47 protein-coding genes (1 of these 47 running past the window's edge) are annotated in these 57671 nt (G+C 60.7%); 14 read left to right on the top strand and 33 right to left on the bottom strand.

Translation table 11 applies throughout. The features are described 5' to 3' along the window. Both AC3WRD_RS25330 and AC3WRD_RS25325 read left to right on the top strand, forming a co-directional pair. Positions 1-188, top strand: partial view of a CsiV family protein gene (locus AC3WRD_RS25330; RefSeq protein ID WP_096822086.1) — the end only. The gene continues 379 nt to the left of window position 1, outside the view; 188 of the gene's 567 nt are visible here — the last part of the coding sequence; the start codon falls outside the window, past its left edge; it ends in the stop codon at positions 186-188. Between the two features lie 11 nt (positions 189-199). Further along, positions 200-2890 carry a DEAD/DEAH box helicase gene (locus tag AC3WRD_RS25325; RefSeq protein WP_102621843.1) on the top strand — a complete coding sequence of 897 codons (2691 nt, stop codon included), beginning with the start codon at positions 200-202 and terminating at the stop codon, positions 2888-2890. Positions 2891-2932: 42 nt separating this feature from the next. On the opposite strand, the gene AC3WRD_RS25320 is transcribed toward AC3WRD_RS25325, so the two are convergent. The 3 genes from AC3WRD_RS25320 to AC3WRD_RS25310 all read right to left on the bottom strand — a co-directional run bounded on the left by AC3WRD_RS25320 (position 2933) and on the right by AC3WRD_RS25310 (position 5559). Then, complete coding sequence (locus tag AC3WRD_RS25320; protein ID WP_085733486.1) at positions 2933-3670, bottom strand: S-methyl-5'-thioinosine phosphorylase; 738 nt, start codon at positions 3668-3670, stop codon at positions 2933-2935. Positions 3671-3682: 12 nt separating this feature from the next. Further along, positions 3683-4693: a beta-N-acetylhexosaminidase gene (nagZ, locus tag AC3WRD_RS25315; protein WP_102621844.1), complete on the bottom strand. Its 1011-nt coding sequence runs from the start codon at positions 4691-4693 to the stop codon at positions 3683-3685. A 158-nt stretch (positions 4694-4851) separates the two neighbouring features. Then, a complete protein-coding gene (locus AC3WRD_RS25310; RefSeq protein ID WP_085686822.1) occupies positions 4852-5559 on the bottom strand; it encodes a TetR/AcrR family transcriptional regulator in 708 nt (235 codons plus the stop codon). 230 nt (positions 5560-5789) lie between these two features. On the opposite strand from AC3WRD_RS25310, the gene lexA reads away from it, so the two are divergent. Together lexA and sulA are read left to right on the top strand one after the other, a co-directional pair. Continuing rightward, positions 5790-6398, top strand: a complete 609-nt coding sequence (lexA, locus tag AC3WRD_RS25305; RefSeq protein WP_096822089.1) for a transcriptional repressor LexA — start codon at positions 5790-5792, stop codon at positions 6396-6398. Positions 6399-6408: 10 nt separating this feature from the next. Further along, on the top strand, positions 6409-6882 hold the full coding sequence (gene sulA, locus AC3WRD_RS25300; protein ID WP_096822090.1) for an SOS-induced cell division inhibitor SulA: 474 nt from the start codon (positions 6409-6411) through the stop codon (positions 6880-6882). Positions 6883-6961: 79 nt separating this feature from the next. On the opposite strand, the gene AC3WRD_RS25295 is transcribed toward sulA, so the two are convergent. The 7 genes from AC3WRD_RS25295 to AC3WRD_RS25265 form a co-directional block, all read right to left on the bottom strand. Further along, on the bottom strand, positions 6962-7195 hold the full coding sequence (locus tag AC3WRD_RS25295; RefSeq protein ID WP_003226592.1) for a hypothetical protein: 234 nt from the start codon (positions 7193-7195) through the stop codon (positions 6962-6964). Positions 7196-7301: 106 nt separating this feature from the next. Next, on the bottom strand, positions 7302-7826 hold the full coding sequence (locus tag AC3WRD_RS25290) for a DUF6586 family protein (RefSeq protein ID WP_085733483.1): 525 nt from the start codon (positions 7824-7826) through the stop codon (positions 7302-7304). 171 nt (positions 7827-7997) lie between these two features. Beyond that, positions 7998-10628 (bottom strand): type I DNA topoisomerase, encoded by a 2631-nt coding sequence (gene topA, locus AC3WRD_RS25285; protein ID WP_096822091.1) that lies wholly within the window; start codon positions 10626-10628, stop codon positions 7998-8000. 114 nt (positions 10629-10742) lie between these two features. Then, positions 10743-10979, bottom strand: coding sequence for a DUF1653 domain-containing protein (locus AC3WRD_RS25280; RefSeq protein WP_007953059.1), 237 nt, complete (start codon positions 10977-10979; stop codon positions 10743-10745). Positions 10980-11078: 99 nt separating this feature from the next. Continuing rightward, a complete protein-coding gene (fadA, locus tag AC3WRD_RS25275) occupies positions 11079-12254 on the bottom strand; it encodes an acetyl-CoA C-acyltransferase FadA (protein WP_085608206.1) in 1176 nt (391 codons plus the stop codon). A gap of 32 nt (positions 12255-12286) precedes the next feature. Further along, positions 12287-14434: a fatty acid oxidation complex subunit alpha FadB gene (gene fadB / locus AC3WRD_RS25270; RefSeq protein ID WP_102621845.1), complete on the bottom strand. Its 2148-nt coding sequence runs from the start codon at positions 14432-14434 to the stop codon at positions 12287-12289. Between the two features lie 540 nt (positions 14435-14974). Then, positions 14975-15412 carry a hypothetical protein gene (locus tag AC3WRD_RS25265; RefSeq protein WP_102621846.1) on the bottom strand — a complete coding sequence of 146 codons (438 nt, stop codon included), beginning with the start codon at positions 15410-15412 and terminating at the stop codon, positions 14975-14977. A 103-nt stretch (positions 15413-15515) separates the two neighbouring features. On the opposite strand from AC3WRD_RS25265, the gene AC3WRD_RS25260 reads away from it, so the two are divergent. Beyond that, positions 15516-15953 (top strand): universal stress protein, encoded by a 438-nt coding sequence (locus AC3WRD_RS25260; RefSeq protein WP_047295289.1) that lies wholly within the window; start codon positions 15516-15518, stop codon positions 15951-15953. 63 nt (positions 15954-16016) lie between these two features. Here the strand turns inward: AC3WRD_RS25260 and AC3WRD_RS25255 are convergent, their stop codons facing one another. Further along, positions 16017-17939: an ATP-binding cassette domain-containing protein gene (locus tag AC3WRD_RS25255; RefSeq protein WP_102621847.1), complete on the bottom strand. Its 1923-nt coding sequence runs from the start codon at positions 17937-17939 to the stop codon at positions 16017-16019. Between the two features lie 213 nt (positions 17940-18152). Here AC3WRD_RS25255 and AC3WRD_RS25250 point away from each other — a divergent pair, with 213 nt between their 5' ends. Further along, on the top strand, positions 18153-20081 hold the full coding sequence (locus AC3WRD_RS25250; protein ID WP_102621849.1) for a transglycosylase SLT domain-containing protein: 1929 nt from the start codon (positions 18153-18155) through the stop codon (positions 20079-20081). Positions 20082-20174: 93 nt separating this feature from the next. Here the strand turns inward: AC3WRD_RS25250 and AC3WRD_RS25245 are convergent, their stop codons facing one another. Then, positions 20175-21968 (bottom strand): ABC transporter transmembrane domain-containing protein, encoded by a 1794-nt coding sequence (locus tag AC3WRD_RS25245; RefSeq protein ID WP_173861384.1) that lies wholly within the window; start codon positions 21966-21968, stop codon positions 20175-20177. Between the two features lie 258 nt (positions 21969-22226). On the opposite strand from AC3WRD_RS25245, the gene AC3WRD_RS25240 reads away from it, so the two are divergent. Beyond that, positions 22227-22406: a PA1571 family protein gene (locus AC3WRD_RS25240; protein WP_065260694.1), complete on the top strand. Its 180-nt coding sequence runs from the start codon at positions 22227-22229 to the stop codon at positions 22404-22406. A gap of 57 nt (positions 22407-22463) precedes the next feature. Here the strand turns inward: AC3WRD_RS25240 and pdxB are convergent, their stop codons facing one another. Next, entirely contained in the window at positions 22464-23606 is a 1143-nt protein-coding gene (gene pdxB / locus AC3WRD_RS25235) for a 4-phosphoerythronate dehydrogenase PdxB (RefSeq protein ID WP_102621850.1), read from the bottom strand. Positions 23607-23784: 178 nt separating this feature from the next. Between pdxB and AC3WRD_RS25230 the strand changes: the two genes are divergently transcribed. Then, positions 23785-25194 (top strand): MATE family efflux transporter, encoded by a 1410-nt coding sequence (locus tag AC3WRD_RS25230; protein ID WP_096822097.1) that lies wholly within the window; start codon positions 23785-23787, stop codon positions 25192-25194. Positions 25195-25244: 50 nt separating this feature from the next. Here AC3WRD_RS25230 and tusA read toward each other — a convergent pair whose 3' ends face one another. Both tusA and rlmM read right to left on the bottom strand, forming a co-directional pair. Continuing rightward, complete coding sequence (gene tusA / locus AC3WRD_RS25225; RefSeq protein ID WP_011335204.1) at positions 25245-25496, bottom strand: sulfurtransferase TusA; 252 nt, start codon at positions 25494-25496, stop codon at positions 25245-25247. A 65-nt stretch (positions 25497-25561) separates the two neighbouring features. After that, the gene (gene rlmM / locus AC3WRD_RS25220; protein ID WP_096822098.1) at positions 25562-26635 is read right to left on the bottom strand and encodes a 23S rRNA (cytidine(2498)-2'-O)-methyltransferase RlmM; all 1074 of its coding nucleotides are present in this window, start codon (positions 26633-26635) and stop codon (positions 25562-25564) included. A 364-nt stretch (positions 26636-26999) separates the two neighbouring features. On the opposite strand from rlmM, the gene acnA reads away from it, so the two are divergent. Next, positions 27000-29741: an aconitate hydratase AcnA gene (acnA, locus tag AC3WRD_RS25215; protein ID WP_102621852.1), complete on the top strand. Its 2742-nt coding sequence runs from the start codon at positions 27000-27002 to the stop codon at positions 29739-29741. A 289-nt stretch (positions 29742-30030) separates the two neighbouring features. Here acnA and AC3WRD_RS25210 read toward each other — a convergent pair whose 3' ends face one another. Together AC3WRD_RS25210 and AC3WRD_RS25205 are read right to left on the bottom strand one after the other, a co-directional pair. Next, positions 30031-30846: an aminoglycoside phosphotransferase family protein gene (locus tag AC3WRD_RS25210; RefSeq protein ID WP_102621870.1), complete on the bottom strand. Its 816-nt coding sequence runs from the start codon at positions 30844-30846 to the stop codon at positions 30031-30033. Then, entirely contained in the window at positions 30839-31327 is a 489-nt protein-coding gene (locus tag AC3WRD_RS25205; RefSeq protein ID WP_085713126.1) for an SRPBCC family protein, read from the bottom strand. Before AC3WRD_RS25205 ends, AC3WRD_RS25210 begins: the two co-directional genes overlap by 8 nt. A 134-nt stretch (positions 31328-31461) precedes the next feature. Here AC3WRD_RS25205 and AC3WRD_RS25200 point away from each other — a divergent pair, with 134 nt between their 5' ends. Beyond that, positions 31462-31866 carry a lysozyme inhibitor LprI family protein gene (locus AC3WRD_RS25200; protein ID WP_096822101.1) on the top strand — a complete coding sequence of 135 codons (405 nt, stop codon included), beginning with the start codon at positions 31462-31464 and terminating at the stop codon, positions 31864-31866. 49 nt (positions 31867-31915) lie between these two features. On the opposite strand, the gene peaD is transcribed toward AC3WRD_RS25200, so the two are convergent. The 4 genes from peaD to peaA form a co-directional block, all read right to left on the bottom strand. Further along, positions 31916-33037 (bottom strand): quinohemoprotein amine dehydrogenase subunit beta, encoded by a 1122-nt coding sequence (peaD, locus tag AC3WRD_RS25195; protein WP_102621853.1) that lies wholly within the window; start codon positions 33035-33037, stop codon positions 31916-31918. A gap of 23 nt (positions 33038-33060) precedes the next feature. Then, entirely contained in the window at positions 33061-33384 is a 324-nt protein-coding gene (gene qhpC, locus AC3WRD_RS25190; protein WP_008016081.1) for a quinohemoprotein amine dehydrogenase subunit gamma, read from the bottom strand. Between the two features lies 1 nt (position 33385). Beyond that, positions 33386-34816 carry a quinohemoprotein amine dehydrogenase maturation protein gene (peaB, locus tag AC3WRD_RS25185; protein WP_102621854.1) on the bottom strand — a complete coding sequence of 477 codons (1431 nt, stop codon included), beginning with the start codon at positions 34814-34816 and terminating at the stop codon, positions 33386-33388. Between the two features lie 80 nt (positions 34817-34896). Then, the gene (gene peaA / locus AC3WRD_RS25180) at positions 34897-36477 is read right to left on the bottom strand and encodes a quinohemoprotein amine dehydrogenase subunit alpha (protein WP_102621855.1); all 1581 of its coding nucleotides are present in this window, start codon (positions 36475-36477) and stop codon (positions 34897-34899) included. A gap of 371 nt (positions 36478-36848) precedes the next feature. Between peaA and AC3WRD_RS25175 the strand changes: the two genes are divergently transcribed. Then, complete coding sequence (locus AC3WRD_RS25175) at positions 36849-38789, top strand: amidohydrolase (RefSeq protein ID WP_102621856.1); 1941 nt, start codon at positions 36849-36851, stop codon at positions 38787-38789. Between the two features lie 49 nt (positions 38790-38838). Here the strand turns inward: AC3WRD_RS25175 and AC3WRD_RS25170 are convergent, their stop codons facing one another. Continuing rightward, positions 38839-39267 (bottom strand): hypothetical protein, encoded by a 429-nt coding sequence (locus tag AC3WRD_RS25170; protein ID WP_085713120.1) that lies wholly within the window; start codon positions 39265-39267, stop codon positions 38839-38841. 285 nt (positions 39268-39552) lie between these two features. Between AC3WRD_RS25170 and AC3WRD_RS25165 the strand changes: the two genes are divergently transcribed. Continuing rightward, complete coding sequence (locus AC3WRD_RS25165) at positions 39553-41043, top strand: aldehyde dehydrogenase family protein (protein WP_096822106.1); 1491 nt, start codon at positions 39553-39555, stop codon at positions 41041-41043. A 16-nt stretch (positions 41044-41059) separates the two neighbouring features. Here AC3WRD_RS25165 and qhpG read toward each other — a convergent pair whose 3' ends face one another. From qhpG to AC3WRD_RS25130, 7 genes are all read right to left on the bottom strand, one after another. After that, positions 41060-42355: a flavin-dependent monooxygenase QhpG gene (qhpG, locus tag AC3WRD_RS25160; protein WP_102621857.1), complete on the bottom strand. Its 1296-nt coding sequence runs from the start codon at positions 42353-42355 to the stop codon at positions 41060-41062. Continuing rightward, positions 42352-43029 (bottom strand): subtilisin-like serine protease QhpE, encoded by a 678-nt coding sequence (gene qhpE / locus AC3WRD_RS25155; protein WP_102621858.1) that lies wholly within the window; start codon positions 43027-43029, stop codon positions 42352-42354. Before qhpE ends, qhpG begins: the two co-directional genes overlap by 4 nt. Then, a complete protein-coding gene (locus tag AC3WRD_RS25150; RefSeq protein ID WP_102621859.1) occupies positions 43019-44737 on the bottom strand; it encodes an ABC transporter ATP-binding protein in 1719 nt (572 codons plus the stop codon). The genes qhpE and AC3WRD_RS25150 overlap by 11 nt, the downstream gene beginning before the upstream one ends. Then, entirely contained in the window at positions 44737-46641 is a 1905-nt protein-coding gene (locus tag AC3WRD_RS25145) for a sigma-54-dependent Fis family transcriptional regulator (protein ID WP_102621860.1), read from the bottom strand. Before AC3WRD_RS25145 ends, AC3WRD_RS25150 begins: the two co-directional genes overlap by 1 nt. Positions 46642-46758: 117 nt before the next feature. Then, positions 46759-47784: a histone deacetylase family protein gene (locus AC3WRD_RS25140; protein ID WP_102621861.1), complete on the bottom strand. Its 1026-nt coding sequence runs from the start codon at positions 47782-47784 to the stop codon at positions 46759-46761. Between the two features lie 3 nt (positions 47785-47787). Further along, positions 47788-49026 carry a Zn-dependent hydrolase gene (locus tag AC3WRD_RS25135; protein WP_102621862.1) on the bottom strand — a complete coding sequence of 413 codons (1239 nt, stop codon included), beginning with the start codon at positions 49024-49026 and terminating at the stop codon, positions 47788-47790. 22 nt (positions 49027-49048) lie between these two features. After that, positions 49049-50359 (bottom strand): MFS transporter, encoded by a 1311-nt coding sequence (locus tag AC3WRD_RS25130; protein WP_102621863.1) that lies wholly within the window; start codon positions 50357-50359, stop codon positions 49049-49051. A gap of 162 nt (positions 50360-50521) precedes the next feature. Here AC3WRD_RS25130 and AC3WRD_RS25125 point away from each other — a divergent pair, with 162 nt between their 5' ends. Continuing rightward, on the top strand, positions 50522-51457 hold the full coding sequence (locus tag AC3WRD_RS25125) for a LysR family transcriptional regulator (RefSeq protein ID WP_102621864.1): 936 nt from the start codon (positions 50522-50524) through the stop codon (positions 51455-51457). Here AC3WRD_RS25125 and AC3WRD_RS25120 read toward each other — a convergent pair. The 3 genes from AC3WRD_RS25120 to AC3WRD_RS25110 are packed head-to-tail and all read right to left on the bottom strand — an operon-like array spanning position 51451 to position 54430. Beyond that, entirely contained in the window at positions 51451-52380 is a 930-nt protein-coding gene (locus tag AC3WRD_RS25120; protein WP_102621865.1) for a 2-hydroxyacid dehydrogenase, read from the bottom strand. The two genes, AC3WRD_RS25125 and AC3WRD_RS25120, sit on opposite strands and share 7 nt — an antisense overlap. After that, positions 52377-53132, bottom strand: a complete 756-nt coding sequence (locus AC3WRD_RS25115; RefSeq protein WP_096822115.1) for a class II aldolase/adducin family protein — start codon at positions 53130-53132, stop codon at positions 52377-52379. The genes AC3WRD_RS25120 and AC3WRD_RS25115 overlap by 4 nt, the downstream gene beginning before the upstream one ends. Beyond that, complete coding sequence (locus AC3WRD_RS25110) at positions 53129-54430, bottom strand: MFS transporter (RefSeq protein ID WP_102621866.1); 1302 nt, start codon at positions 54428-54430, stop codon at positions 53129-53131. The genes AC3WRD_RS25115 and AC3WRD_RS25110 overlap by 4 nt, the downstream gene beginning before the upstream one ends. A 144-nt stretch (positions 54431-54574) precedes the next feature. On the opposite strand from AC3WRD_RS25110, the gene AC3WRD_RS25105 reads away from it, so the two are divergent. After that, the gene (locus tag AC3WRD_RS25105; protein ID WP_102621867.1) at positions 54575-55534 is read left to right on the top strand and encodes a LysR family transcriptional regulator; all 960 of its coding nucleotides are present in this window, start codon (positions 54575-54577) and stop codon (positions 55532-55534) included. Between the two features lie 12 nt (positions 55535-55546). Here the strand turns inward: AC3WRD_RS25105 and mrdA are convergent, their stop codons facing one another. Then, a complete protein-coding gene (gene mrdA, locus AC3WRD_RS25100) occupies positions 55547-57439 on the bottom strand; it encodes a penicillin-binding protein 2 (protein ID WP_102621868.1) in 1893 nt (630 codons plus the stop codon). Positions 57440-57671 lie beyond the last annotated feature (232 nt).

Below are 57671 nucleotides of genomic sequence, written 5' to 3'. Positions count from 1 at the left end.
CCGACTTCTGGGTCAACCAGATCGACGCCAATGGCATGGTCACCGCCAGCGAACGCCTGAAACAGGAAAGCCACACCAAAAACGGCCAGCTCAACTACCTGGACAACGGCCACCTGGCCCTGCTGATCAAGATCACTTCACTGACGGCGCCTGCGCCTCGGGAAGCGCCTGAAGTCGTACCGGACTGATTGAAGTCCTTATGTCCCCGCCTCTGAGTAAACCGCTGGCCTCCTCCTGGGTCAGCCGATTCAAGGAACAAAGCCTGGAGCGTGGCCGCCGCTACGCGCTGGAAAACCGGGTGCGGATCGTGCAGGTCGGCGATGCGACCATTACCGCCAGTTGCGAAGGCTCTGGCGGCAACATTTATCGTCAGACGATTCATCTGCGTGAGTCGGCCAAAGGCACACTGCTGATGGTCGACGCCACGTGCACCTGCCCGGTTCACAGCAACTGCAAGCACTGTGCGGCGGTCTTGCTGCAAGTGCAGGAAACCCTCGAATACCCCGCCGCCGCCAAAGACGCCGAACTGCTGGAAAAACTCCAGGCCGTCCTCGAAAACCGCAGCCCCAAGGCGCCGCCGCAAGTACTGGTGGACAACGTGCAACCGGTGCCGCGCCTGTGGCTGGCCAGCGTCGAGTTCAGTGCGTTCGAACCGCGCAACGGCAAGATGCAGCGCTATATCCAGCACCGTGCGGCGCTGTCTTTCAGCTATCTCGACGAATACGTCAGCGGCCAGAAAAACAGCGACATCCTGATTCGCCAGGAAGCACAGACCCTAAGGGTCAAACGCCATCCGGATGTCGAGCAAAGCTACCGCGAACAGCTGCGAATCCTTGGCTTCCGCATCGCCACAAGACAGAGCAAAGCCCTGCCGGAAAGCGCCGGCGAACTCTATGAGATGGTCAATGACAGCGCCTGGCTGACATTCACCCTTAACGATCTGCCAAAGCTGCGCACCCAAGGCTGGGAATTGCTGGTCGATGATGAATTCGGCTTCGACCTGACAGCCGTCGATGACTGGTATGCCACGGTCGAGCAGACCCCGGAACGGGACTGGTTCGATCTTGAGCTGGGCATCATCGTCAATGGCGAACGCCTGAGCCTGCTACCTATCCTGCTCAACCTGATGCGCTCGCACACGGAAATCCTCAACCCCGAACGCCTTGCCCGGCGACGGGACGACGAGTTGATTTTGGTGAACATCCCGCAACGCAACAGCGAGCACGGCCCCTTGCAAGTCGCCCTGCCCCTCGGCCGGTTGAAACCGGTGCTGGCAACGCTGGGCGAGTTCTATCTGCAAGAGCCGGGCGAAACCACCCTGCGCCTGAGCAAGGCTGACGCGATCCGCCTCAACTCGCTGGAAGGCATCCCCCTGCTGTGGGAGGGCGGCGAGCAGATTCGCAGCTTCGCCCAACGCCTGCGCGATATCCGCGACTACAGCGCCGAGGCGCCGGAAGGGCTGAACGCGACACTACGCCCTTATCAGCTCGAGGGCTTGAGCTGGATGCAGTCGCTGCGGCAACTTGAGGTTGGCGGAATTCTCGCGGACGACATGGGCCTGGGCAAAACCCTACAGACCCTGGCGCACATTCTCAGCGAGAAAAATGCCGGACGCCTGGATCGCCCCTGCATGGTGGTGATGCCCACCAGCCTGATCCCGAATTGGCTGGACGAAGCGGCGCACTTCACGCCGCAGCTCAAAGTGGTGGCCCTGTACGGTGCCAGCCGCAAAAAACATTTCGAGAATCTGGCCGATTACGACCTGATCCTCACGACCTATGCGCTGCTGCCCAAGGATGTCGAGCGCCTCGCAAAGCAGCCACTGCATGTGTTGGTGCTGGATGAGGCGCAATACATCAAGAACCCGAACAGCAAAGCCGCCCAGGCGGCCCGTGAACTGAACGCCCGCCAACGCCTGTGCCTCAGCGGTACGCCGCTGGAAAACCACCTGGGCGAGTTGTGGTCGCTGTTTCACTTCCTGCTGCCCGGCTGGCTCGGCGACGTCAAAAGCTTCAACGCCGATTACCGTGTGCCGATCGAAAAACGCGCCAGCGAAGTCAGACTTCAGCACCTCAACGGTCGGATCAAACCGTTTCTGCTGCGCCGCACCAAGGAACAGGTCGCGACCGAGCTGCCGCCGAAAACCGAGATCATCCACTGGGTCGATCTCAACGAGGCCCAGCGCGACGTGTACGAAACCATGCGCCTGGCCATGGACAAGAAGGTTCGCGACGAGATCACCCGCAAAGGCGTGGCGCGCAGTCAGATCATCATTCTCGAAGCGCTGCTCAAGCTGCGTCAGGTCTGCTGTGACTTACGCTTGGTCAACGACGCCACCCTGCCCGCTCGCGGCAGCACCTCAGGCAAGCTCGACAGCCTGATGGAAATGCTTGAGGAGTTGTTTGAGGAAGGACGGCGAATTCTGCTGTTTTCGCAGTTCACTTCGATGCTGTCACTGATCGAGGATGAGCTGAAAAAGCGCAACGTCGCCTATGCGTTGCTGACGGGACAGACTCGGGATCGGCGCACGCCTGTGAAGGAATTCCAGAGCGGCAAGCGTCAGATCTTTCTCATCAGCCTGAAGGCTGGCGGCGTTGGTCTGAACCTGACGGAAGCGGACACCGTGATTCACTACGATCCGTGGTGGAACCCGGCGACCGAAAACCAGGCAACCGACCGTGCGTATCGCATAGGTCAGGAGAAGCCGGTATTCGTCTACAAGATGATTGCCCGGGGGACGGTCGAGGAGAAGATTCAGCACCTGCAGAAGGAAAAGTCTGACCTGGCGGCCGGCGTGCTGGATGGGCGCAAGGCCGGGGACTGGAAGTTGCAGAGTGATGATATCGAGGCGCTGTTTGCGCCGTTGCCGGACAAGTTTGAAAAGCGCTGAGATCCTCAGCGCCTGTTCGTTCGAGTCACTCCGGAGCCAGACTCAGCCCTTGAGTACCCGCGCCAACGTCGACTTCACCTTGCCCATGCCGTCATGCAGCGCCTGCTCGATCTCGGCCATGGTGATCACCGCCGTGGTCTTGCCCGCCGCCGGGTTCACCACCAGCGACAGACAGGCGTAATCCAGATCCAGCTCGCGAGCCAGTGCCGCTTCCGGCATGCCGGTCATGCCAACGATGTCGCAACCATCGCGCTCCAGACGCACGATCTCGGCCACGGTTTCCAGACGCGGGCCCTGGGTGCAGGCGTAAACGCCTTGATCGCTGTATTCGCAACCTTCGGCGGCCAACGCAGCAATCAGTTGCTGACGCAGTGGCTCGCTGTAGGGAAAGCTGAAGTCGATGTGCGTGACATGTTCCAGATCATCGGCGAAATAGGTGTGCTCGCGACCGCTGGTGTAGTCCACGATCTGATGCGGCACGCAGAAATGTCCGGTACCCATTGCAGGATGGATCCCGCCCACGGCGTTGACCGCAATGATTGCTTCGGCCCCGGCCTGCTTCAACGCCCACAGATTGGCGCGGTAGTTGACCTTGTGCGGCGGGAAGCGATGCGGATGACCGTGGCGAGCCAGGAACAGCACTTCCTTGCCGGCGTATTCACCGATCTGGACTTCGGCCGATGGCGCACCATAAGGCGTATCCACCGCCAGCGACTGACGAATGCTCAGACCTTCCAGCTGGGTCAGGCCGGTGCCACCGATGATTGCGTAAACCGTCATAGCGAAAAATCCTTAATCGATCAGTTGAGCGTCTTTGAGCGCGCCGACAGCGGTCAGCCAGCGCGGATCCTGACGGTATTCGGTGTTGGCGAACGCCTGACCGCGCATCCGCGCGATGCGTGGCGACGGCTTGACCTTCATGCGTTGCGCGGCGCTCAGGGCCAGCTCGGCGGCAGCGCGATCGTTGCACACCAGGCCCATGTCGCAACCGGCGCTGAGCGCGGCTTCGATACGGCTGGCCGCATCGCCCACCACGTGCGCACCGGCCATCGACAGGTCGTCACTGAAAATCACGCCGTCGAACTGCAACTCGCCACGCAGGATGTCCTGCAACCAGCGCCGGGAGAAACCGGCTGGCTGCGCATCGACTTGCGGATAAATCACGTGGGCCGGCATGACGGCGGCCAATTGCTTGCTCAGCTTGGCGAACGGTACCAGGTCGTTGGCGCGGATCTCTTCAAGACTGCGCTCGTCGTTGGGGATTGCGACGTGAGAGTCGGCTTCCGCCCAGCCGTGACCGGGAAAATGCTTGCCGGTAGCCGCCATGCCGGCACTGTTCATGCCTTTGATGAAAGCACCGGCGAGCAGTGCTGCACGCTCCGGATCGCCTTCGAACGAACGAGTGCCAACCACGGCGCTGCGCTGGTAATCCAGGTCAAGCACAGGAGCAAAGCTCAGATCGAGGCCGACAGCCAGCACTTCAGTAGCCATGATCCAGCCGCATTGCTCGGCCAGGTACTCGGCGTTAGGGTTGTCGGCAATGGCTCGCATGGCCGGCAGACGCACAAAGCCCTGACGCAGGCGCTGGACGCGACCGCCTTCCTGATCCACCGCCAGCAGCAGATCCGGGCGAATGGCACGGATCGCCGCGCTCAACTCACGCACCTGGCGCGGATGCTCGATATTGCGGGCAAAAATGATCAGGCCACCCACTTCGGGCTGACGCAACAATTGGCGATCTTCGGCCGTCAGCCAGGTACCGGCGACGTCCACCATCAACGAGCCTTGCAGGCCAGCAGTCATAGAGATTCCTTGAAAACGAAAAACCCGTTGCCCACGAAACCACCACCAGGGGCATTGCCCGGCAGGTCGGTGATTTCAATGAGAAACGGGTTCAGAACGAGAGTCGGCATGGGCGGCTAGCTTAGCGGATGTCAGCTGCCGCGCCCACCCATGGACAGTTAAACCTTGGCAGGCGTCGGCGCCGATTTGCTGCGCGGTCGCAGCTGCGCGGTGGCCATCGCGGTGTCGGTGACGCCGGTTTCGGCACGCATGCCGGCCGCCAGGAACGGCACCATCAGGCGCATCACCTGCTCGATGGAGGTGTTGACGCCGAAATCGGTCTCGGCAATCGCGCGCAACGCCTTGATACCCGACATGCTGAACGCCGCAGCACCAAGCATGAAGTGCACACGCCAGAACAGTTCGATAGGAGGAATGCGCGGGGCGGCTTCGTTCACCAACAACATGTAGCGGCGGAATACCTTGCCGTACATATCTTCCAGATAACGGCGCAAGTGGCCCTGGCTCTGGCTGAATGCAAGACCGAGCAAGCGCATGAAGATCGACAGATCGTTACCGCTGCGTGGCTGTACCACCAGTGCCTGCTCGACGAGGATCTCCAGCAGCTCCTCAAGCGAAGGCTTGTTCTCCGGCTTGGCCTGACGCCGCTCCAGCTCTTTGTCGAGACTGATGCAGAACGGACCGAGGAAACGCGAGAAGACTGCCTGGATCAGCGCCTTCTTCGAGCCGAAGTGATAGTTCACCGCAGCGAGGTTGACCCCTGCCTTGCTGGTGATCAGACGCAATGAGGTTTCAGCGAAACCTTTTTCCGCGAACAGCTGTTCTGCAGCATCAAGAATGCGTTCAACGGTTTCCGACTGGGCCATGGCTACTCCGCCTGACAAACACTTGTTTGAAACATACGTTTCAGCCTATGCCTTGTCAAGCCTGCCAGTTCGTTTTGGGAATGGTCGGTCAGGTATTTAACCACAACAAGGACGCCACATTAATCGACGCCGTCACTGACCGTCCGGCGGCCTGGCAAAAAACGATCATTGCCAAGACCGACTCACTGTATATAATCCCAGTCACTGTATAAAAAGACAGAGCGATCAATATGATTAAGCTGACGCCACGCCAAGCCGAGATTCTGGCCTTTATCAAACGCTGCCTCGAAGACAACGGCTACCCGCCGACCCGCGCGGAAATCGCTCAGGAACTGGGGTTCAAATCCCCCAACGCCGCCGAAGAGCACCTCAAGGCGCTCGCCCGCAAAGGCGCGATCGAGATGACCCCGGGGGCCTCTCGCGGCATTCGAATCCCAGGCTTCGAAGCCAAGGTTGACGAATCCACCCTGCCGATCATTGGCCGCGTGGCCGCCGGTGCACCGATTCTCGCCCAGCAACACATCGAAGAGTCCTGCAACATCAACCCGGCCTTCTTCCACCCTCGCGCCGACTACCTTTTGCGCGTCCACGGGATGAGCATGAAGGACATCGGTATTTTCGACGGTGACCTGCTGGCCGTTCACACGACCCGAGAAGCACGCAACGGTCAGATCGTGGTTGCCCGGATCGGAGACGAAGTGACGGTCAAACGCTTCAAGCGCGATGGCAGCAAGGTCTGGCTGATCGCCGAAAACCCTGAGTTCGCCCCTATCGAAGTCAACCTGAAAGATCAGGAACTGGTGATCGAAGGCTTGAGTGTCGGCGTCATCCGCCGCTAAAGGAGGCTTTATGCAGTTCCCACACGCACCTCAGCAAACACAGCTGCCGTTGTTCGAGGCATTTCTGGCGCAACCACTGGCCCCCATCCTCAAGGATGTAGCCGAGCGCCCATGGAATGTCGAACCCGAAGCGTTCAGTGAACTGTCGCTGCGCGGCGCGGCCGGGAACTGCCTGAACCTGCTGGCACCGATTCTTCGCGAATTGAGTGATGACCAGGACGCACGCTGGCTGACCCTGATCGCGCCACCGGCGAGCCTGACCCAAACCTGGTTGCGGGATGCCGGATTAAATCGCGAACGCATCCTGCTGTTGCACCCGCGCGGCACACAGAGCGCTCAGCAACTGGCTTGCGAAGCCCTGCGCCTGGGTCGTAGCCATACGGTGGTGACATGGTTGAACCCGCTCAACTCAGGCTCACGCCAACAACTGATCAGCGCCGCCCGCACCGGGGACGCTCAAAGCCTGAATATTCGACTGGGCTGACTGCATGCGCGCTACTTCGAGCGCGGGGCTTCTCAAGGGATAGAGAAGCCGAACCGAAGGGATAATCGACGGGCGGTGCTCAATGAAGAACCCGCGGCCCCTCTTCCTTATCAAACTCGCCTTCAACCATTCGACCGGCCATTTGTACGCCGACGCTCAGCATCGCCTTGGCAATTTCAACGTGTTGGCCCTGCAGAAATGCCTTGGCATCCTCGGAGAAATCCAGAGTTACCAGAGAACCCTCGTCCTCGGCCCTGCGCAGTTCGATTCGGCCGTCTGGTAGCTCGACAATTTCTAGAAAGGACGTTGGCATATAGGTCTGTTCTCCACGAAAGGCAGGGATTATATAGAGATCGTTCAGGATTCGCTCAGGATCTTGACCAGCAGCACGCATCTCGTCGCCGCCAGCCAGGAAGCCATCAGCACTCGTTCAAGCCTTCACGGAAACGGATAGCCAGACCCTTCAGGTTCTGCCGCCAGCTCTCCAGCTCTTCACGACTCAACTCTTCGGGCGCCTGCTCTTCATCCAGATTAACCGCCTGAATCAGCGGCTGGGTCACATCACCCTTTGGCTTGTGTGGCACACGTGGTGGCTGAAACAGCGCCGAATGCGCGGCCAGCAATTTAGCCAGCCAGGTTTCCGGATTACCCGCCAACTCCACCATCTCGGCCAACTCCGGAATGGCAATCGACTCCAGCACTTCACGCGTCAGCAGCGTTTCAGCCCGCGGCGCATTGGCCTGCGGCAGCCTGTAGAACCCGGCAATTTCGTGACATAACCCCAGCAGCGCACCATAGAGATGGAACAACGCCGATTCGCGCCCGGCCTGAATCAGCGCCAGCGAATTCATCGCCCGCCCCTCTTCGGCCCTGGCCAGCGCTTCCAGCGACAGACCCGCGAAATAGATCTTCTGATTGGTACGGGTATAGAGTTCGTGGGCCATAGCGGCACTCTCCACAACGAAATAATTGCTTCACACAGGCCGGACAGTGTCATGGATCAGCCGATCCGACCGCAAGCTTTAAACAAAAAGGCCGCATGAAAACCCGAAGGTTGTCATGCGGCCTTTTGTATTGAAAGCGCCTGATCAGCGCACCTTCAGATCAGCGTTTGCTCAAGCCTTGGCTTTTGCCGGACGCTTGTCTTCAACTGTCCACTTGCCACCGTCGAAGAACGCTTTCCAGCCAGTCGGCTTGCCATCGACTTCGGTCTGGACGTATTGCTCCTTGGTCTTGCGGCTGTAGCGAATCACTGCTGGCAGACCATCCGGATCCTTCTGCGGCGCTTCGCACAGGAAGTGGTACTTCGGATCAATCTCATCCTTGTGCGGCAGAATCTCGATCACCAGCGGAGCACGGGTCTCGCGGTTTTTCGGGAACTGACTGGCCGCCAGGAACAGACCGGACGCACCGTCACGCAGGATATAGGTGTCGTTGACCTTCTCGCATTTCAGCTCAGGCATTTTCACCGGATCCATCTTCGGCGGCGCCGCGTCACCGCTCTTCAGCAGTTTGCGGGTGTTCTTGCAGGTCGCGTTGGTGCAACCGAAGAACTTGCCGAAACGGCCGGTCTTGAGCTGCATCTCGCTGCCGCACTTGTCGCATTCCAGGCTCGGACCTTCGTAGCCCTTGATGCGATAGCTGCCTTCTTCGATTTCATAGCCGGCGCAATCCGGGTTGTTACCGCAGATGTGCAGCTTGCGCTTTTCGTCGAGCAGGTAAGCGTCCATCGCCGTGCTGCAGATCGGGCAGCGATGCTTGCCGCGCAGCACCAGGGATTCCGATTCGCCCTCGTCGTCCGCAGCGATTTCATCGCCCGGCACCAGGTTGACGGTGGCCTTGCAGCGTTCTTTCGGCGGCAGGCTATAGCCCGAGCAACCGAGGAACACGCCGGTAGAGGCAGTACGAATCTGCATCGGACGGCCGCAGGTGGTGCACGGAATGTCGGTCATTACCGGCTGATTGGCGCGCATGCCGGCTTCCGGGTTTTCAGCCACTTCGAGTTTTTTCTTGAAGTCGCCGTAGAACTCGTCCAGCACATTCTTCCAGTCGCGCTCGCCCTGGGCCACGTCATCGAGGTTCTCTTCCATGCCGGCAGTGAAGCCGTAGTCCATGAGGTTCGAGAAACTCTCCGACAGACGCTCGGTGACGATGTCGCCCATCTTTTCCGAGTAGAAACGACGGTTGTGCAGGGTCACGTAGCCGCGATCCTGAATGGTCGAAATGATCGCCGCATAGGTCGAAGGACGGCCAATGCCGCGCTTTTCCATTTCCTTCACCAGGCTGGCTTCCGAGTAACGGGCCGGTGGCTTGGTGAAATGCTGGGTCGGATCAAGCTTGATCAGTTTCATCACGTCGCCCTGCGCCATGTCCGGCAGGACATCGTCGTCGCCAGGCTTGGCGATTTGCGGCAGAACGCGGGTGTAACCGTCGAACTTAAGGATGCGACCCTTGGCACGCAGCTCGAAGTCGCCAGCAGCCACGCTGACGGTGGTCGACAGGTATTGCGCCGGCAGCATCTGGCAAGCCAGGAACTGGCGCCAGATCAGCTCGTAGAGGCGCTCAGCATCACGCTCCATACCCGCGAGCTTGCTCGGTGTGGTGTTGGCGTCGGAAGGACGGATCGCTTCGTGAGCCTCTTGTGCGCCTTCTTTGCTGCTATAGACGTTCGGCGACTCCGGCAGGTACTTCTTGCCGAATTCGGTTTCGATGTAATCGCGCGCCATCGTCACGGCATCAGCCGAGAGGTTGGTCGAGTCGGTACGCATATAAGTGATGTAGCCAGCTTCGTACAGACGCTGAGCCATCATCATGGTTTTCTTCACGCCAAAGCCCAGGCGGTTGCTCGCGGCCTGTTGCAGGGTGGAAGTGATGAACGGTGCCGACGGTTTGCTGCTGGTCGGTTTGTCTTCACGCTTGACGATGCTGTAGCTGGAGGATTTCAGCTTCTCCAGCGCAGCCATGGCCTGAGCTTCGTTGAGCGGCTTGAAAGCTTCGCCCTTCTCACGCGCCACTTCGAAACGCACGGTCGAACCTTTGGTGGTGCCGAGATCGGCATGCACTTCCCAGTATTCTTCCGGATTGAACGCGCGAATCTCGCGCTCACGCTCGACCACCAGTTTCACGGCAACCGATTGCACACGACCGGCGGACAGGCCACGAGCGATCTTGGCCCATAGCAGCGGCGAAACCATGTAACCCACGACGCGGTCGAGGAAGCGACGGGCCTGCTGGGCGTTCACTCGATCGATATCGAGCTCGCCCGGCTCCGAGAAGGCTTCCTGAATCGCTTTCTTGGTGATTTCGTTGAACACCACGCGCTTGTAGCGGCTGTCGTCACCACCGATGGCTTCGCGCAGGTGCCAGGCAATGGCTTCCCCCTCGCGATCCAAGTCGGTTGCGAGATAGATGGTGTCAGCATCCTTGGCGAGCCGGCGCAGCTCCTCGATGACCTTTTCCTTGCCCGGGAGGATCTCGTACTTGGCTTTCCAGCCATGATCGGGATCGACACCCATGCGCGAAACGAGCTGTTTACGTGCCTTTTCCTTCGGCGAGAGCACCGGTCCTTCGCCCGCGGCGGCCTTGCCGCGCTTGGCGGCAGGCTCCTTGCTGGCGCTAGCCGAACCGCTGGTGGGCAGGTCTCGGATATGGCCGATACTCGACTTCACCACGTATTGGTTGCCCAGATACTTGTTGATGGTCTTGGCCTTAGCCGGGGATTCCACAATGACCAGCGATTTGCCCATGGATCAGAAAATTCCTGAATTCTAGAAGTGAAAGGCGGTTGGCGCCTGACGCGGCACCGCTATATATAGTGGCTACAAGGTGAGGTCAAGCGCAGGGTTTTGCGCGCACTCGCCTTATGGCTTCGAAAAAAGGCTTGGTTCGGCTTGCACCAAAGCAAAGCGCGGGACCTGCTCGCCGTCAACTTCGACGGACTCCAGGAACATGCTCAAGGGACGTACCCAAAAGCCGTAATCGCCATACAGGGCTTGGTAAAAGACCACTTCTTCTTCGGTCTCGGAATGCCGCGCAACACTGAATACGCGGTACTGCGGACCTTTGTAATGTTGGTAGAGCCCAGGTTGTATCGGCACGCTTCGGCCCTCACTCAAATTTTTTCAAAATAAATACAAAAATAAATCCGCAAAAACAAAAACCGGGGCACTTGGCCCCGGCTTCCATCGACGAGACGCTTAAACGCGTTCGAAGACGGTGGAGATGCCTTGGCCGAGGCCAATGCACATGGTGGCCACCCCGAAGGTGCCGCCATTCTGCTTCATCACGTTCAGCAAGGTGCCGGAAATACGGGCACCGGAGCAACCGAACGGGTGACCCAGGGCGATCGCGCCGCCGTGCAGGTTAACCTTCTCGTTCATCTTGTCGAGCACTTTCAGGTCTTTCAGCACTGGCAGAGCCTGTGCGGCGAACGCTTCGTTGAGCTCGAAGAAGTCGATATCGTTGATACCCAGGCCGGCACGTTTCAGTGCTTTCTGAGTAGCCGGTACCGGACCATAGCCCATGATCGCCGGATCCACACCTGCCACTGCCATCGAACGAATCACGGCCAGCGGCTGAATGCCCAGGTCCTGCGCACGCTGCGCCGACATCACGATCATGCACGAAGCACCATCGGTGATCTGCGACGAAGTACCGGCAGTCACGGTGCCGCCCTTTGGATTGAACGCCGGCTTCAGAGCCGCCAGACTTTCCAGGGTGGTTTCCGGACGAATGGTTTCGTCGTAGTCGAAGGTTTTCAGGAAACCGTTCTCGTCATAGCCCTGCATCGGGATGATTTCGTCCTTGAACTTGCCTTCCACGGTTGCCTTGTGGGCCAACTGGTGGGAACGCACGCCAAAGGCGTCCTGCTGTTCGCGAGTGATGCCGTGCATCTTGCCGAGCATTTCAGCAGTCAGGCCCATCATGCCCGAGGCTTTCGCCGCGTACAGGGACATGTGCGGGTTCGGATCGACACCGTGCATCATGCTTACGTGACCCATATGCTCGACGCCGCCAACCACGAACACGTCACCGTTACCGGTCATGATCGCTTGCGCAGCGGTGTGCAGCGCGCTCATCGACGAGCCACACAGACGGCTGACGGTCTGGCCGGCCGAGGTGTGCGGGATCTGGGTCATCAGCGACGCCATGCGCGCGATGTTCCAGCCCTGCTCCAGGGTCTGGTTCACACAGCCCCAGATCACGTCCTCGACTTCGGCAGGATCGACCTTGGCGTTGCGTTCCAGCAGTTTGCTGATCAGGTGCGCCGACATGTCTTCAGCGCGGGTGTTGCGGTGCATGCCGCCCTTGGAGCGGCCCATCGGAGTACGACCGAAGTCGACAATCACGACGTCTCTTGGATTCAAGCTCATAAAATTTCACTCTCGCTCAAAAGTTGGGACGCTTAACCGAAGAACCGTTGGCCGGCTTTGGCCATTTCACGCAGCTTCGCGGTCGGGTGGTAGAGCGCGCCCAAATCAGCGTACTGGTCGGCCAGGGCAACGAACTCGGCAACACCGATCGAATCGATGTAACGCAGCGCACCGCCACGGAATGGAGGGAAACCAATACCGTAGACCAGACCCATGTCGGCTTCGGCAGCGGTTTCGACGATGCCGTCTTCCAGGCAACGCACGGTTTCCAGGCACAGCGGGATCATCATCCAGTTGATGATGTCTTCGTCAGTGACTTCACGCTGCTCGTAGACGATCGGCTTGAGCACTTCCAGTACCGACGGGTCGGCGACTTTCTTCTGCTTGCCTTTCTTGTCGGCCTCGTAGGCATAGAAGCCCTTGCCGTTCTTCTGACCCAGACGCTTGGCTTCGTAAAGCACGTCAATGGCCGAACGACGGTCGTCCTTCATGCGATCCGGGAAACCTTCAGCCATCACGTCACGACCGTGGTGGCCGGTGTCGATGCCGACCACGTCCATCAGGTATGCCGGGCCCATCGGCCAGCCGAATTTTTCCATGATCTTGTCGATACGGACGAAGTCCACACCGGCGCTGACCAGCTTGGCGAAACCGCCGAAGTACGGGAACAGGACGCGGTTGACCAGGAAGCCCGGGCAGTCGTTGACGACGATCGGGTTCTTGCCCATTTTCTTGGCGTAGGCAACGGTGGTGGCAACAGCCAGCTCGCTGGACTTCTCGCCACGGATCACTTCCACCAGCGGCATCATGTGCACCGGGTTGAAGAAGTGCATGCCGACGAAGTTTTCCGGACGCTTGAGGGCCTTGGCCAGCAGGCTGATGGAAATGGTCGAGGTGTTGGACGCGAGGATGGTGTCCTCTTTGACCTTGTCTTCGACTTCCGCCAGAACGGCTTGCTTGACTTTCGGGTTCTCGACTACAGCTTCAACGACCAGGTCAACGTGACCGAAATCGCCGTAGGACAGCGTAGGACGAATACCGTTGAGCACTTCAGCCATTTTCGCGGCGGTCATGCGGCCTTTATCAACGCGGCCGACCAGCAGCTTGGCGGCTTCCGCCAGACCTTGCTCGATACCGTGCTCGTTGATGTCCTTCATCAGGATCGGCGTACCTTTGGAGGCCGACTGATAGGCGATACCGCCACCCATGATGCCGGCGCCCAGTACGGCAGCCTGCTTCACGTCCTTGGCAATTTCGTCGTAGGCCTTGGCCTTTTTCTTCAGTTCCTGATCGTTCAGGAACAGACCGATCAAGCTCTGCGCGGCAGAGGTCTTGGCCAGTTTCACGAAACCTGCGGCTTCGACTTCCAGCGCCTTGTCGCGACCGAAGTTCGCGGCTTTCTGGATGGTCTTGATCGCTTCGACCGGGGCCGGGTAGTTAGGACCCGCCTGGCCAGCCACGAAACCTTTGGCGGTTTCGAAAGCCATCATTTGTTCAATGGCGTTCAGCTTGAGCTTTTCCAGCTTCGGCTGGCGCTTGGCCTTGTAGTCGAACTCGCCGGAGATGGCGCGTTTGATCAGTTCAAGGGCCGCGTCCTGCAGTTTTTCAGGAGCAACCACGGCATCGACAGCGCCGACTTTCAGCGCGTCTTCAGGACGGTTTTCCTTGCCGGCGGCAATCCACTCGATAGCGTTGTCGGCACCGATCAGGCGCGGCAGACGCACGGTACCGCCGAAGCCCGGGTAGATGCCCAGTTTGACTTCCGGCAGACCGATCTTGGCCTTGGTGGACATGACGCGGTAGTCCGCGGCCAGGCACATTTCCAGACCGCCACCCAGGGCGATGCCGTTGATCGCGGCGACGGTCGGAACGTTGAGGTCTTCGAAATCGCTGAAGATCTTGTTGGCTTCGAGATTGCCAGCAACCAGCTCGGCATCCGGCAGCTTGAAGTTGTCGACAAATTCGGTGATGTCGGCGCCGACGATGAACACGTCCTTGCCACTGCTGACGATCACGCCCTTGATCGAAGCATCTGCCTTGATGGTGTCTACGGCCTGACGCAGTTCGTTCAGGGTAAGACGGTTGAACTTGTTGACGGACTCACCCTTGAGGTCGAATTTCAATTCGACGATGCCACTTTCAAGAGCTTTAACCGTGATGGCTTTACCTTCGTAAATCATCAACTGATCTCCACGATATGGAAGCTGAACAGTACACGTCGGACGCAGGCGAATGGCTCGGCAGGACGCTTTTTCGTCAATGCTGACACCAATCCACCCGGCACACCCGCCAACGCGATAGTCGGGATTCTGTAGGAGCAGTCTGCAATACAAACGCTCAATTCATACGCCCGTTTGATTTGGGTACGCCACCTTCACGGAATTTCCGACAATTGTCAATCGCCCTAAATACGGGTTGAAATGCGACTTTGCGGTCATTTCTGTAAGACGCAGCCCGCCAACACATGCTTGCATGTGAGGGCATTCATAAGATTAATAGTTAGAAAAGTCGCCCTAATTCGCTGCAGGCCTTGTTTAACAGGCTACGCTGGCTGGACTACGAAGGAAAACAGGCGCACTTTTGCTGACCGGACCTGACCGGATCAACGCCAAAAAGAATTTCCGGCCTGCCTGGCCAACCCCGCCCGATGAATCATGTCGGGCTTTTTATTGCTCGTCTGCCGGACGTTTCGCACCGTTGCAGCGCGAAAAGTCCGCGAGTCATGCCAGCGCTTTCAGCGTGGCATCAATCTCCAGCAAAACCGCCGCTTCGCCTTTCTCGCCCCAATAGAGCGCGATCATCTGCTTGTCGGCTTCAACCTTGAAAACGTTGCCCGGCAATTTCTCGAAATGATTCAGCAGAAGCGGGTCTTCACAGGCTTCCTGCCACTGATTGACCCACATGCCCGGGGATTTCTGCCAGTACGTCCAGCACACCGGCTGCTTGCTGCGCCGCGGCCGATGGTATTGCGCACACGGATTGGGCGGCTCCTGAGACAGCCAGTGCGGCCATTCCTGAGGCGCCAACTGCATGGCCAGCCCGATGCGCCGGGCCTCCGTGCGCAAGGCTATCCGGCCACTCTGTGCACGCGACGGGCGCAACCACGCCAGGGGGCTCAACACCACCAGCAGGATTGACACCACCAGCCAGACCGTCATATCTCTACTCCCGAATCTTGATGAGCCCATTGCGTCACTTTGGAACCAATGCGCTTGAAACCAGCCATACTTAACAATATTGATCCCTCACGAGGAGCACCTCATGCCCTACCACCATATCCTGGTCGCCGTAGATCTGACCGAAGAGTGCGACCCTGTGATCCACCGCGCCCGAGAGCTGTCGGTGAGCAATGGCGCCAAGCTGTCGCTGGTGCATATCGTCGAACCGATGGCCATGGCCTTCGGGGGTGACGTGCCAATGGATCTGTCACAACTGCAACAACAGCAGTTCGATCAGGCCAAGGAGCGCCTCGAGCGCCTGAAGCACAAATACACCGAACTGGAAGGCTCCAACTGCCACCTGACCTATGGTCAGCCACGCCAGGAAATCCACCATTTCGCCAAGGATCAGGAATGCGACCTGATCGTGGTCGGCAGCCATGGCCGGCACGGCCTGGCGCTGCTATTGGGCTCGACCGCCAACGATGTCCTGCACGGCGCGCCTTGCGATGTGCTGGCGGTGCACCTGGTCAAACGCTGATCCGATCTACAAAAAGCCCGGCGTCCATCACTGGACGCCGGGCTTTTTCATGACCGGAAGCTATCAGGCGTCCAGCTCGGCCCAACGCTCCACCAACGCATCCAGCTCAGCCTGCAACTGCTCCAGCGAAGCAATGACTTTGGCCGTTTCGGCCGGCGGACGCTGGTAGAAACCGGCTTCAGCCATTTCAGCCTCAACAGCAGCGATCTGCTGCTCCTTGGCGTCGATGTCGCCCGGCAACGCTTCCAGCTCGCGCTGAAGCTTGTAGCTCAGCTTCTTCTTCGCAGCCGGGGCCGCAGCAGCAGGCGCGACGACCGGAGCCGGCTCGGCAGTGACCACCGCCGAATTCAGGTCAGCCTTGCCGGACTTGCTTTCGGTCACGCCCAACAGACGCGGCGAACCGCCCTGACGGATCCAGTCCTGATAGCCACCGACGTATTCGCGAACCTTGCCTTCACCTTCGAAGACCAGGGTGCTGGTCACCACGTTGTCGAGGAATGCCCGGTCGTGACTGACCATCAGCACAGTGCCGTTGAAGGTCAACAGCACTTCTTCGAGCAGTTCGAGGGTTTCCACGTCCAGATCGTTGGTCGGTTCGTCGAGTACCAGCAGGTTCGCTGGCTTGCTGAACAGTTTGGCCAGCAACAGACGCGCACGCTCGCCACCGGACAACGCCTTCACCGGCGTACGGGCGCGCTGCGGGCTGAACAGGAAGTCGCCGAGGTAGCTGAGCACGTGGCGGCTCTGGCCGTCGATATCGATGAAGTCGCGACCTTCGGCGACGTTATCGATCACGGTCTTTTCCAGATCCAGCTGATGGCGCAACTGGTCGAAGTAGGCCACGTCGATCCGGGTGCCCTCTTCCACCTTGCCGCTGGTCGGTTGCAGACCGCTGAGCATCAGTTTCAGCAGGGTGGTCTTGCCGGTACCGTTGGCGCCGAGCAGACCGATCCGGTCGCCGCGCTGCAGCACCATGGAGAAATCGCGAATCAGGAACGGACCGCCCGGATGCGCGAAGCTCACGTTATCCAGCACCATCACCTGCTTGCCGGACTTCTCTGCGGTATCCAACTGGATGTTGGCCTTGCCGGTGCGCTCGCGACGCTCACTGCGCTCCACGCGCAGGGCTTTCAGCGCACGTACGCGGCCTTCGTTACGGGTACGACGAGCCTTGATGCCCTGACGAATCCACACTTCTTCCTGGGCCAGACGCTTGTCGAACAGCGCGTTGGCGGTTTCTTCGGCAGCCAGCGCAGCTTCTTTGTGAACCAGGAAACTGGCGTAGTCGCCGTTCCAGTCGATCAGGCCGCCGCGATCCAGTTCGAGGATGCGGGTAGCGAGGTTTTGCAGGAAGGAACGGTCGTGCGTGATGAACAGCACGGCGCCCTGGAAATCCTTCAGTGCTTCTTCAAGCCAGGCAATCGCACCGATGTCCAGGTGGTTGGTCGGTTCGTCGAGCAGCAGCAGATCCGGCTCTGACACCAGCGCCTGTGCCAGCAGCACACGACGACGCCAGCCGCCGGACAACTCGGCGAGGGTCTTGTCGGCTGGCAGTTGCAGGCGGCTGAGGGTGCTGTCGACCAGGGTCTGCAAGCGCCAGCCATCGCGGGCTTCGAGGTCGTGCTGGACGTGCATCAGCTTGTCCAGATCGGCGTCGGTGACGATGTTCTGGCTCAGGTGATGGTATTCGGCGAGCAAGGCGCCAACGCCGTCGAGGCCTTCGGCGACCACGTCGAACACGGTCCGCTCGTCGGCCACCGGCAATTCCTGCGGCAATTCACCGATTTTCAGACCGGGGGCACGCCACACCGAGCCGTCATCAGGCTTCTGGTCGCCCTTGACCAGTTTCATCATGCTGGACTTGCCAGTGCCGTTGCGGCCGATGATGCACACCCGCTCACCACGGGCGATCTGCCAGGACACCTTGTCCAACAACGGCATCGCGCCGAATGCAAGGGACACATCGCTGAATTTGAGCAGGGTCATGAGCTTCTCCAAAAACCGGGCGCGCATTCTACCTGAATCGGGACCCGAGCAGGCCGGCAATTTCGCCGCTGACGCACTCTGCACAACAATTGTTGCGAACTTGTGCCGCAAGGCCCGCAAAGCTTTCGCCGGCTGCTGGCAAAAGGCTAAGCTACAGACAATTCAGTGCCGCCACTGTCGGCACTTGTCATGATTTCTCTGCCCGGATGTCTCATGCGCAGTCGCCTTTTCAGTGTTTTGTCCTGTTTGCTACTCACCGCCGCTGCTGCCCAATCCGCTCAGGCGGTGGACCTGTCCACCCAGCGCCAGTATTACGATGAGGCCAAACGCGCCTTGGCCAAGGGCGACACCGGCCCGTATTTTCGCTACAGCCAGGCCCTCGCCGATTATCCGCTGGAGCCATACCTGGCCTACGACGAGCTGACCGCCCGGCTGAAGACCGCCAGCAATGCGGAAATCGAAAAATTCCTCGCCGAACACGGTGACCTGCCCCAGGCCAACTGGATGAAGCTGCGCTGGTTGCGCTGGCTGGCCGACCGTGGCGAATGGGCGACCTTCGTCAAGTATTACGACCCGAAACTCAACTTCACCGAACTGGACTGCCTGAATGCGCAGTATCAGATCAGCAGCGGCCGCAAGGCCGAGGGTTATGCCAACGCCGACAAGCTTTGGCTGACCGGCAAATCCCAACCGGCGGCGTGTGATGCGCTGTTCGGGATCTGGGCTGCCGACGGCCAGTTGACCGAGCAAAAACGCTGGGAACGCACCAAGCTCGCCGCTCAGACACGCAACTATCCGCTGGCCAACACTCTGGTTAACGGCCTGACCACCCTTGCCCCACGCGGGCGTCTACTGGTGGATGTCGCGCAGAAACCGGAACTGCTCAACCAGCCGTCGCGCTTCACGCCGGCCGACGAGCCGATGTCGGACATCGTCAGCCTCGGCCTGCGCCGCCTGGCGCGTCAGGATCCGGACAAGGCCATGGACCTGCTCGACGGCTACGCCAGCAGCATGCATTTCTCCCGCGATGAAAAAGTCGCGATCGCCCGGGAAATCGGCCTGACCCTCGCCCGTCGTTTCGACAGCCGTGCGCTGGACGTGATGACCAAATATGACCCGGAACTGCGCGACAACACGGTATCCGAATGGCGCCTGCGCCTGTTGCTGCGCCTGGCGCGCTGGGACGACGCCTATCAGTTGACCCGCCGCCTGCCGCAGGATCTGGCCACCACCAACCGCTGGCGTTACTGGCAGGCCCGCAGCCTGGAACTGGCGCAACCGCAGAACCCGGAAGCGCAGACGCTGTACAAGAGCCTCGCACGGGAACGGGACTTCTACGGTTTCCTTGCCGCCGATCGCTCGCAGCTGCCTTATTCGCTGGTCAACAAACCGCTGGTGCTCAGCCAGGCCACCATCAACAAGGTGCGCAACACGCCCGGCGTACGTCGCGCCCTGGAGTTTCATGCCCGCGGGCAGATCGTCGACGGGCGTCGCGAGTGGTACCACGTCAGCCGTCACTTCAACCGCGATGAAATGGTCGCCCAGGCCAAACTGGCTTACGACCTGAAGTGGTACTTCCCGGCCATCCGTACCATCAGCCAGGCGCAATACTGGGACGACCTGGACATCCGCTTCCCGATGGCCCACCGCGACACCTTGGTGCGTGAAGCCAAGGTGCGCGGCCTGCATTCGAGCTGGGTGTTCGCCATCACCCGTCAGGAAAGCGCCTTCATGGACGACGCCCGCTCCGGCGTCGGCGCCAGCGGTCTGATGCAACTGATGCCCGGCACCGCCAAGGAAACCGCGCGCAAGTTCAGTATCCCTCTGGCCTCGCCGCAGCAAGTGCTCGATCCGGACAAGAACATCCAGCTCGGCGCCGCCTACCTGAGCCAGGTGCACAGCCAGTTCAACGGCAACCGCGTGCTCGCCTCCGCCGCCTACAACGCCGGCCCCGGCCGCGTACGCCAGTGGCTGCGTGGCGCCGATCACCTGAGCTTCGACGTGTGGGTAGAAAGCATCCCGTTCGACGAAACCCGTCAGTACGTGCAGAACGTGCTGTCCTATTCGGTGATCTACGGCCAGAAACTCAACTCGCCGCAACCGCTGGTGGACTGGCATGAGCGGTACTTTGACGATCAGTGATCGTGCAAAGATCGACGTAAACAAAAATGCCCGCATCGAGAGATGCGGGCATTTTTTATGGCGCTCGACTGGGTCGGCTACATGGTCGGCTACTTAGTCGGTTACTGGGTCGGTCGAAGCCTGATGCCCATCACTGAACTGCAACGCCGCCAACCGCGCATACAGCGGATTGCTCGCGATCAGCTCCTGATGCGTACCAATCGCCACCAGCTTGCCCTGGTCCATCACCGCAATCCGATCAGCGTTTTTCACTGTGGCCAGGCGGTGGGCGATCACCAGGGTGGTGCGGTTTTGCATCAGGTTGGGCAGGGCTTGCTGGATCAGGTGTTCGCTCTGGGCATCGAGGGCGCTGGTGGCTTCGTCCAGCAGCAGGATCGGCGCGTCGACCAGCAGCGCCCGGGCGATGGCCAGGCGCTGGCGTTGGCCGCCTGACAGACCGAGACCACCGTCGCCCAGATGGGTCTGGTAGCCGTCGGGCATTTGTTCAATGAAATCGTGGGCGTGGGCGATTTTTGCCGCCTCCTGCACTTGTTCCAGGGTGGCGGTCGGGCAACCGTAGCGAATGTTTTCTTCGACGCTGCCGAAGAACAGCGCCGGGGTCTGCGAAACCAGTGCGAAACAGCGGCGCAAATCCAAAGGATCAAGGCTCGTCAGTGGCACGCCATCAATCAGAATCCGGCCTTCGCGCGGATCGTAGAAGCGCAGCAGCAAGTCATACACCGTGGACTTGCCCGCGCCGGACGGCCCGACCAGCGCGAGGGTTTCGCCCGCGTGGACCGTCAGACTCAAGCCGTCAACGGCGAAGCTTTCGGGACGCGAAGGGTAGGAAAAGCGCACGTCCTGCAACGCCAGCTCGCCTTTGATCCGCTCCGGCAAGGTCACCAGTCCGGCTTTCGGCGGCTGGATAATGTTCTCCGAACGCAACAATTCAGCGATGCGCTCGGCAGCGCCCGCTGCCCGCTGCAATTCACCGATCACTTCACTCAACGTACCAAACGCACTGCCGACGATCAGGCTGTAGAACACGAACGCCGCCAGCTCACCGGCTGAAATTCGCCCGGCAATCACGTCCATGCCGCCGACCCACAACATCACCGCGACGGCACCGAGCACCAGCACGATCACCAGCGTGATCAGCCAGGCCCGCTGGAAAATCCGTTTGCGCGCCGTTTCGAACGCTTGCTCGACGGTGCTGGCGAAACGTTGTTCGTCCTGCACCTGATGGTTGTAGGCCTGCACCGTTTTGATCTGGCCGAGGGTTTCCGAGACATAGCTGCCAATGTCGGCGATCCGGTCCTGACTCAGTCGAGAGAGGTTACGCACGCGGCGCCCGAAAATCAGGATCGGCGCAATCACCAATGGCAGCGCGATCACCACAATGCTGGTGAGTTTGGGATTGGTGATGAACAGCAGTACCACACCGCCAATGACCATCAGCAAATTACGCAGGAACAGCGACAGCGACGAGCCGATCACCGATTGCAGCAATGTCGTGTCAGCGGTCAGGCGTGACTGGATTTCCGAACTGCGGTTGTCCTCGTAAAACCCGGGCTGCAGGTAAACCAGATGGTTGAACACCTGCCGACGAATGTCAGCCACCACCCGCTCGCCGATCCATGACACCAGATAGAACCGGGCAAAGGTGCCGACTGCGAGCCCCAACACCAACAGCATGAACAGACCAATGGACTGGTTGAGCAGGTGCGGCGACTGAGTCATGAAGCCTTGGTCGACCAGCAGTTTGATGCCCTGCCCCATCGACAACGTAATGCCGGCCGTGACGATCAGCGCGAGCAGTGCGCCGAAGGCCTGCCAGCGATAAGGCTGAAGAAAATGACTGGTCAGGCGCAGGGCCCGGCGGTGGCGCGAGGAAAGCATCGGGATCATTCAGGTTCACGTCGTGTGCTGATTAATGGGGCCAGCCTGGACACTCAATGGGGTGGAACTCTGCAAATCACAATGAGTCAGGTTAATTATGACCGGCCAGACTACCCCCTAGATGCTATCGGTCTAATGCCCGGGTTGAGACGAACGGTCATTTCTGCTTGAGTGGAGATACCGTTCCGGAAAGATCGAAGGGAGTTGTCACAGCCTGGTCACCTGACGGTTTTATTGTGCATACACAACCTGATGAGGAGACAGGCCATGTCCTTGCAACACAGCAGCGATGACAAGATTCAAGTGATCCGCACCAAGCCCGGCCAACCTCTGGGTTGCTCGATTATCGATAAGGATGGGCGCGAAGTGCCAATCACTGAAGACATGATCCAGAACGCCTGCCGCGAACTGGAGAAGCGATTGGTCAAGCCTGCCGAACAAAAGTGATATCGCCACCGTCTTCCTGACCCGGCCCCTGGAGGCCGGGTTTTTTCTGCCTGCGTTTTATACGGCCACAGCGCCCAGCGCCGTCACGATCTGCTGCAACGCCGGGGAATGCCCTTCGATCCGCACTTTCAGCCCTTCGATCTCGCGGCGCACCGGATACTGTTTGCGCAACACATCAAACGCGGCACGTTGCTCACCGACGCTACCCAACAGGGTGCGGCGGAAATCCGCATCGTCCCGGCGCGGGTCGTACACACCACGGCACAACATCGCCAGCGCCCAGGCCGGATCGCTGTCGGCATGCAGGGAAACTTCCGACAACCACGGTGCCGGCAACAGATCGCTGAGCTGAATGCTGGCCGGCTGACCGATGAATTCGCAGTAAGCCTGATAGATCTGCGCCGTGCCGCGTTGCTTGCCATCGAGGCTGTAACCGGCGATATGCGGCGTCGCCAGTACGCAGAGTTCAGCCAACGCCACATCGACTTGCGGTTCGGCTTCCCACACGTCAAGCACCGCCTGCAGGTCTTCACGTTCCAGCAGCACTTCGCGCAACGCGGCGTTATCCACCACCGGGCCACGGGCGGCGTTGATCAGCCAGGCGCCGGGCTTGAGTTGCTGTAAACGCTGTTCGTCGAACAAGTGCCAGGTCGCGCCGTCGCCGTTGCGGGTCAGTGGCGTGTGCAGACTGATTACGTCGCACTGCTGGATGATCTGCTCCAGGCTGACATAGTCACCGCCCTCGGCTGCCTGACGCGGCGGATCGCAGACTTTCACGTTCCAACCCAGCCCTTTGAGCACCTTGATCAAGCGACCGCCCACTTCACCGGCGCCGATCACGCCATAAGTGCGCTCACTCAAATCGACGCCTTCGATTTCGGCCAGGGTCATCAGGCTGCCGAGCACGTAATCCACCACGCCCCGGGCATTGCAGCCGGGCGCACTGGACCAGGTGATGCCGGCCTCATTGAAGTATTCGAGATCCAGATGATCGGTGCCGATGGTGCAGGTGCCGACAAACCGCACCTTGCTGCCTTCGAGCAACGCACGATTGACGTTAGTTACCGAGCGCACCAGCAGCACGTCGGCCTGTTCGACCGTGGCCCGGTCAATGGAACGGCCCGGCACCCGGCGGATCTCGCCGAAACCGGCAAAAAAAGCATCGAGCAGCGGGATATTTTCGTCGGCAACAATCAGCATGGCAGGGCTCCTTGGGCGGATCGGCAGTGTAGGCGCTGACACTGCGATGAGCCAGCAGGCTGTGATTCTTGATAAGGCGGGACGATTACAAATCCGCAACAGAGGATTTTTCCTGACCATTACGTCAGCGGCGTAGAATGCCCGGCCTTGCGCATCAACCCCTGTGGACGCTTTGCCTGTGAATTCCGTAACTGAACGCCCTGACGCCGTTTCCCTCAACCGCCCTGCCCGGGTTCGCCTGGAGCTGAAGAATCTGCTCGGCCTGGCCCTGCCGATCATGATCGCGCAACTGGCGACCACCGCCATGGGCTTCGTCGATGCGGTGATGGCCGGGCGCGTCGGGCCAAAGGATCTGGCGGCCGTGGCGCTGGGCAACTCGATCTGGGTGCCGGTGTTTCTGCTGATGACCGGCACCCTGCTGGCCACCACGCCGAAAGTCGCCCAGCGCTTCGGCGCCGGCACCCACAGCGAGATCGGCCCGATCGTGCGTCAGGCCTTGTGGCTGGCACTGGTGGTCGGACTGATGGCGACCGGCATGCTGTTCAGCGCCGAACCGATCCTGCACCTGATGAAAGTCGATCCGGAGCTGATCGGCCCGTGCATGCAGTACCTGCACGGCATCGCCAGCGGTCTGCCAGCCGTTGCCTTCTACCATGTGCTGCGCTGCACCAGTGATGGCCTCGGCCGCACGCGGCCGGCGATGGTGTTGGGCCTGTGTGGGCTGGCGCTGAACATTCCGTTGAACTACGTGTTCATTTACGGTCACTTCGGCGTTCCGGCCATGGGCGGCGTCGGTTGCGGCTGGGCCACAGCGATCGTGATGTGGGTGATGGCGCTGGGCCTGGCCGGTTATGAGCGCTGGGCACCGGCCTACAAATCGAGCGAACTGTTCAGCCGTTTCGACTGGCCGCAATGGGCGGTGATCAAGCGCTTGCTGGCCATCGGTCTGCCGATCGGCGTCGCGGTTTTTGCCGAGTCGAGCATCTTCGCGGTGATCGCGCTGCTGATCGGCAGCCTCGGCGCCACCGTGGTGGCCGGGCACCAGATCGCGCTGAACGTCAGCTCGCTGGTGTTCATGATTCCGTATTCGCTGGGCATGGCGGTGACCGTGCGGGTCGGCCAGGCCCTGGGCCGTGAAGAACCCCGTGAAGCGCGTTTCGCGGCGGGTGTCGGCATGGGCACTGCCCTGGCCTACGCCTGCCTGTCGGCGAGCATGATGCTGCTGATGCGCGAACACATTGCGGCGATCTACACGTCGGATCCGATGGTAATTCACATCGCCGCGATGCTGATCGTGTACTCCGCGCTGTTCCAGTTCTCCGACGCGATTCAGGTCACCGCCGCCGGCGCCCTGCGCGGTTATCAGGACACGCGGGTAACGATGATCCTCACCCTGTTCGCCTACTGGGGCATCGGCCTGCCGGTGGGTTACGCCCTCGGCCTGACCGACTGGCTCGGCGAGCCTCGCGGCCCGAGCGGCTTGTGGGAAGGCCTGATCGTCGGCCTGAGCTGTGCGGCGCTGATGCTGTCGATCCGCCTGACGCGCAGCGCACGCAAACGCATTCGCATCAGCCGCTCGATGGGCTGATCGGCGATAAAAAAAGACCTGCACATGCAGGTCTTTTTTTTGCCTTCCGATCAACCGGACTTTTTGCGAATCCAGTACAGATAGGTCCCGGCTTCTTCGTGCTGGCCCACCAGTTCATGGTCGAGAAACACGCAGAACTTGGGGATGTCGCGACGGGTCGACGGGTCGGTGGCGATCACCTTGAGCAGGCCGCCGGGCACCAGGTCACGGATGTGCTGGTGCAGCATCATCACCGGCTCCGGGCAGTTGAGGCCGGTGGCGTCAAGGGTGCCGTCGACCGGCGTATTGATCATTTCACTCATGATTCACTCCTGAAACTGGCCGGCATTGTCGCCCAATGCCGGGTGTTCGGTCACCTGTCGCGCGCTCAGCGGGCTTTGGCTTTCTTCACGTCATGGCGGCGCAAATGGCAGGTCACTTCCTCGCGGTCGTGGTACAGCTGCTTGCAGCCGATATCGACCTTGATCCCGCGGGCCTTGAAACCATCGGCGATGCGTTCGAGCAGACGCTTCACTTCGGCGTAACGCTGCTTCATCGGCAACTTGAGGTTGACCACCGCTTCCCGGCAATGACCCTCGCCGATCCACTCTTCGAGCATCGCGGCGTTGCGCGCCGGCTTCTCGACGATGTCGCAGACCATCCAGTCCACCGGTTGCTTGGGTTTGAAGGTGAAACCGTCGGCCATCAAGTGCTGCACCAGGCCGGTGTCCATCAGGCTTTCGGCCATCGGGCCGTTGTCGATGGCCGTCACCAGCATGCCGCGATTGACCAGTTGCCAAGTCCAGCCGCCCGGCGCAGCGCCGAGGTCGACACCGGTCATGTCGCTGTGCAGGCGATCTTCCCACTGATCGCGGGGAATGAAGTGATGCCAGGCCTCTTCCAGCTTCAGGGTCGAACGGCTCGGCGCCTCGCGCGGAAACTTCAGACGCGGAATGCCCATCGGCCACATCGCCGAGTTACCGGCATCCGCCAGACCGAGAAACACCTCACGACCGCTCTTGAAGGTCAGCAGCAGGCGTGGCTTGCTGGCGTCGTCCACCAGTTTTCCGGCGCCGGTCAGCGCCTTGCGCAGCGGGCCTTCGAACTTCTTGCAGAAGTTCGACAGTTCCTTGCCGTCGTTGGTGTCGACGACTTCCAGCCACAAGCTGCCGCACACCGGGAATTCGGCCATGTGCGCGAGGATCACGCTGATGCGGTCGGTTTCCGGCAGATCGATGAAAAGTCCACGCGCCCACTGGCGCGGGAAGATCAGCTCGGCGAAACGCTGGCCACGCATCAGGCGCTCGGCGCCGTCTTCTTCGGTGCAGACGAACTCGGCGCAAGCGGTCGCCGGTTTGGCCTTGGCGTAGCCGGCCACGTTCAGTTGGGCGGCGAGGTCGGAAATCTCCGAGCAGACTTCGCCTTCGAAGCCTGGCCGGCAATGCATGAATAGGGTGTTCATTCTTACTCCTGGGCAGAGGGCGATCATTCATCCCCTGCGCGATGCCCAGACCTGCGTTGAAGCAAAGCCTGTCACGAAAACCGGCGCATGATAGCCCATGTCGGAACCTTGGACTTGCCCATAGAGTCCAGTTATTAGCCAGCTACTGAAAACAGGGCTACGTTGATAGCTCTGCCCGTCCCCTCAGTCCGTAGCCGTGCGGACTCAAACAGGCTGTTTGAAAACGTAGCGAGCGAAGGCAAGACAAGGCAAAAACAGGCTTGGAAGCGGAGTCTACGAGTTGTAAATGAGCATTCCGAGCCTGTTTTTAACGCAGGATTGCCGAGCGCAGTAGTTTTCAAACAGCCTGAAAGGAGTGATCGTAATGCCGTCCCTTGATAGCCTGAACACCCTTAAAACCTTGAAAGTCGATGACAAGACTTACCACTACTTCAGCCTGCCGGATGCTGCCAAAAGCCTGGGCAATATCGACAAGCTGCCCATGTCGCTGAAGGTGCTGCTGGAAAACCTGCTGCGCTGGGAAGATGAAAAAACCGTCACCGGCGCCGACCTCAAGGCGATTGCCGCGTGGCTCAAGGAGCGCCGCTCCGACCGGGAAATCCAGTACCGCCCTGCCCGGGTGCTGATGCAGGACTTCACCGGCGTACCGGCCGTGGTCGATCTGGCCGCGATGCGCGCCGCCATGGCCAAGGCCGGCGGCGATCCGCAGCGGATCAATCCGCTGTCGCCGGTGGATCTGGTGATCGACCACTCGGTGATGGTCGATAAATTCGGCAGCGCCAGCGCTTTCGAACAGAACGTCGACATCGAAATGCAGCGCAACGGCGAACGCTACGCCTTCCTGCGCTGGGGCCAGAGCGCCTTCGACAACTTCAGCGTGGTGCCGCCGGGCACCGGGATCTGCCACCAGGTCAACCTCGAATACCTCGGACGCACGGTGTGGACCAAGGACGAAGACGGCCGCACCTATGCCTTCCCCGACACATTGGTCGGCACCGACTCCCACACCACCATGATCAACGGTCTCGGCGTACTCGGCTGGGGCGTCGGCGGAATCGAGGCGGAAGCCGCGATGCTCGGGCAACCGGTGTCGATGCTGATTCCGGAAGTGATCGGCTTCAAACTCACCGGCAAGCTCAAGGAAGGCATCACCGCCACTGACCTGGTGCTGACCGTGACCCAGATGTTGCGCAAGAAAGGCGTGGTCGGCAAATTCGTCGAGTTCTATGGCGACGGCCTCGCCGACTTGCCGCTGGCCGACCGCGCGACCATCGCCAACATGGCCCCGGAATATGGCGCGACCTGCGGTTTCTTCCCGGTCGATGACGTAACCCTCGAATACCTGCGCCTCTCCGGCCGCCCGACTGAAGTGGTGAAACTGGTCGAGGCCTACACCAAGGCTCAGGGCCTGTGGCGTCTGCCCGGTCAGGAACCGGTGTTCACCGACAGCCTGGCGCTGGACATGGGCAGCGTCGAAGCCAGCCTCGCCGGGCCGAAACGCCCACAGGACCGGGTTTCTCTGCCGAATGTCGGCCAGGCCTTCAGTGACTTCCTCGACCTGCAATTCAAACCCACCAGCAAGGAAGAAGGACGTCTGGAAAGCGAGGGCGGCGGCGGTGTCGCGGTGGGCAATGCCGATCTGGTCGGTGAAACGGATTACGAGTACGACGGCCACACCTACCGCCTGAAAAACGGTGCCGTAGTGATTGCCGCGATCACGTCCTGCACCAACACCTCCAACCCCAGCGTGATGATGGCCGCCGGCCTGCTGGCGAAAAAAGCCGTGGAGAAAGGCCTGACCCGCAAGCCTTGGGTGAAAAGCTCACTGGCACCGGGCTCCAAGGTGGTCACCGATTACTACAAAGCCGCCGGGCTGACGCAGTACCTCGATCAGCTCGGGTTTTCACTGGTTGGGTATGGCTGCACCACCTGCATCGGCAACTCCGGGCCGCTGCCGGAACCGATCGAAAAAGCCATCCAGAAAGCCGACCTGACCGTCGCTTCGGTGCTGTCCGGCAACCGCAACTTCGAAGGCCGGGTGCATCCGCTGGTGAAAACCAACTGGTTGGCCTCACCGCCGCTGGTCGTCGCCTACGCCTTGGCCGGCAGTGTGCGCACCGACATCAGCAGCGAACCGCTGGGCAATGACCAGCAGGGAAACCCGGTTTACCTGCGCGACATCTGGCCGAGCAGCAAGGAAATCGCCGACGCGGTGAATCAGGTCAACACGGCGATGTTCCACAAGGAGTACGCCGAGGTGTTTGCCGGCGACGAACAGTGGCAAGCCATCGAAGTGCCGCAAGCCGCGACCTACGTCTGGCAGGCAGATTCGACTTACATCCAGCATCCGCCGTTCTTCGATGACATCGCCGGGCCATTGCCGGTGATCGCCGATGTGAAAGGCGCGCGAGTGCTGGCGTTGCTGGGCGATTCGGTGACCACTGACCACATCTCTCCCGCCGGCAACATCAAGGCGGACAGCCCGGCCGGGCGTTACCTGCGCGAGCAAGGCGTCGAACCACGGGACTTCAACTCCTACGGATCGCGCCGGGGCAACCACGAAGTGATGATGCGCGGCACTTTCGCCAACATCCGCATCCGCAACGAAATGCTCGGCGGCGAAGAAGGTGGCAACACGATCTACATTCCGACCGGCGAGAAACTGGCGATCTACGACGCGGCCATGCGTTATCAGGCCTCGGGCACGCCGCTGGTGGTGATTGCCGGGCAAGAATACGGCACCGGCTCCAGCCGCGACTGGGCCGCCAAGGGCACCAACCTGCTGGGAGTTAAAGCGGTGATCGCCGAAAGCTTCGAGCGAATCCACCGTTCCAACCTGGTGGGTATGGGCGTGCTGCCGTTGCAGTTCAAGCTGGATCAGAACCGCAAGAGCCTGAACCTCACCGGCAAGGAAACCCTGGAGATTCAGGGTCTGACCGGAGTCGAGCTGACGCCAAGGATGAACCTGACCCTGGTGATCACCCGAGAAGACGGGCGTCAGGAGAAAATCGAAGTGCTGTGCCGCATCGACACCCTTAACGAGGTGGAGTACTTCAAGTCCGGCGGGATCCTGCATTACGTGTTGCGGCAGTTGATCGCCTCGTAAAACCTGCAGATGCAGAAACACCGCCAATCGGCGGTGTTTCTGTTTGGGCACGGTACTTTTCCATAGGCGAAAAAAAACCCGCCGAAGCGGGTTTTTCCCAAGACCATTATCGACTCCCTGTCGGCAGCGATCCTTGCTAATGGTCGATCATCCGTGATCCTGAAACACTCCCTGTGCTTCAGTTGATGAGGCTAGATTACGCTCTGGATCCAATCGGCAATAGTCGACAAAGCTACCACCGCGTGTAAGACATTCGCCATAGCACCCCTTCCGAAAACCCTTAGACGTGTCAGGCATCGAGCGCGCAAGCCGCCAGATACGCGACTTCCAGCTGTCCGGCGGCGGCGTTTTGTTCGTCATCCTCCATGAACCACGCGGCAGACAGTCCGGCAAACGCCAGCACCCATTGCAAGAGACGCCGGCGGTCCAGCCCTGCCGTTTCGCAGATCACATCGACTTGCCGTTGAAAGCGTTCAGGATCAGCGGCCGTCGGCAATTCCGGGTTGCAGATCAGGTTGGCGTAGTCGTAGCCACGCTCGCCCCGCACCCGTTTCGGATCGATGGCGAGCCAGCCGCGCGAGCCAAAATCGAGGACGTTGTCGTGGTGCATGTCACCGTGCAGCACAACAATGTCCCGGGGTTCGGCGAGCAAGGTTTCAGCCATTTGCAGGCAAACAGAATATTGGCCGCCGTATCGGGTGGCGGCCACTCGCAGCGAGGCAAACCACGGTGCCAGCTCTACTAACGCAGGCGGCTCCGAGGATCGCGGCGCATGCAACCGCGCCAAGGCCCGACACATGATCCGGGTGGCCTCGTCATCTTCGCCATTGAGCGCCATATTCATCAACGAACGTTGGCCCGTGGCCCGCTCCAGAAGCAGTCCTTCCTCATGATGAGCGAGCACCCGAGCGGCGCCGTCGCCGTCCCACCAGGTCATCAGCAGGTTGCCGTACTTTTCCTCATCGTCCACCGCGACTTTCAGCATCGCCGGTACGTCGCCCTGACGCACCGGCAACAGCTTGCTGCCCGGCGTGATGATCGGAACACCGTCGGGCACCAGTGCCCAACGCTTCAACCACGGATCAAACCACTCGCTGTCAGCCACCTTCACGCTCGCGTGCCCTGTCGGTCTCGGCCAGAAAGTGTTCGAGTCGGCTCAATTGCTCTTCCCAGCCACGGCTGTCCATGTAGTACGCCTCTTTTTGGCGGACGTCGGGAATATGCGCAAAACCTGACTCGGAGACCTTCAGCAGCGTGCCGTTCTCGTAGTCCTGCAGCTCGAATTTGACCAGTGTGGTGGGTTCCTGGGAGTAATCGATTTTCGGGTTCACCGCGTACGGATGCCAACGGAAGGAAAACAACTGCTGGGGCTCGACCCGCTCCACCAGCACGTTCCAGAGCACATGTTCATAACCGGGGTACGTGACCTGCCCCTGCGTCCACTCGCCCGCGATAAACCGCCGCCCTTCCAGAGCCACGCCAAACCACTGGCCAAACGCCTCGGCATCGACCAGCGCACGCCAGACATGGGAGCGTGGCGACCTGAGCATGATTTTACGTTCAAAGCTGTTGGGTACTGGTTTCATACGTCACCTCCTGTTTTGAACAGTAGGCTTGTATGACCACATGTCCAATGCGAAGTTGTATCAAACGACTGATCAAAATCATCCTTCGCCTGTCTACACTGCACATTTCTTCACCGCAAACAGCGAGAAACCCCATGTCCCCACGCCTGCTTCTGGCCCTGACACCCTTTCTTTTCACTTCCGTCGCCCACGCGGCCGTGGACTGCGCCAATGCCAGCGATCAGGCGACGATGAATCAGTGCGCCGGGCAAGAGAGCAAAGCGGCGGATAAAGAGTTGAACACGGTGTATCAGCAGATCACCGCACGGCTGAAAGAAGAACCTGCCAGCAAGAAACTGCTGGTCAGTGCTCAGCGGGCGTGGATTGGGTTTCGCGATGCCGAATGCGAATTTTCGGCGTCAGGCGTAAAGGGCGGAAGTATGTACCCGATGATCTACAGCGTATGCATCACGCGTGTGACCAAGGGTCGAACCGAGGCTCTCAAGCAGTATTTGAAGTGTGAGGAAGGGGATGTGGGCTGCCCGGTGCCAGGGGCCTGATATTCAGAACCTGAGCTGCTCGCAGCTGCGGCAGCTCAGGCAATACTGATTACCGAACAAAAATCTGCGCCGTGGTAATCGCCATATCCCCACCCGGTAATTTGATGCTGCCGGTCTGTTTCATGGTCTCGGCATCAAAGATCGCCACGTCGTTGAACGTCCCGGCGAGATAGATCTTGCTGCCGTCCTTGTTGAACGAAATGCAGTAGTAGGAATGGTCCAGCGTGGCCGCCTGAATCAGCTTCTTCTGCTTGATGTCGTACTTCGCCAGACGATTGAGCACGCCGAACATCAGGTTCGGATCCTTCGGTGAGCGCATGCCGCTGAAGTAGATTTCGGTCAGCGGGCCGAAGTCGGTGGTTTCGGTCTTGCCGGTCTTCAGGTCGATGCTGAACAGTCCGTACAGATACTCGGCAGTGGCCGGATCCTGCTTCTTGTCCTTGAATTTGGCGGCGGTGTACAGCAGCGAGAAATCGTGGCGGTAAGTCTGCTGATTCCACACGTAGAGCACGTCCGGCGCGCTGTAATTCGGGCGTTTCCAGTGGCGGCTGGGGATCAGCACGTCGAACTTTCCGCTCTTCACATCGACCTTGTACACATCAGCGCCAGCTACATACAACGTGCCGTCATCGCCGCTCTGCATGATCGTCAACTGCCGTGGCGCCGGGAAGCTGCGCACCGGTTTGGCGTTCATTCCGGCATCGGTGGCGTAAACGTCCAGACGCGGCTGCTTGACCTCGTAGTGGTCGTTGAGCATCAACGTCGGGTTGGCGATGGTGTACAGCTCCTTGCCGTCATGGCTGACGGTGAAGGCGAACATCGACCGCGCTTTCTCCCCCGGCTGCTGGGTGATGCTGGCGTGGAACACCTGCTTGCAGCTGTCCAGTTCGACACCGTAAACATCGGCGTAATGGTTGTTCAGCACATACGCGGTCTTGCGATCCGGCGACAGCTGCACGGTCCCGGGGCCAAAGGCGTCGGGCATCTTGCAGGTCTTGTACAAGGTGTCGGTCGCCAGGTCGATGACATGCAGGTTGTTCGGGTAATTGGTGGTCAACATGTACTCGTGACCGTCCTGCAGCGCGGTGTTTTCATCGGCCAGAACCGGGAGCGAACAGGCGCTCAGGACCGCGAGTGCGGCAAGGCCGCAGGCTTTGTTGAGGCTAGGCATGCTGGAATCCTTCTTCTTAGGGATCACTTGTCTTTCGGGAAGACAGTGCCGAGGTTGCGCCAGTTGTCGTTGGACGCCTGGGCATCCTTGTTCCAGTCCGGGTAGGTGCTCATCATGTCCGGCACTTGGGCCGGCCACCAGCATGGGTCGGAGCAGCCATACAGGTCGGCTTCCATCGGCTGGCACAGCGACGACACCCCGCCGAACGCATCGATTTCCCAACCCGGGTCGGTGGTCGAGGCACAGCCGGCGACGGAGCTCATCGCCACCACTTCTTCGATGCGGTTTTCATCCGCGGCCTGATCCAGCTTCAACGCTTTGTTATTGATTGCCTTGAGATGTTTCATATCAGTGAGCCTTGCGCGGAGTGATGTAGCTGCTGATGAACGCAGGGTTGTTGGCCATGATCCGGGTATAGACCTCGATGCCGAAGTCGACCCAGTCACGCATCAGTTCGCAGTAGTGATAAGTCGGGTGGGCCGGGTCGCCGTAGCGGGCGTAGCTTTCGTGGTAGCAGCCGCCGGAGCACAGGTTGCGGATCTGGCAGTCGTGGCAACCGGTGTTGGTGCGGTCCAGACGTTGGGACAGGAAGTCGTTCAACTCGACCTGTTTCACACCGCTGTGGACATTGCCGAAGGTCGGCAGCGATGAACCGGTGAAGCGATGGCACAGGTTCAACTCACCCTTGTGATCGACCGCCAGCATCTTCAACCCGGCACCGCACGGCAGGGCCTTTTTGTGGCCCTCGTGGATGTCGGTGATCAGTTGATGCAGGTTGGAGAACCCGATGTTGCGGTGCTCCAGCGCCGCTTCCAGATAACGCCGACCCAGGCGTTTCATGCTGGCGAAGACTTCGATCAATTCGGCATTGGTCAGGTTGAAGCTGCTGATATCGCCGGACGTCACCGGGGCAAACCCGACTTCGGCAAACCCCAGCTCGTTGAACAGGTGATCCCAGATGGTTTCGACGTCCGTGACGCCAGTGGTCAGGGTCACCCGCGCACCGACCGGGCGACTGTTGTAGCGCGACAGCAGCATCTCGGCCTTGCGCCGCACCACGTCATAAGTGCCCTGCCCGCCCACCGTGATGCGATTGCGGTCGTGCACGGTTTTCGGTCCGTCGATGCTCACTGACAGCCCGAAGCGGTGAGCATTCAGGTAGTCCACGGTTTCTTCGGTGAGCAGCGTGGCGTTGGTGGTCATCACGAATTCGACGAACTTGCCGGCCTCGGCAAACCGCTTCTCGCAGTAATCGACCATGTACTCGATCAGCTTGCGATTGCTCAGCGGCTCGCCGCCGAAAAACACCACGGTGAAGCGTTCTTCGTCGGGGGATTCACGCAGTAGCATTTCCACTGACGCGATGGCGGTTTCGACGTCCATTTTCTTGCCGGCGGACGGCTTGTCGAGGTCTTCCTTGTAGCAGTAGGTGCAGCTCAGGTTGCAGCCGGTGTTGACGTTGAGCACCACCGTGTTGATCGCGGTGCGCTCGACGCGTTTGACCGCGATGTCCGGGGTCAGCGGCGAGCCGTCGCTGACCAGTTCCAGAGAGATCAGCTCGCGCAGGGTCTCGTTGATTTCCTCGCCGTTGAACCGCGCGCCGAGGCGCTGGATCAAGTCTTCCGAGGAACAGCCGGGCCCGCGCAACGCATCGATGATGGTGCCCGTCAGTTCATCGCTGGCGAACAGCGAACTGCTGGGGATGTGGAATAGCATGCGGTCGGCGTCGACGTGCACTTCGTGCAGATTACGTTCGACCAGATTCAAGATAGCGCCCATTGCAAACCTCCTGTGCAAGCCCCGCTTGGGGGACTTGCGGTCATTCCGAAAAGTGTCTGAATCGCTGCGATCAGTTCAACTCAAGGAATGGGTGGATTGTTCCAGCGTTGCACGGTGACGATCAGATGGCCTTCGCCGGTCAGGGATTTCCCTGCGTCGTCGACGGCGGCGATCACCTTGAGGTTGCCGGCATTGTTGGTGGACATCTTGCGTGCCGGATTCGGCCCGGCATCGCCCGGGGTGAACACGCCCGCGTCGGCCTGCATGGTGCCGGCGAACTTGACGTCTTCATCCTCTTTGGCGCGCTCGTCGAGGGCTTCGACTTTCCATTGCGCCGGGAACACGCCGATGCGATACGGCTTGCCGTCGGCGCCCTTGCCCCAGGCCTCGGCATCGAAGCGACCCTGGACTTTCGGCGTCGAACCGCCGCCCTCGCCGATCCGTGCCACCGAGAATTCCGGCACCACTTTGACCGAGGCAATCGTGCTGTACACCGACAGGCTCGGGCCTTTCAGGTTGCCGACGCTGACCGCGCGCAGGCCCGGCTGGGCATTGGCTGCGGCTTTGACTTTGACTTTGATCCGGTCGGCGTTCTGCTCGACCACTTCAATCACTTCCACGCCTTTGCCGAAGTCCGGTTTGCCGCTCAGACCGCTACCGACCAGCGTCACTTCGGTTTCGCTGCCGGCCTTCACATAACCCGGCTGCACCGCCAGCAAGCGCTGGGAACCCTGTTTGGCGGCAACGAAGTCGAGGCCGCGCTCATCGTGCTCGGCCTCGAACATCCGGCCTTGCATGGCGTTGCCCTGTGCGGCGAACACCTGACGCATGGTCACGCCATCGACGGTCACGTTGCCGCGCCATTCGTAGCCGCTGTAGAGGATCGCGTTGCCGTCACCGTTGAACGGGCTGCCATCGGCGTACTGACCTTTGACGGCAACCTTGAAGGTGTCGCTGCCATCGGCCGTAACGCTCATGATGCCGGCCAGTTCACCCTTGCCCGGCAAGTGGCCGCTGAAGCTCCAGTCGCCGACCAGTGCCTCGGCCTTCGGTCTGGTTTTGATCCAGGCCTGCCACGCCGGGTTGTCCAGCGGATAACGCTTGGCCAGCAGCGGGACCATTTCCTTGCGGGCGATATCGAACCAGTCGCGATCGCGGGCCAGCGCCTGATACTCCAGCGACGGCCACTGGCCGAGGTGGAAATTCACCAGGCGTTCCCATTCCTGGGCCGGACGCCGTTGCAGGGCGATCCGCGCACCGGAGTGGCAACGGCCACACATCTGCGCGGTTTTCTCGTCGAACTGCTCGACGGTGTTCAGCCGTCGTTCCAGCGCGTAACGCACGCCATCGGTTTCGCTCGGCGCCAGGCCCTGGGTGTCGGCCAGGTATTTGACCAGCGTACGACGGTCTTCATCGCTGATCTGCAAACCGTGCATGGTCTGCATGCGGGCAATGCTCATCAGCCAGCCTTCCGGGGTCTTGCGCTGGTGGCTGATGCGGCTCAACTGGTCGCCGGCTTCAGGGGTGTGACAGCCCTGGCAGGTTTCCTTGAGGATGGTCTGGGCATCGCGGGCTGCCAGGCTGTGGGGCGAATGCAGGGCTACGCAAGCGGCCACGGCCAGCAGACTGGCGCTCATGCCTGATCGGAGTTTTCTCTTCATCAACGTCGAACCTCGCACGGTGCTTTCTTATTGTTGTGGCTTATCGTTTTTATGGTTTCTGCCGTTCGCGGCGATGCACGAACGGAGGCAAGCGAAACGTCTGCCGTGAGCAATACACGGAGCGTGCCAGCTTGCCGATAAGCTGTTCAATCAAGCAGTTACGCGTTCATCAAGGTGTCGCGCCAATCTTTGCGTGGCCTCCCGGCGTCCAATTTCGCGACAGCTGTTGCAGTCTGAGACAAGCACAGTTGCAGCGCCCAAAGCCGGGCGGCCGACGACTGACCGTCCGATATCAAAGTGCCTGCTACGCTTGCTGTTCGCACACTCCGTGCGTCACGCCTCAAACCACCGAAAACCTGAGGAATGGAATCATGGGATCACATGGACAGGGTCAAGGCTGCACCCATTGCGGCTGCGAAAACCCGGTATGGAATACGCTCAGACACACCGTCGACCTTAAAGCCTTCGCAGGCAAGGTCGCCGGCCTGCTACCGGAACCCGGCAGCGAATCGTTGATCTTCACCGGCGGCACCATCTACCCCCTGAAAAACGGCAACATGGATGAGCAGGTCGAAGCGCTGGGCATCCATGGCGGCGATGTGGTTGCCTCGGGCACCCTCGCCCATGTGCAGGAGCGCATGAAGGCCAAGGGCATCAAATACACAACGCGTTCGCTGGGCGATAAAACGCTGCTGCCGGGTCTGATCGAACCACACATGCACATCGTGCAGTCCTGCGTCATGGATGGATGGGTGAATCTGGGGCCGATCGACGAAGATACTCAGCAGCTGAACAAGCGTTATGACTGGGACACGCTGAAAGAAAAAATCTACGAAAATCTGCCGAAGGACAATACGAGCTGGCTCTTGGGACGGATGGTCGATCCGGCGCTCATGCCGTTCAAAGTAGTGCCTGACGGCAAGAACCAGCTCACCCGTTTCTATTGCAAAAGTGACTTCGATCCGCAGGCCGACAACACTGGCAACCTCGACAGCATTCTCAAAGAAACCCCGTTGCTGATGATCAGCGCCTCGATGCACACCGTTTACCTGAACACACCTGCGTGCAAAGCCGTGTACTTCCACAACAACGCGGCCAGCCAGAAGCTGCGAGACAAATACAAGAGTTTCGACACGTTCCTTGAGGAGACCCAGGGCAACCTGCAGGAAGAGGCCGGCATCACACCAGCCCTGCTCTCGATACCGCTGGCTCAGGCGCTGGACGTGGTGAACATCTTCAAGTACATGAAAGACTACTTCGAGACCGCCTCCAAACGAGGCATCACCTTGTTGTATGACGCCATGGTCGACCCGGTATCCAAGGTGATTCTGGAAGCCTACGGCCTGACCCATCCGCGCAATGTTCGCGTCGGTTATGCGGCGGCCTGCAATGGTGTGGACTTCAGCAAAATCGAACCCTACAAACCGGTGACCAAGGAAGCGGCCCGGCTGTTTTATCAAGGCTCGGTAAAACTGATATCCGATGGCTCGAACCAGGGGCTGACGGGTTATCAGATCGACGATTACTGCTGCGAGGCCACATCACCGAAAGGCAACTTCAACTTCTGTGACCCAAGCCCGGCCCCCCAGGACCCGACAACGCTCCCGTCGGCTTATCAGACCACCCTGAACAATGCCATTGGCACTGGCTGGCCATTGATGATTCACGCAAACGGTGACCGCGCCATCGAATTCACCTTGCAGGCCTACAAAAATGCGTTGAACGGCCAGAGCGGCCTGGAAAAACGCCATCGCATCGAACACTGCTCAATGCTGACCAGTGACACTCTCGACCAAATGAAGGATCTGGGCATCTCTCCCAGCTTCCTGATCGGTCACGTCGGCTATTGGGGGTATGCGTTCGAACAGGCGATCTTCGAGAAAAAGGCCAGCAAGATGCTCGACTTGTGCCAGGACGCCCTGGACAGAGGCCTGCGCATCTCGTTGCACAGCGATTGCACCGTCACCCCGCTGGGGCCGTTGCGCTCAATGGAACAGGCCGTGACCCGCAAGATGGAAGGCATACGCAACCAGGACGGTACGTTTGTCAAAGAGGCAGCCCGACAACCGGTACTCAACGAAAGCCAGTGCCTGACCCGTCAGCAAGCGCTGAAAGCCATCACCTATGACGCTGCGTGGCAGTGCCATGCGGATGCCTTTACCGGTTCGTTGCAGGATGGGCATTTCGCCGATTTTGTGATTCTCAAAAATAACCCCCTCGACGAACAATACCCGGCCAGCGACATCCGCAAAATCGTCGTCTGCGAAACCTGGAAAGGTGGGCACAAGGTCTACGACAACCCTGACGCCTGACCGATGATCGCTCGACCCTGCGGTAAACAGGCCGCAGGGTCGGGTTCAATTACTGAGCAGCCGTCTCCGGGACAGGCTTGTCAACCCGCTGTCCCGTTTCGATATCGCGGACCTCGAAATCCCACCGACCGTATCCGGTCTTGCCATCAAGCCCATAGGTACGGCCCGCTGCAAGCTCCACGGTTCTTTCCACCGTCCCGGTATAGCTCTGCTGGGAAAGTTCTCTGCGTACCTCGATGCGATGGATGCCCGGGCCGATGAAGTATTGGGACTGCCGGCTCAACCAGAACCAGGTGCCTTCACCATCGACTCTGACGATCGTTAACGCCGGGTTGATCTGATTGATCGTGGCGATATCCGAAACAGGCTTGCCTTCTGCACTTTCATGGGTGAAGTGGATGCATCCCGACAGCGTCAATCCCGCCAGCAAAAGCGCCGCAGAACGTAAAATGTTGCCAACTCGCATCAATGCCCCCACAGGCCTCTCAATAAAGCGGCATTAAATACGCTATCCCTTGATGAAATTCCACTTTGCCATCATTGATTGAAGGCCCGATGCTGCTGTCAGTCAGCGCCTCAAACCACTGGAAATCAGTATCTTGAGTCTCAGCCGCTGTCGCGAAATGCGACAACCTGAACTCCACAAAGCCCCCTTTTCCCCCTCCATCTCCTTGCACGGCGGGCCTGCGCAGCACGTTCGAGTATCTGGCACAGCCATTGCCAAGACCTGTTCAACGACAACGAACAACAAGAGGTCTTCACCATGCCCCTGCCCTATCTGCTTCCTGCCACCTCGGCTTTCATCCAGCGCCCGCCGCGCATGCTGATCGGCGGCGACTGGGTCGAAGCCGCCGACGGCCAGACCATGCCGCTGCACAACCCGGCCACTGGCGAAGTGTTGTGCGTGGTGCCTCGCGCCACCCCGGAAGATGTCGACCGCGCGGTGCTCGCCGCCCGGCAAGCCTTCGATGATTCGGCCTGGAGTCGCACCCGCCCGCGTGAGCGGCAGAACCTGTTGTGGAAACTCGCCGACCTCATGCAGCGCGACGCCGAACAGCTGGCGCAACTCGAATGCCTGAACAACGGCAAGAGCGCGGCGGTGGCGCAAGTGATGGACGTGCAACTGGCCATCGACTTCCTGCGTTACATGGCCGGCTGGGCGACCAAGATCGAGGGTTCCAGCGTCGAGGTGTCGCTGCCGCTGATGCCCGGCGATCAGTTCCACAGTTTCATTCGCCGCGAAGCGGTGGGCGTGGTCGGCGCCATCGTCGCCTGGAATTTTCCGCTGCTGCTGGCCTGCTGGAAACTCGGCCCGGCGCTGGCCACCGGTTGCACCGTGGTGCTCAAACCGGCCGACGAAACCCCGCTGACCGCGCTGAAACTGGCAGAGCTGGTGCTGGAGGCGGGTTACCCGGAAGGCGTGTTCAACGTGGTCACCGGCACCGGCATCACGGCCGGTTCCGCCCTGACCCACAACCCGCTGGTCGACAAACTGACCTTCACAGGCTCCACCGCCGTCGGCAAGCAAATCGGCAAGATCGCCATGGACTCGATGACCCGTGTCACCCTGGAACTGGGCGGCAAATCACCGACCATCGTCATGGCCGATGCCGACTTGAAAACCGCTGCGGCGGGTGCGGCCAGTGCGATTTTCTTCAACCAGGGCCAGGTCTGCTGCGCAGGCTCCAGGCTGTATGTGCAGCGCAAGCATTTCGACAATGTGGTGGCCGACATCAGCGACATCGCCAATGCCATGAAACTCGGCAACGGCCTCGACCCGAGCGTGGAGATGGGCCCGCTGATTTCCGCGCGCCAGCAGGAACGGGTCTATCGCTACATCGAAATGGGCCGGGAAAGCGGCGCGACCATCGCCTGCGGCGGCGAGCAATTCGGGCCGGGGTTCTTCGTCAAACCGACGGTGATTGTCGATGTCGATCAGCAGCATTCGCTGGTGCAGGAAGAAATCTTCGGGCCGGTGCTGGTGGCGATTCCGTTCGATGACGAAGCCGATGCACTGCGCATGGCCAATGACAGCCCTTACGGCTTGGGCGCGAGCATCTGGTCGAACGACCTGGCGGCGGTGCACCGGATGATTCCACGGATCAAATCGGGGTCGGTGTGGGTCAACTGCCACAGCGCGCTGGATCCGGCGCTGCCGTTTGGCGGCTACAAGATGTCCGGGGTCGGACGCGAGATGGGGTATGCGGCGATCGAGCATTACACCGAGTTGAAGTCGGTGTTGATCAAGTTGTAATGACTGCGCTCACGGCTCAGGGCTTGAACCCCTGAGCCAACAGCCACCCGCGAACGGCGCGTCCCTGCTCAAGCGTCAGCCCCGCAAACACCCGATCCGCCGGTTCATCGCGCAACCGCCGCACCAGCGGCGCCAGCTCTACACCTTGCACATGCCAGATCCCCAGCGGCTGATCCGCCGTAATCACCACCTCGGCCTCATCGACAAAACCGTCACGCAGTACCGGCATCCGCTCGATGCGCAGCGCGGCAAAATCCGCTGACGCATGGGCCGCTTCAGCGTCCGGCCATTGCCGCCGCGCCTGCCAGAACGGTTGATCGAGCCAACGCTGTTCATCGGCATAAAAGTCCCGGCCGATTCGCGCAAAGCGCAGGAACAATTGCTCCACTCGCTGACAGTGAAAACGTTGAGCCAGTGCTGCCCGTTCCGGTTTGCGCAACAGCGTGTTGATCACCACCGGCGCCTGCAACGCCGAGGACAGCGACTGAAAAATCCCGTTGCCGGACAGCGGGTCCACCGCCATCGCTGCATCGCCGACGCGAATCCAGTTTTCACCGCAAACCTGTGGCGCGAGAATCGCCGTGCTGCTGCGGGCGTGCAGTTGCAACTCCGACTCCACGCCGCCAGCAAAGAACGCTTGAGCAAAATCCGAAGCCTGACGCCGCGCGCGGCAGTGATCGAGCAACTGCGCCTTGCCTGGCAACCCGGCGCTGGCCACGTCCACGGTCCATTGCCAATAACATTGGCCGTCGTCCCGCCGGGCCATCCACGCCCAGCCGTCTTCAAGACTTTCCACGGCGCTGGCCGTCACACCCGACGCACCTTGCCAGCGATTGAGCAGGCTGACCGTCTCTGGCCCGCGCAAGCCTTTGCCGGACGCCGGCGCCTGCCGCCCCCGGGCTTCCACCAGGAAATCCGCAGCCAGCCTCTGCCCGTCATCGAGTTCTACCTGATGGCCGTCGGCCGAGGACTGAACATTCAGGATTCGCCCTTCAATCACCTCGACCCCGGCGACCCGCAGGTCTTCACGCAAACCACGATCAAAGGCCGGGCGATCCAGCAGAAACTCGATGTTCTGTGCATGTTGCTGGCCGTTCCATGAAACCTGTCGCTGGGACGGCAACGTGGCATTCGCCAAAGAATGATTCAACCCGGCACCGCGCAACGCCTCCAGCACCCGCTGCGAGACACCTTCGAGCGCTGCGAACCGCCGCCATTCACTGGCCAAGGTCACGTCATAACCCAGTCGTCGCAACCCCAACGCAACCGCCGCGCCAGCCGGCCCGGCACCGAGAATCAGGATCGCAGTCATGGGCCGAAACGCCGTTCAGGGCCGCGATAACGAGCGTGCTGTTTTAGCCAATCGATCACTTCAGCGTTGCTCGCCTGCGGATGCTCCAGCAGATAGCCGGCGATGTGACCGCTCAACGCTGCACAGCCCAGGCTTGCCCCGGACTGCCCCGGATAGGTGCCATGCACACACGCGGCAAAATCCGCCTGCGCACTGTCGAGCCATGACCATTGTTCATCGGTGCAACGGGCATCGCCGGTCACCCGCAGCACTTGCGGATAACTCGCCGGAAACACCGCTGCGCCCTGCGCCGGACTCGACGCACACAACAGAACACCACGGGCCACCGCCGCTGCGCAGGCCTCGCGCAACAGGCTGCGATCCTGACGCAAACCCAGGCTCAGATTGATCAGTCGTACGTCCTGCGCGACCAGCCAATCGATGGCCGCAGAAATCTGCAAGGCACTGGTGACACCGCGCTGATCAAACACCTGGGCCACACACATCTGCGCGACGGGTGCGCGGCGGCTGATCGCCTCGATCACCGCGCTGCCATGGCCAAGCGGATCGTCGCGCAGATCCGATTCCGCCAGTCCGTCCTCCAGCAACGAGAAACGCCGCCCGGCAATCACCTGCACCCGTTGCGCCGCCGAGTGTCCGCTGTCGACCACACCGATACGCAATTCAGGCTTCATGCAGCACCGTTTTCGAAATGAGCACACCGTCGAGCAACTCGAAACGCAGATCGGCATCGGCCAGGGTCGACGGACGATGGCTGATGAGGATCCGTGTGCGCCCGGCAAACAAACGGTCGATGGCTTCGATCACTTCACGCTCGGTCGATTCGTCGACGGCCGAAGTGGCTTCGTCGAGCACCAGAATCAACGGATCCTGCAACAGCGCCCGGGCAATCGCGATGCGCTGTTTCTGCCCACCGGACAATTGCTGACCGCGCTCGCCCAATGGGCTGTCGAGGCCTTCGGGCAACGATGCGATCAGGCTGTCGAGTTGCGCCAACCGTGCAACCTCGGCGATGGCTTCGCGGCTGGCGTCCGGCACGGCGTAAGCCAGGTTGTCGGCGAGGCTGCCGCGAAACAGCACGATGTCCTGACTGACCACGGCGATACGTCGGCGCAGCTCGAACAGTTCAAGTTCACGCAGATCCACCTCACCGAGCAGCACTCGCCCGGACTGCGGATCGTGATGCCGTTGCAGCAGGTCGATCAGCGTTGATTTGCCGACGCCGGATCCGCCGCTCAAGGCGACTTTCAAACCGTAGGGAATCGTCGCCTCGATGCCGCTCAACGTGCTCGGACGACCCGGATGGCTGAAGTGCACCGCGTCAAAACGCAACTCACCCGAAGTTGGAAACGGCTTCGGCATGGCTGGAGAAAACACCGTGGGCTCTTCGCCGCGCAACTCCATGACCCGCCCCAGACTGACGGTCATGCGCTGGATCGCCACGTACAACCCCAACAGGCTCTGCACCGGCCCGACCGCCATCCCCAGATAAGTGGAAAACGCGATCAGCGCACCGAGTTGCCAAGTGCCCTGCACCACCCAATAACCGCCGATCAAAAACGCGCAGGCACGGGACAGCGACGTCAACGTGCCGGGCACAGCCTGGGTAAAAAACTCGGTGACTTGCAGGCGCAGCAACTGGTTCATGTAGCCCTGCCCGAGGCTTTCCAGACGCCGTGCTTCACGCTGCTGCTGGCCGGCGGACTGGATGAATTTCATCACCGGCAGGGTCTCGACCATGAACGACGACATGTCCGCCGAACGCTCGCGCAACTGCCGCACATCGCGCTCGACCTTGCGCCGCATCCAGCGCAGCCACAGCACGTCGAGCGGGATCAGCACCAGCGCCAGCAATGACAGTTTCCACGACAGCGTGAACAGCATGGCGATCGCCACCACCAGGCCGATCACACTCGATACCGCCGAGAACAACGAGTCCACGGCAAAGCGCTGAATCTCTGCCACATCGCCGTCGAGCCGCGACATCAGATCGCCGATCCGCCGCTGCCCGTAGAAACTCGGCGACAGTTTTTGCAGATGCCGGTAAAGGTCGTCGCGCAGGGCAAACAGGATCCGCCCGGACAGCCGCGTGTGCAGATAACGGTTGATCCCCGACAGCGCCGTGCCGAGCAACCCGGCGATGATCATCAGCACCGCAATCAGCACCAGCATCGGGAAGTTCCGCGCCAGCAGCCCGTCATCGATCAGCAGTTTGATCAGCCACGGCTGCACCAGCACCAGCAGCGACGCGCATACCGACAGACCGAGCAGGCCGGCAATCGCCAACCGCTGCGGCCGCACGAAACCGTACAACCAGCGCAGCGCCGCTTGCAGCGCGGCGGGGTTCTGGCTGTCGATCAGCCGCACGAACAGGCGCTGCATCACGAGCGCAACTGTTTGAGTTTGCGATACAGGGTCGCGCGGCTGATACCGAGGGCGTCGGCGGCGGCCGAGACATTGCCCTGATGGGTGTCGAGGGACTGGCGGATCATCTCCAGTTCGTTTTCGCGAATGCTGCCGGTCTGGGGTTTCTCGGTGGCGCAGAGTTCGTCGAGCATGCTGTCGGGCAGGTGATCGAGGGTCAGCACGGTTTCCCCCGGCTCGCGCATGGCCAGGGCGGTGCGCAGGACCATCTCCAGTTGGCGAATGTTGCCCGGCCAGTGATACGCGCCGAGCAGGCGATTGAGGTCGTCGTGCAGAACAGCATTCGGCGCATCGAGTTTGCTCAGCAGACGAGCGACCAGCGCACTGAAGTCCTCGCGCTCGCGCAAGGCCGGGAGCATCACGCTGATGCCGTTGACCCGGTAGAACAGATCCTCGCGAAATTGCTTGTCCTCGACCTGGCGCTTGAGGTCGCGGTGGGTGGCGCAGATCAGTGCGACGTCGATGTCCTGCTCTTCCCCGGCACCCAGCGGCGCGACCTTGCGATCCTGCAAAACTCGCAGCAAACGCGCCTGCAAGGCCAGCGGCATGTCGCCGATTTCATCGAGGAACAACGTGCCGCCGTGGGCCTGTTGCAGGCGTCCGATCATGCCGCCGCGGCGCGATCCGGTGAACGCGCCTTCGCGGTAGCCGAACAGTTCTGACTCGATCAGGCCTTCGGGAATTGCCGCGCAGTTCACGGCCACAAAGGGTTTGTCGCTACGGCGGCCGGCCAGGTGCAGGGCACGGGCGATCACCTCTTTACCGGTGCCGGTTTCGCCGAGCAACAGCACCGGCAGCTCATTGGCCAGGCCTTGGCGAGCCATGCGCAGGGCGCGGGCGTAGCGGGCATTGTTGCCGGCCAGTGCTTCCAGATCCGGTTGCGGTTTGGCGGTTTTCGCCACGCTGCGTGGCGGCCCGCCGAGGTTGACCGAGCGCGCCGGGGCCCGCAGGGTCTTGTAGAAAAATTCGCCCTTGGCGGTCTGCACACTGCCGACGCCGCCCTGTTGCAGGCGGGTCAGCAATTGCACGCCATCGACCCCGAGAAACTCTTCGCAGCGCTTGCCAACCAATGCCGAACGCTCGGCCCGCAACAACTGGCAGGCCTGGGCACTGACCGCCAGAATCTGCCCGCCGAGACTGACCGCCAACAAGCCTTGCCACGGCGACTCCAGATACTGCCGGCGACTGTGGAAGGCGAGGACAATCTGATCGGGAAAACTGTTGTTGAACACCCGGCTCTCGATCTGGCTGACCGCCATGCTCAGCAGCGCGGTGCTGTCATGGACGCGGCCGAGAGGGCCTTCGCGGGTCAGGTCGAGGACGCCGAGAATTTCGCCCTGAGGGCAATGGATCGGCACCGAGGTGCAGGAAAAATCCGTGAGGCGATCGAGGTAATGCTCGCCGCAATCGATCAGCGTCGGCCGCGCTTCCACCAGCGCCGTACCGAGGGCGTTGGTGCCGCGGGCGGCTTCGCTCCAGCAGGCGCCGAGGGTGATGTCTTGCAAACCGCTGCCCTTGAGCCGATCGGCACGCCCTTCGACGGCGAGGATGGTGGCGTCGGAATTGGCGAGGATGATCAGACCTTCCTTGCCCTGACGCTCGGCCAGGTAATCGATGGCCGGTATCGCCGCATCGATCAGCAGGCGATTGCTCGCCAGCAAGACATCGAGACTCGCGCTCGATTCCAGCGCCAGCTCATGCTTGCCATTGAAATGCACGCCGTGGTTCAGGCTGCGCCGCCACGAAGCATCGATCTCCGCACGCAACACGCCATCCGGGACCTGCCCTTCGAGATGGAGTTTTTCCCGGGCCAGCCGGGCTTCGTGGTGAGACTTGGGATCGGTTGTTTTTATTAGAGTCATCAAGCGCTCCGGAGCGGTCCGCTTTGCGCTTTTTTACTTCAGCGCCCTGACGCCAATGTTTACGTTAACGTCAGGGCGATGGCAAGCACCACAGGGCACTTCATCAGGTGGATTGTCTCAGCGCTGCCACACCTCGCCATTCACGAAAAACGCCCGGGCGTTGTCTTCGAGACTTTCCAGGTGATAGCCGCCTTCCTGCACGATCAGGCATGGCAGGCCCAGGCTGCGGATCCGCTCACCCAATGCCGCAAAGCCTTCCCGGGTCACGGCGACTTTGCTTTGCGGGTCCAGCTCATAGATATCGAAGCCCAGCGACAGCACCAGCACCTCGGCGCCGAACTCGCGCACCGCGTTCAATGCGACGTCCAGTTGCCCGAGGAAGTCCGCTTCGCTTGAACCGTGGGCCATCGGCAGGTTGAGGTTGAAGCCCTCCCCCGCGCCGCTGCCGCGCTCGTCGGCAAACCCGGCAACACCCGGATAGAAATTGGTCGGATCGCCATGCACCGAGACGTAAAGCACGTCATCACGGTCGTAGAAAATCTCCTGAATGCCCTGGCCGTGGTGCATGTCGGTGTCGAGCACCGCGACTTTGCCGAATTTGTCGCGCAGCACCTGAGCCGCCACCGCCGCGTTGTTCACGTAGCAGAAACCACCCGCCGCTTCGGCCCGGGCATGGTGCCCCGGTGGACGGCACAAAGCGTAGGCCGCCGGCTCACCATCGATCAACGCCTGAGCCCCGGCCACCGCGCTTTGCGCCGACCAATAAGCCGAGCGCCAGGTCTGTTCGCCGACCGGGCAACTGCCATCCGCCAGATAGCGCGCAGCCTGGGCGAGGATGCCGCGCAAGGCGTTGGGTTCGCGGACGAAGATGTTCGACATCACTTCATCGCCCCAGTCTTCGGGGATTTCTTTCCAGCGTGCGTGGGCTTCCTGAAGAAAGGTCAGATACGGCGCGCCATGCACCGCCAGCAACGGTGCGAGGCCGGCATCGACAGGCTGCTCGACACTGAAGCCCAAATTAAGGGCGGCCTGCACCAGACGTTGCGCACGCTCGGGGACTTCCTGCGGCGTGCGCATCTGCCCGCGCGAGTAATAGCTGCGTGGATGGTGAAGCAATTGTTCGGGGTGAAAAAAACTGCGCATGGTTCAGACTCCCTGTTCGATTCGACCGGCGCGGGCCAGCACGGCGTTCAGCAATACGTCGGTGCCCTGCTTCACGTCTTCGGGCAGCACGTCTTCGGCTTCGTTATGGCTCAAGCCACCGACGCACGGGATGAACACCATCGCCGTCGGGCAGTAGCGCGCCAGGTGAATCGCGTCATGCCCGGCACCGCTGACAATCGACTGCTGAGCGTAGCCCAGCGCATCCACCGCCTCCTGCACGGCCGCCACACATTCGGCGTCGAACGGGGTGGCCGGGCTGATCCAGTGCGGGGTAATCGTCAGGTTCAGGCCACGACCGTCGGCGATCGCCTGCAAGCGGGCGCGGACTTGTTGCTCCATGGCGGCGATGGCGTCGTCGCGGTGATGACGCAGATCGACGGTGAAATTCACCAGCCCCGGAATGGTGTTGCGCGAGGATTTGTTGATGTTCAACTCACCGACGGTGGTCAGGCCTTCGGGGGCAAAATCTGCGGCCAGACCTTCAATCGCCTGAATCATCCGCGCCACGCCGTACAAGGCGTCCTTGCGCAGCGGCATCGGCGTGGTGCCAGCGTGAGCGGCCATACCTTCGACACGCACGTCGAGCCAGCGGATCGCCTGACCGCCCGTGACCACGCCGATGCTCTTGGCGTTGTCTTCAAGGATCGGACCCTGCTCGATATGCGCTTCAAAATAGGCATCCACCGCGCCGCCCAACGGACGCTCACCGGCGTAACCGGTACGCTGCAAGGCCTCGGCAACGCTGATGCCATCGACATCGCGCACCGCCAGCGCGGCGTTCAGCTCCATGATCCCGGTGAACACTGCCGAGCCGAACATGGCCGGGGTAAAGCGCGCACCTTCTTCGTTGGTCCACACCGCCACTTCCAGCGGTTTGCGAGTCTGGATGTTCAGGTCGTTGAGGCAACGCACCACTTCCAGCCCGGCGAGCACGCCGTAGACGCCGTCGAAACGCCCGCCTTCGGGCTGGGTGTCGAGGTGGCTGCCCATCATCACCGGTGCAGCGTCCGGATCGGTGCCGGCGCGGCGAGCGAACAGGTTGCCGATGGCGTCCACGCTCAAGGTCATGCCGGCTTCCCGGCACCAGTGGGCGAACAGTTCGCGGCCGGCCTTGTCTTCGGCGCTCAATGCCAGACGGCAGCTGCCGCCCCGGGCTGTCGCACCGATTTCGGCCATGGCCATCAGGCTCGCCCACAGGCGTTCGCCATTGATCTTCAACATGAGGTTCTCCTGAAATTCCGGGTTAGGCACGGGCCATTTCCGCGCGATGGGCACTGGCGTGACGACGGGCGAGGGACAGCACGCAGACCAGCGAAATGCCGGCGATCAGGCTGTAGAACACCGCCATCGGCCACCATTGCCCCGTGAACCTGTGCGCCAGCAGCGTGCCGATCAACGGCGTCAGCCCACCGGCCACCGCGCCGCAGATCTGATAGGCGAGCGAGATTGCGGTGTAGCGCACGCGGGTCTCGAACATGCCGCTGACGTAACCGGCGATCACCGCGTAGAACGACGCCATGCACACCACCGCCAGCGCGATGCCGAGGATGATCAGCGGCGCCTGGGCCGAACTGACCAGCACAAACATCGGATATGGCGAGGCCATCGCCAGCAACGACACGAGACACAGGAAACGCGTCGCGCCGATCTTCTCCGCCGTCCACGCGGCCAGCGGCTGAATGCAGAACTGGATGATCGCGACGAAGAACAGGCATTCGAGAATCAGCGAACGTGGCAGCGCCAGTTGCTGAGTGGTGTAGGCGATCATGAAGGTGTTGGTGAAATACACCCCGGCAATGCCCAGCGTGTTGGCGCCGATGCACAGCAACAGCGGACGCCACGCGGTGCGCAGGACTTCCATTACCGGCGCCTGCTCTTTCTTGATTTGCTTGCTGGCCTGCTCGCGGCTGGCGAGGAATTCCGGTGACTCGTTCACGCCCAGACGAATCGCCAGGCCCACCAGCAGCAACAACGCACTGGCGAGGAACGGCAGGCGCCAGCCCCAGCTCATCAGATCCTCTTCCGGCAAACGGGTCACGGCACTGAAGGCCAGCAGCGACAGAATCAACCCCGCCGGGCTGCCCAGTTGCGCGAATGACGCGAAGAAATTACGCCGGCCCTTCGGCGCGTGCTCGCCAGCCATCAACACCGCCCCGCCCCACTCGCCACCAACGGCAATCCCCTGGACGATGCGCAACAGAATCAGCAGCACCGGCGCCGTCGCGCCGATCTGCGCGTAGGTCGGCAGCAGACCGATGCACACCGTGACCACGCCCATCATCAGCAAGGTGATGATCAGCGATTTCTTGCGGCCGATGCGATCGCCGATATGACCGAAGATGATCCCGCCCAACGGCCGGGCAAAGAAGCCCACGGCGAAGGTGCCGAACGCAGCCATGGTGCTGAACAGTGGATCGTCGGAAGGAAAGAACAGCGCACCGAAGACCAGTGCGGCGGCGGTGGCGTAAATGTAAAAGTCGTACCACTCGATCATGGTGCCGATGAAAGCAGCGGCCGCCGCACGGCGCGGCTGGTTCGAAGCGTGAGGCTTCATGGGTCGGGCTCCTTTGATTGTTTTTCTGGCAGGAGGGAAACGGTCAATCCGAGGCGCTCTGACGGCGCCTGTCGTGGGGTGATTTATCGTCCCGGGGCTATGATTAGTCAATTTTCTATTTATTATTCCGACTATTACCAAACCTTATAATCGAGAGCCGCCATGGCCGAACGTGATGTGCAACGCCTGCTCAACGACCGCCTCGACTGGAACCTGCTGCGCACCTTTCGGGTGATCGGCCAGGAGCTGAGCATCAGCCGCGCCGCCGCGCGCCTGCACCTGACCCAACCGGCGGTGAGCCAGGCGCTCAAGCGTCTTGAGGAACAACTGGGTCGCCAGTTGATCGCTCGACGCGGCCCGCGATTTGCCCTTACCGAAGTCGGCGAGCAAATCTTCGAACTGGCGGGCGAGATCTATGGGCAGATGTCCCAGGTCAGCAGCCTGCTGGAGCAACCGGCCGACGAAGTGATCGGCAAGGTGCGGCTGCTGATCATCAGCCGGATCTTTTCCGAGCGCTTCGATGACTTCCTCGCTGACTTCCATCAGCAGTATCCACGGGTCGATCTGGAGGTTGATGTGATGCGCAGTTCGGACATCGTCAGCGCTCTTCAGGAGAAAACCGCGACCCTCGGCCTGAGCCTCAATCGCCGCCCGCAACCGCGTCTGGAACAGCGCCTGTTCCTGCGTCAGCGCTATGCATTTTTCTGTGGCAAGCACCACGCGCTGTTCGGTCGACAGGACATTGGCGAAGGCGATTTGCAGCGGGAGAATTTCGTCAGTTTTACCAGCGACCAGATTGGCGGGATGCTCTCGCCACTGACGATTTTTCGTGATCAGCAAGGTTTCAGCGGACGCATCGTTGCCTCATCGCCAAGCCTGGAGGAAGTGCGCCGACTGGTGATCGCCGGGTTCGGTATCGGTTGTTTGCCGGAGCACGTGGTGGCGGCGGACGTCGAGGCCGGATTGCTCTGGCGCCTGCCGCCTCACGAGGGCATTGCCGACGTCGACATTCATCTGCTGTGGAACCGCGAGCAGCGCATGAGCCGTGCCGAAACGCTGTTCATCGAACGCTTGCAAGCCTGCCTGGCGGATCAATAACCGAGCAGTCGATCCGCGCTGTTGATCAGCGGTTCACCGGCATTCAAACGGCGGAAGTTCTCGGCAATCTGCTCGGCGATGCAATCGTGGGAGGCCGCCGAAGCCATGTGCGGGGTGATGGTCACGCCCGGCGTTTTCCACAGCGGATGATCGGCGGGCAGCGGTTCCTGCTCGAAGACATCGAGCAGCGCACCGCGCAGTTTTCCACGGGCCAGAGCCTGTTGCAGATCTTCGATGTTCAGATGCCCACCGCGCCCGACGTTGACCAGCGCCGCGCCGTTGGCCAGCCGTTCGAAGGTCTGGCGATTGAGGATGCCGCGAGTCTCGTGAGTCAGCGGCAACAGGTTGATCAGCAACTCCACGCCGTCGAGAAACGGGTTGAAAGCATCGGTGCCGGCGAAGGTCTGCACGCCCGGAAAATCCTTGCTGCTGCGCGCCCAGCCACGTACGTCGTAACCGGCGGTGGCCAGGTCTTGGGCAATTGCGCTGCCGAGTGAACCGAGCCCCATCACACCGATCCTGAATTGACTGGCCGGGCGTTGCAGCGGTCGCTCCCAATGCTGTTGGCGCTGTTGCTCAAGCACCTGATCGAAGCCGCGATGATAGTGAATCACCGCCCAGCGCACGTACTCGGTCATGCCTTGGCGATGGCCGGGATCGACCACCCGGCACACCGGCAAATCGGGGCACGACGGATCGTGCTCCAAATGATCGATGCCGGCGGCAACCGAGTGAATCACTTGCAGATTGGGCAACGCGGCAAGGCTGCCCGGCAGCGGAAACCAGCACGCCGCGATCTGCGCATTCGCCGCTTGGGGATCGTCGGCCAGCACCGCCGAGAGCTGCGGCGCGCGGCGGGCAAAGGCTTCCTGCAATTGTTTGAGCAACAGCGTGTCGCGTGACATCAGTGCAACGGTGTTCATGACAGATAGGACTCGCGCTGGGATTCGATCAGGGTCAAGGCAGCCTCCCAGGCCAGGTCGATGATGTTGTCCTGCTCGTCGCGGTCAAACTGCTCGGCGGTGTGGGCGCAGACTTCCGGCGACGGGTAATGCAGCTCACAACCGCCGGCCAGTGCTTGCACTTGCGCCTGGCAGGCACGCTCCAGAAAGTGGATTTCCTGGAATGCCTGGGCCACGCCGGAACCGCCGACCAGCAAGCCGTGATTGCGCAGGATCATCGCCCGGTGCGGACCGAGATCGGCGATCAAGCGCTCGCGCTCATCCAGCGACAACGCGATGCCTTCGTAGGTGTGATACGCCAGTTTTCCGTAGAACTTCAGCGCGTGCTGACTGATCGGCAGCAGACCTTGCTTCTGCGCGGCGACGGCCATACCCGCAGCGGTGTGGGTATGAATCACGCAGTTCAGATCCGGCCGCGCCATGTGGATCGCCGAGTGGATCACGAACCCGGCAGCGTTGACCCGATGCCCGGCGTATTCAGGGTCGACAATGCGCCCGTCCTGATCGATGCGCACCAGATCGGAGGCACGCATGCGGTCGAAGATCACCCCGTAGCGGTTGATCAGGAAATGATGCTCCGGCCCCGGAATCCGCAGGGTGATGTGGGTGTCGATCAGGTCGGTCATGCGAAAGTGCGCGATCAAGCGGTACAGCGCGGCGAGCTCGCAGCGGGCTTGCCATTCGATCGGGTCAATGTGGGCGGGTTTACTCACGAATACACCTCTTTGCTTGTGTGAAGAACAACCGGGTTGGCCCGCAGGCGTGCGAGGCCACAGACACCGATCAGCGACAGGGCGGACAGCAGCGTGAAGAACACCGCCAACGGCAGCCACTGCCCGGAAAACTTGCTGGCGAGCAGCGTGCCGATCAGCGGCGTGGTGCCGCCGGCCAAGGCGCAGCTCAACTGGTAGGCGATGGAAATGCCCGAGTAGCGCAGGTGCACCGGGAACGCCTGGGTCATGTACCCGGCGATCACCGCGTACAAAGCCGAGAGAATCACCACCGCGACGGCGATGCCGAGAGTCATCAGCAGGATGTTCTGAGTGCCAACCAGCAGGAACATCGGGTACGGCGTGACCATGCACAGCAACGCGACCAGCATCAGGAACCGCCCTTCGCCGATGCGCTCGGCGAGCAGCGCCGACAGCGGTTGCGAGAGCAATTGAATGACCGTCACCAGAAACAGGCAGTCGAGAATGGTCGCCCGCGGGATACCCTGATATTGGGTGACGTAGGTGATCATGAAGGTGTTGGTGAAAAAGAATCCGGCCGAACCGATGGTCACGGCGGCAGCAGCGAACAGGATCTGTCGCCAGCACTGGCGGATCACATCCTTCACTGGATATTGGGCGGTTTCGTTGTTGTCCCTGGCTTTGGCGAACTCCGGCGATTCATGCACACCGGAACGGATCATCAAGCCGACCATCATCAGCACACCGCTGGCGAGAAACGGCAGACGCCAGCCCCAGGCGAGGAAGTCTTCCGGCGACAGCGACGTCACCAGACGGAATGCAATCAACGCCAGCAGCAAACCCGCCGGGCTGCCGAGTTGGGCGAACGAGGCATAGAAGGTCTTGCGTTTGGCCGGTGCGTGTTCGCTGGCCATCAATACCGCCCCACCCCACTCGCCACCGACGGAGATGCCCTGGATCAGGCGCAATACGATCAACCCGATCGGCGCCCAGATGCCAACGCTGGCATAACTCGGCAGCAGACCGATGCCCGCGGTGGCCAGGCCCATCAGCGCCATGGTCACCAGCAGCATTTTCTTGCGACCGAGGCGATCGCCCAAATGGCCGAACACCATGCCGGCCATCGGGCGGGCGATGAAGCCGACGGCGAAACTGCCGAACGCGGCGAGCGTGCTGGTCACCGGGTCGTTGCTGGGAAAGAACACTTGCCCGAGCACCAGTGCGGCGGCGGTGGCGTAGATGTAGAAATCATAGAATTCGATGGTCGTGCCAATGAAGGCAGCGGCCGCGGCGCGACGCGGCTGAGCGGTGGTGTGCATGCAAGAACCCTGTGTATTTATAGTTTTGGGCAGGTGTCGAGGCGGCTGACGGTCGCGCTCTGTGGCGCTTGTGGGCTTTATCGCTTCCGTGACAGGATTAGTCAATTTTCAAAAACTTATCTTTACTATTAGCGTGGCTACTGCATGACTTCTTCCTCGAATCCTTGGATCGGCCGGCGTTTTCTCAATGACCGGCTGGACTGGAACCTGCTGCGCACGTATCTGGTGATCGGTCAGGAAGGCAGCATGAGCCGCGCCGCTGCGCGTCTGCACATCACCCAGTCGGCGGTCAGCCAGGCGTTGAAACGCCTCGAAGAACAATTGGATTGTGTGTTGATTGCGCGCAGCGGACGGCGCTTTGATCTGACGGAAACCGGGGAGGAAGTGCTGCGGATTGCGGCGGATATCTACGGCGATATTTCCCGTTTGGGCACCGTGGTCGAGAATCGTCATGACGACGTTGTCGGCAAGATCCGCATCCTCACCGTCAGTGGTGTGCAGGCGCGGCATTACGACGAGTTTCTTGCGGATTTCCACGAAACTCACCCGAAAATCGAGCTGGAAGTCGAGGTGATGGGCAGCTCGAACATCATCAGTTCACTGCTGCAAAAGACTGCTACGGTCGGCGTCGGACTGTGTCGCCTGCCTCAGCCACGGCTGGAGCAGCGGGTACTGTTTCGTGAGCGCTACGCGTACTTTTGCGGACAACGGCATCGACTGTTCGGGCAGCAGAATCTGACGCTGGAGCAGTTGGCAGCTGAGAACTTTGTCAGCTTCACCAGCGATCAGCTTGGCGGTAATCTGTCGCCGTTGACGCTGTTTCGCGACCAGCAGGGGTTTACCGGCAAGATCGTCGCTTCTTCCACCAGTTTCGAAGAGATTTACCGCCTGATCTGTGCAGGCTTCGGGATTGGTTGCTTGCCAACTCACCTGGTTCGACGAGATGTCGAACAGGGCTTGCTGTGGCGCTTGCCGCCGGAGGACGGGGTGGTGGATTTCGATATCCAGCTGCTGTGGAATCGCGAACAGAAGATGACTCAGGCTGAAACGGTGTTCCTCGACAGCTTCCAGCACATGCTCAGCTTGCGTGAGCCTGTGCTGTGAAGCTGTGGCGGATTACACGTGAGGATCGCCCGGTGCCTTGGTCGGCGCCGCGTATTGCGGCTTGAGGTGACCGTCCTGGTCGAGTAGCCAGGCGTCCATGATCTGCCGCACCACGGGACCTGCGACTCGGCCACCGGCCTCGCCGTTTTCGATCATCACCGAGATGGCGATTTTCGGATGTTCGGCCGGGGCAAAACCGACGAACAAGGCGTTGTCACGATGGCGCTCGAGGGTTTTCTCGCGGTTGTAACGCTCGCCCTGCTTGATCGCCACCACCTGCGCGGTACCACTCTTGCCGGCGATGCGGTACTGAGCGCCGGCCGCCGATGCCCGGGCGATACCCCGAGCATCATGCATCACCATCTGCATGCCGTGGTTGACCTGCTCCCAGTCGCGGGGGTCCTTGAGCAGGATGTTCGGCATCGGGTGCTCGTCCACCGGCGGTACACCGTCGACAGTCTTGGCCAGGTGCGGACGATTCCATACCCCCTTGTTGGCAATCAGTGCAGTGGCCTGAGCCAGTTGCAGCGGCGTGACCTGCATGTAGCCCTGGCCGATGCCGAGGATCACCGTCTCACCGGGGAACCAGGCCTGACGTCGGGTGGCGCGCTTCCAGGCCTGGGAAGGCATCAGGCCGGGAGACTCTTCGAACATGTCCAGCGAGACTTTCTCGCCGAGGCCGAACATTGCCATGTAGTCGTGCAGGCGATCGATGCCGAGCTTGTGCGCCAGGTCGTAGAAGTAGGTGTCGTTGGAACGCATGATCGCTGCGTCCATGTCCACCCAACCGTCGCCACTGTGGTTCCAGTTGCGGTACTTGTGGTCGAAGTCCGGCAGTTGGTAGTAGCCAGGGTCGAAGACGCGGGTCTGAGGCGTGACCACGCCGGCGTCGAGTCCGGCAATCGCCACTTCAGGCTTGATCGTCGAACCGGGCGCGTACAAACCGCGCAGTACGCGGTTGAACAGCGGCCGGTCGATGGAGTCACGCAGCGCCGAGTATTCCTTGGAGCTGATACCGGTCACGAACAGGTTGGGGTCGAAGCTCGGGTTGCTGACCATGGCCAGCACTTCGCCGGTCGATGGATCCAGTGCAACCACCGAACCACGACGATCACCCAATGCGGCTTCGGCGGCTTCCTGGAGCTTGATGTCGAGGCTCAGGACAATGTTTTTGCCAGGAATCGGATCGGTGTGTTTCAGGACCCGCAATACGCGGCCCTGAGCGTTGGTCTCCACTTCCTCGTATCCGACGTGACCGTGCAGTTGCGGTTCGTAGAAACGTTCGATGCCGGTCTTGCCGATGGACTGCGTGCCACGGTATTCGACCGAATCGAGGGTCTTGGATTCTTTTTCGTTGATGCGTCCGACGTAGCCGATCGAGTGTGCGAAGTGCGCCCCGAGCGGATAGTTACGGACGAACTGCGGTTCGACATCCAGGCCCGGCAGGCGGAACTCGTTGACTGCGAGTACGGCGATCTGTTCTTCGGTCAACTCATAGAACAGCGTTACTGGTGTAAACGGGTGACGCGACTGCTTCATCGCCTTGTCGAACACTGTGCGATCTTCGGCTGGCAGGTGCAGGAGGCTGATGACTTCGTTCAGCTCCTGATTCACATCGGTGGCACGTTCGCGGGTGATGATCAGGTTGTAACTGGGACGGTTGTCGGCCAGCAGCACGCCATTGCGGTCGTAAATCAACCCGCGAGTTGGCGGGATTGGCAGGACATGGACGCGGTTGTTTTCGGAGATGGTCGAGTGGTAGTCGAATTCAACTACTTGCAGGATGTACAGGCGCACCACCAGGGCACAGCTGATCGCGAAGACGAACAAGGCACAGGCGACCAGCCGTTTATTGACCAGACGCGTCTCTTTTTCGTGATCCTTGATGGGGATTGGTTCAGGCATTTCTGCAGCAACTCGTTGACAAAAAATTGAGCGCCGATCCTTGGGCGTGACATCAGTCCGTTAAAAAACGAGCTGCACCATACCAAAAACCGAGCGGTCATTTCAGAAGGATTTCCCCAATGGTTGCCATCGCGACGGTCGGAAGCCCTTTGAGCACTTTCCTGCGGGCAAAACAAAACCCCAACTGCTTTCGCAATTGGGGTTTCGGAATTTAATCTTGACGATGACCTAC

The sequence above is a fragment of the Pseudomonas sp. FW215-R2 genome (assembly GCF_058789255.1).
Note: the sequence above shows the minus strand (reverse complement) of the source record. Positions and strands in the feature narration are given on the sequence as shown.

Excerpts from the sequence above, each read along its gene's own strand:
- AC3WRD_RS25325 (WP_102621843.1), top strand. The coding sequence starts at position 200 with ATGTCCCCGCCTCTGAGTAAACCGCTGGCCTCCTCCTGGGTCAGCCGA.
- AC3WRD_RS25320 (WP_085733486.1), bottom strand. The coding sequence starts at position 3,670 with ATGACGGTTTACGCAATCATCGGTGGCACCGGCCTGACCCAGCTGGAA.
- nagZ (WP_102621844.1), bottom strand. The coding sequence starts at position 4,693 with ATGACTGCTGGCCTGCAAGGCTCGTTGATGGTGGACGTCGCCGGTACC.
- AC3WRD_RS25310 (WP_085686822.1), bottom strand. The coding sequence starts at position 5,559 with ATGGCCCAGTCGGAAACCGTTGAACGCATTCTTGATGCTGCAGAACAG.
- lexA (WP_096822089.1), top strand. The coding sequence starts at position 5,790 with ATGATTAAGCTGACGCCACGCCAAGCCGAGATTCTGGCCTTTATCAAA.
- sulA (WP_096822090.1), top strand. The coding sequence starts at position 6,409 with ATGCAGTTCCCACACGCACCTCAGCAAACACAGCTGCCGTTGTTCGAG.
- AC3WRD_RS25295 (WP_003226592.1), bottom strand. The coding sequence starts at position 7,195 with ATGCCAACGTCCTTTCTAGAAATTGTCGAGCTACCAGACGGCCGAATC.
- AC3WRD_RS25290 (WP_085733483.1), bottom strand. The coding sequence starts at position 7,826 with ATGGCCCACGAACTCTATACCCGTACCAATCAGAAGATCTATTTCGCG.
- topA (WP_096822091.1), bottom strand. The coding sequence starts at position 10,628 with ATGGGCAAATCGCTGGTCATTGTGGAATCCCCGGCTAAGGCCAAGACC.
- fadA (WP_085608206.1), bottom strand. The coding sequence starts at position 12,254 with ATGAGCTTGAATCCAAGAGACGTCGTGATTGTCGACTTCGGTCGTACT.
- fadB (WP_102621845.1), bottom strand. The coding sequence starts at position 14,434 with ATGATTTACGAAGGTAAAGCCATCACGGTTAAAGCTCTTGAAAGTGGC.
- AC3WRD_RS25265 (WP_102621846.1), bottom strand. The coding sequence starts at position 15,412 with ATGACGGTCTGGCTGGTGGTGTCAATCCTGCTGGTGGTGTTGAGCCCC.
- AC3WRD_RS25260 (WP_047295289.1), top strand. The coding sequence starts at position 15,516 with ATGCCCTACCACCATATCCTGGTCGCCGTAGATCTGACCGAAGAGTGC.
- AC3WRD_RS25255 (WP_102621847.1), bottom strand. The coding sequence starts at position 17,939 with ATGACCCTGCTCAAATTCAGCGATGTGTCCCTTGCATTCGGCGCGATG.
- AC3WRD_RS25250 (WP_102621849.1), top strand. The coding sequence starts at position 18,153 with ATGCGCAGTCGCCTTTTCAGTGTTTTGTCCTGTTTGCTACTCACCGCC.
- AC3WRD_RS25245 (WP_173861384.1), bottom strand. The coding sequence starts at position 21,968 with ATGATCCCGATGCTTTCCTCGCGCCACCGCCGGGCCCTGCGCCTGACC.
- AC3WRD_RS25240 (WP_065260694.1), top strand. The coding sequence starts at position 22,227 with ATGTCCTTGCAACACAGCAGCGATGACAAGATTCAAGTGATCCGCACC.
- pdxB (WP_102621850.1), bottom strand. The coding sequence starts at position 23,606 with ATGCTGATTGTTGCCGACGAAAATATCCCGCTGCTCGATGCTTTTTTT.
- tusA (WP_011335204.1), bottom strand. The coding sequence starts at position 25,496 with ATGAGTGAAATGATCAATACGCCGGTCGACGGCACCCTTGACGCCACC.
- rlmM (WP_096822098.1), bottom strand. The coding sequence starts at position 26,635 with ATGAACACCCTATTCATGCATTGCCGGCCAGGCTTCGAAGGCGAAGTC.
- acnA (WP_102621852.1), top strand. The coding sequence starts at position 27,000 with ATGCCGTCCCTTGATAGCCTGAACACCCTTAAAACCTTGAAAGTCGAT.
- AC3WRD_RS25205 (WP_085713126.1), bottom strand. The coding sequence starts at position 31,327 with ATGAAACCAGTACCCAACAGCTTTGAACGTAAAATCATGCTCAGGTCG.
- AC3WRD_RS25200 (WP_096822101.1), top strand. The coding sequence starts at position 31,462 with ATGTCCCCACGCCTGCTTCTGGCCCTGACACCCTTTCTTTTCACTTCC.
- peaD (WP_102621853.1), bottom strand. The coding sequence starts at position 33,037 with ATGCCTAGCCTCAACAAAGCCTGCGGCCTTGCCGCACTCGCGGTCCTG.
- qhpC (WP_008016081.1), bottom strand. The coding sequence starts at position 33,384 with ATGAAACATCTCAAGGCAATCAATAACAAAGCGTTGAAGCTGGATCAG.
- peaB (WP_102621854.1), bottom strand. The coding sequence starts at position 34,816 with ATGGGCGCTATCTTGAATCTGGTCGAACGTAATCTGCACGAAGTGCAC.
- peaA (WP_102621855.1), bottom strand. The coding sequence starts at position 36,477 with ATGAAGAGAAAACTCCGATCAGGCATGAGCGCCAGTCTGCTGGCCGTG.
- AC3WRD_RS25175 (WP_102621856.1), top strand. The coding sequence starts at position 36,849 with ATGGGATCACATGGACAGGGTCAAGGCTGCACCCATTGCGGCTGCGAA.
- AC3WRD_RS25165 (WP_096822106.1), top strand. The coding sequence starts at position 39,553 with ATGCCCCTGCCCTATCTGCTTCCTGCCACCTCGGCTTTCATCCAGCGC.
- qhpG (WP_102621857.1), bottom strand. The coding sequence starts at position 42,355 with ATGACTGCGATCCTGATTCTCGGTGCCGGGCCGGCTGGCGCGGCGGTT.
- qhpE (WP_102621858.1), bottom strand. The coding sequence starts at position 43,029 with ATGAAGCCTGAATTGCGTATCGGTGTGGTCGACAGCGGACACTCGGCG.
- AC3WRD_RS25150 (WP_102621859.1), bottom strand. The coding sequence starts at position 44,737 with ATGCAGCGCCTGTTCGTGCGGCTGATCGACAGCCAGAACCCCGCCGCG.
- AC3WRD_RS25145 (WP_102621860.1), bottom strand. The coding sequence starts at position 46,641 with ATGACTCTAATAAAAACAACCGATCCCAAGTCTCACCACGAAGCCCGG.
- AC3WRD_RS25140 (WP_102621861.1), bottom strand. The coding sequence starts at position 47,784 with ATGCGCAGTTTTTTTCACCCCGAACAATTGCTTCACCATCCACGCAGC.
- AC3WRD_RS25135 (WP_102621862.1), bottom strand. The coding sequence starts at position 49,026 with ATGTTGAAGATCAATGGCGAACGCCTGTGGGCGAGCCTGATGGCCATG.
- AC3WRD_RS25130 (WP_102621863.1), bottom strand. The coding sequence starts at position 50,359 with ATGAAGCCTCACGCTTCGAACCAGCCGCGCCGTGCGGCGGCCGCTGCT.
- AC3WRD_RS25125 (WP_102621864.1), top strand. The coding sequence starts at position 50,522 with ATGGCCGAACGTGATGTGCAACGCCTGCTCAACGACCGCCTCGACTGG.
- AC3WRD_RS25120 (WP_102621865.1), bottom strand. The coding sequence starts at position 52,380 with ATGAACACCGTTGCACTGATGTCACGCGACACGCTGTTGCTCAAACAA.
- AC3WRD_RS25110 (WP_102621866.1), bottom strand. The coding sequence starts at position 54,430 with ATGCACACCACCGCTCAGCCGCGTCGCGCCGCGGCCGCTGCCTTCATT.
- AC3WRD_RS25105 (WP_102621867.1), top strand. The coding sequence starts at position 54,575 with ATGACTTCTTCCTCGAATCCTTGGATCGGCCGGCGTTTTCTCAATGAC.
- mrdA (WP_102621868.1), bottom strand. The coding sequence starts at position 57,439 with ATGCCTGAACCAATCCCCATCAAGGATCACGAAAAAGAGACGCGTCTG.